The organism is Streptomyces cinnamoneus (assembly GCF_002939475.1).
GTDB lineage: Bacteria > Actinomycetota > Actinomycetes > Streptomycetales > Streptomycetaceae > Streptomyces > Streptomyces cinnamoneus_A.
Genome location: NZ_PKFQ01000001.1, coordinates 6,359,409 through 6,416,429, shown reverse-complemented (window position 1 = coordinate 6,416,429; position 57,021 = coordinate 6,359,409). Strand labels below are relative to the sequence as shown.

Below are 57,021 nucleotides of genomic sequence, written 5' to 3'. Positions count from 1 at the left end.
GAAGGTCGGCGAGCCGGTCGGCCTCCGGAGGCAGATGCGCGTAGAGCGCCGAGTAAAAGGGAGAGTTATGGCGGCTATAACGAATGAGATCCGATAGCTGATGGACGGGCATGCGGCCTTTGCCTAGGTGAATACGGGAAGTGCGGGACTCTGTGCGGCACGGCAATGCATGGCGGGGTTCGATCGGTGCGCCCGCCATGTGCCTGTGAGTGTTCCGTGAGAGGCGTATACCGCTCTCCCAGCGTCGTTCCGCGGCATCGGAGCTGACGCGCGGTCACGAGGGAACGCCATAGAAGATATCGCAAATTCACCACATCACTGACCACATGTCAGGCGCAGGTGGCTGGAAACCTTTCTTTCTGCCCCTCCGGCCCCGTCATACCCCCAGTCCTGCGTCACGCGCCAGCAGCGCCGCCTGCACCCTGTTCTCGCATTCCAGCTTGGCAAGAATGCGGCTTACATACGTCTTCACCGTGGCCTCGCTCATATGCAGCCGTCGGCCGGTTTCAGCATTGGACAGGCCCTCACCGAGCAGGGCCAGCACTTCGCGTTCGCGTTCGCTGAGCGCCGCCAGCCGTCGCTGCGCCTCCTCTCCGCGGGAGGGCCCCGCTCCGGCGGCGAGGGATTCCACCACGTGCCGGGTGGCGGCCGGCGAGAGATAGGCGTCCCCCTGGGCGGCCGCCCGGACGGCGCCGATCAGCTCCGCCGGCGCCGAGTCCTTGAGCAGGAAGCCGGCGCCTCCCTCCCTCAGGGCCCGTAGGACGTTCTCCCGCTCTCCGAAGGTGGTGAGGATCAGCGTCCGCAGGCCGGGGGCCGTGCGCCCCAGCTCGGCGAGGGTCGTCAGCCCGTCCAGGACGGGCATCTGGATGTCGAGCAGCGCGACGTCGACCCGGTGCTTGCGCGCGAGGTCGACCGCCTCGCGCCCGTTCGCCGCCTCCGCCACGACCTCGATGTCGTCCGCCGAGGTGAGGATCATCCGGATGCCGGCGCGGATGAGGGGCTCGTCGTCGGCGATGAGGACGCGGATCACCTGGTCAACTCCTGGGAGGGTCGCTGCTCGCCAGGGGGTCTCGAAGGCCCCCCTGACCTTGCCTAGCTCTTGACGTGGAACTCACGCTTCTCCGACAGCTTCCCGTCCTTGAAGCAGAAGCGGTACACGGTATCGGTGGTCAGGCCCCGCGAGGTGTCGCTCGACAACAGGGCCAGGCAGCTCGCCCCGGCCGGCTCGGCCGGTATCTTGCCCCGCACGTCGGAGGTGAGGAAGGAACTGCCCGAGGGCAGCCTGTCCCGCACCTGCCGCTCCGGGTCGCCGACGTGGACCGACGCGTAGTCACTGGGGTCGATCATTCCCTTGTCGGCCTCCTCCATGAGCTTGCCCGCCCCGAACAGGGCCGCCGCCACCAGGCCCGCCACGATCAGGAGGACGACTCCACAGCCGATCAGACAACCGTTGTTCTTCTTCGTGCTCACGATGTCCTTGAACTCCTCGCGCGGATCGAGCCGGTCGATGACCGGTCCACCGTCTCCTGGAGTCCTCGCCCCCGGCTGCTGCCAGAAGTCGTCCGTACCGTCGACGAAGGTCGCCTCCCCGGAGGCCGGCACCCGCGCCTCCCTGGCCTCCGCCGAGTCATAGGGGATGACTGCCGCGAGCCGGAAGCCTCCGCCCCGGGCGGGTCCGCTGAAGACCATGCCGCCGATCAGCCGGGCCCGCTCGCGCAGCCCCGTCAGGCCCTGCCCGCCGCTCACCGCGTCGGGCGGCTGGGCCCCGACGCCCTCCGGCACGGGCCCGTTCGCGACCTCCACCAGCAGCGAGTCCGGCTCATAGCGCAGGCTCACGGCGATGGACGCACCGGGCGCGTGCTTGGCGGCGTTGGTCAGCCCCTCCTGGGCGACGCGGTAGCCGGCGTGGTCGGCGGCCGGCGCCAGCGCGCGCGGCTCCCCCGACCGTTCGAGGCTCACCTTCATGCCGGCCGCCACCGCCGCGTCGACGAGTCCGCCGATGCCGGACACCACCCTCGACCCGGCCTGGTCCTCGTCCGGGGTGCCGTCCTTGAGGATGCCGACCACCTCGCGCAGCTCGTGCATCGCGGCCACGGACGCCTCCCGCAGCACCCCGACCGCCTCGCGCTGCCGCCCGGTCAGCGTCCGGTCCACCTCCAGGGCACCGGTCTGCACCGCGATGAGCGCCAGCTGATGGCCGAGGCTGTCGTGCATGTCCTGGGCGATGCGCTGCCGCTCACGCATCCGGGCCTGCCCCGCGACCATCTGACGCTCGCGCAGCAGTTGCGCGTTGCGCTGCTGGAGGGTGTGCAGCAGTGTCCGCCGCTGGGTCCAGTAGCGACTGGTCAGGCCCGGGACGACCACGGACACCAGGAAGAAGAGGCTGTAGAAGAGGACCGCCAGCCCCGGTGTCTGCTCCGCCTGCCAGAGCCCCAGCGCCACATAGACCACGAAGGAGACGCAGAAGGCCGCCAGGGCCCGCAGGACACCGTCGATCCTGCGCCCGGCCGACCAGCCGAGCACGGCCAGGAGCAGCAGGCCGGCCCCGTTCTCCGTACCGCCGGACAGCACGGCGCCGGCGAGCAGCGCCGTCGTCGGCAGGGCGCGCCGCACCAGGGCCAGCACCGCGACGGCGAACGCCACCGGCACCGCGAGGGCCCAGCCCTGCCCGACCCCGCTCTCCGCCCACCCGGCGAGCAGCGCCAGCCCGGCGGCCAGCAGGCACTCGCCGGCCACCCGGCGCCGGGACCACTCCCCCGGGTCGGTCAGCCGTCGCCGGAGGTCACGGGCCCACGCTGTCGCATCCACCCCGGCACCATAGGCACAGCCGCCCGTCCGGCACATTCACCGAAGGTCGCGTTGCCGCCCGACGAAAGTTGACGCCCCCGCCAGCGTGCGCGCAACGCCTTCCCCTCACCGGCTTCACCCTCAGCCCATGCGACGCCACACCGGCGCCGCCCCGTCCAGCCGGCGCTCACACGCCCACCCGGTCACCCGCGCACCCGGCGCCCGACAGGCGCAGGGCCCGGCCCCGGTCGCCCGCACACCGCGGCACCCGCCTGGGTCACATCGACGGATGGGCCTCGACGTGCGTGGCCTCTTCGATGTCGTGCCCCGCCTTCTTCAGCAGTTCCCGGGAGAGCTCGTTCAGCGCCCTGGCCGCCGCGAGTTCCTCGCCGACCCGCTGCTGCTCGGGGTCGTCCGGGTGCCGGGTGGCGTGGCCGCGGGCCCGGAGCTCCGTCCCGTCCTGGAGCCTCAGCATGCAGGCCGCGCGCGTCCGCTTATCGACCTCTTCGAATTCGACCTCGACGTGCCATCCAACGATCGTCTGCATGGGGTCACCTCCTGCGGTACCCCTCCAGCGTGCACCCGGCGGCCGGAATGCGACACCGGAGACCCCCGGCGGCGCCCCGCTCCGGCCGGGCGCCGCCCCGCGACGGCCTCAGACGGCCGCGGCCCCGAACTCGCTCACGGCGCTCTCGACGATGGCCTGCAGCCGTGCGTGGTGGGCGCCCCGCCAGTACACCCGCCCGCAGGCGGCGCACTGCGCGAAGACGTCGTACGTACGGCGCGTGCCGTGCTCCAGGTGTTCGCGGACCGCGTCCTTGTCGGCGTCCTGGAGCGGGCCGTTGCAGGCGGTGCAGCGCGACCAGGGCGCGAGGCGGGGGGCGAAGCGGCTCAGGACGTCCCGCAGCTGCTCGTCGGGCCGGTCGCTGTAGACGTACCCGCCCGCCCAGATCTCCCGTCGGCGCAGCAGCCCCCGGTCCCGTGAGAGCAGCACCCGCTGTTCGGCCGCCGAGAGCGCGGCCAGTGCCGGGTCGCCGAGGTCCTCGCTCTCGTACGCCGCGTCCACGCCCAGCAGCCGCAGCCGTCGGGCGAGGGTGCCGAGGTGCACGTCGAGCAGGAACCGCAGGGGAGCACCCGGCACCTCCTGGGGGCGGGTGACGGCCTCCACCTCCACGCTCTCCCCGGCCGCGGGGACGTGGGAGACGGGCACCGGCCGGCCGTCGACGCACAGCCGGCCGACCTCCGTGAGCGGGACGCCGAGGGACTCCACGACGTGCCCCAGCGTGGAGACACCGTCCGTGATCACGGCGGCACCGGGCCGGCGGCGGTCGGCGGAGAGGAAAAGCCGCAGCTCAGGGGCGAAGGTCAGCTGGATCTCGGGTCCGTTCACGCCCACAGCATGCCACCGTCGGCGGGGGTGGCGCCCAGGGTTATCCCGGCGGGTTCCGCCACGGGACCCGCCCGTCCGGGGCGGCCGCGGCGCAGTGCGCAGTCCGGGTGACAGGGCTCCCGCCGGCGCGCGTGTCTGCGGAGGGGCGGCCAGAGGCCGGGGGACGCTGCTCCGAAGGACACAACCGGAAAAAAGTGCCATGTCACTAAAGTGCTATGTCACTGGATGAGCGATATGCCTGTTGTCCGGTCCGGCCCCGATCGAGGAGAACGATCGATGGAACCCGTCTACGACCTGATGGCTCGTCTGCTCACCGAGTACTTCGGCGTTCCCGAGGAGGAGATCACCCCGGACGCCACCTACGAACAGCTCGAGATCGACTCCCTCGCCCAGGCCGAAATGGTCACCCTGCTCGAGGACCACCTGCGGATGACCCTGGACCAGGAGCTCCGGGGCGAGACGCTCGGCGAGGCGGCCGCGCACGTCGAGCGGCTGCTGGCGGGCCGCGCCGGCCCGGCGGAGGCCGCCGCGGGGCACGACGCCGGAGCGGCCGGGCCCGCCGCGCTGACCGTGCCCACGCCGTGACCGTCCGGGAGGTCGCCGTCACCGGCATCGGCTTGGTGACCCCGGCGGGCATCGGCCGGGAGGCGACCTGGGCGGGGCTGCTGACCGGTACCGGCCTCGGCGCGCACGACGAGGACCTGGCCGGGCTGCCGGTCGACTTCTCCTGCAAGGTCCCCGGTTTCGACGGCGGCGCGCTGCTGGGCAGGCGGATCACCTGGCGCAACGACCGGTTCATCCAGCTGGCCATGGTCGCCGCGCGCGAGGCGGTCGCCGACGCCGCGCTGGACACGGCCGCCTGGGACGGTCCCCGCGTGGCGATCGTCATCGGCAGCGCCAGCAACGGCGGCGACCGGTGGCCCGCGGAGTACCGGCACCTCGCCGAAGGCCGCGTCGACGCCATCTCGCCGACCGCGCTGCTGCGCTCCCTGCCCAACATGGTGGCCGGCGAGGTGTCCACGGACCTGCGGGCCCTGGGGCCGTGCCTGACGACGTCCACCGCCTGCGCCTCGGGGGCCACGGCGATCGGCGTCGCCCGCGACCTGCTGCGCTCGGGGGCCTGCGACATCGCGCTCGCCGGCGGCACCGACTGCGCCCGCGTCCCCATGGGATCCGCCACCTTCCACCGCATGCAGGCCCTGTCCCGGCGCCGTCACGACCCCGCCGGGGCCTCACGGCCGTTCGACGCGGACCGCGACGGCTTCGTCCTGAGCGAGGGCGCCGCCGTGCTCGTCCTGGAGCGGCCGGACTCCGCGCGGGCCCGCGGCGCGCGCGTCCGGGGCCTGCTGTCCGGCTACGGCGCGTCCAGCGACGGGTACCACGCCACCCGGCCCGACCCGGACGGCTCCGGGGCCCGCCGCGCGCTGGTGGCGGCGCTCTCGGACGCCGGGGCCGGCGTGTCGGACGTGCACCACGTCAACGCGCACGGCACATCCACGCCCCTCAACGACCGGGTGGAGGCCGACGTGCTCCGCGGCGTGTTCCGCAGTGCGCCGCCGGTGACCTCCCTCAAGGGCGCCATCGGCCACTCGCTGGGGGCGGCCGGCGCCGTCGACGCGGCGTGCACCGTGCTCTCGCTGGAGCGGCAGCTCATTCCCCCCACCGCCAACCTCGGCCGCCTCGACGACGGGATGGACCTGGACGTGGTCACCAAGGTGCCCCGGCGGCACCGCATGGAAGGTGCGATCAGCAACGCCTTCGGCTTCGGCGGGCAGAACGCCGTCCTCTTCTTCCGGACCGCGTGAGCTCCCCCGCCGACGTCGAGACCCCGGCGCCCGCCCTCGCGCCCGCGGACGCCGGGGCGGCGAACCGTGCGGGCGAGGCGCTCCGGAGGCTGCGACCCTGGCTGGTCCCCGCGGCCTCGGCCGCGGTGACGTTGCTGCTCGCGCTGGCGGGCGCCGGAACCTCCGAGCGGCTCGCCAACGGCGGCTACACCGCCACCGGCACCGAGTCGGCCCGCGCTGCCGCCCTCCTGGCCGACCGCTTCGGGGCGGGCAACCCCGACGTCGTCCTGCTCGTACGGGCCAGGGGCGGCGTGGACTCGGCCCGGGCGCGCGAGGCGGGGCTGCGGCTCACCGAACGGCTGGAGCACGCGCGCGGGGTGGCGAGCGTGCGCTCGTACTGGACGGCCCCGGACCCGGCGCTGCGTTCCGCCGACGGCTCCGCCGCCGTGGTGGCGGCCGACCTCGAAGGCGCCGACCGGGACGCGGCCCGCACCGCCGACACCCTGGTGCCCCGCCTCACCGGCGGACACGGCGTGCTCGACGTCGCGGCCACCGGTCCCTCCTGGGTCAGCGTGGAGGCCCGCCGGGCCTCCGAGGCGGACCTGGTGCGGGCGGAGCTGGTGGCCGCTCCCGTCACCCTCCTGCTGCTGGTGATCGCCCTGCGGTCGCTGGTGGCCGCGCTGGTGCCCCTGGCGATCGGGGCGGTCTCGGTCGTCGGAACGGCCGCGCTGCTGCGGCTGCTCACCACCCTCATGCCGGTGTCGGTCTTCGCGATGAACCTCACCACCGCTCTGGGCTTCGGACTCGGCGTGGACTACGGGCTGTTCCTGGTCACCCGCTTCCGGGAGGAGCTGCGCGCCGGCGGCCCGGTGGCAAACGCCGTGCGGCGCACGGCACAGCGGGCGGGACGCACCGTGGCCGTGTCGGCGGCCGCGGTGGCCCTGTCGATGTCGGCGCTGCTGGTTCTGCCGCTGCCGTTCCTGAGGTCCATGGCGTGCGCGGGCATGGGGGTCGCGCTGTTCGCGGCGGCCGCGGCCACCGTGCTCGTACCGCCGCTCCTGACGCTGCTGGGCACGCGCGTGGACCGCGGCGATCCGCTGGCCCTCCTGCGGCGACGGCGCCCGGCCCGCGAGGCCAGGCCGGACAGCCCGGTGTGGCGCACGATCGCGCGGGCGGTCACCAAGCGGCCGCTGTGCTACGGCGGCGGGTGCGCGGTGGCGCTGCTGTTGCTGGCCGCGCCCTTCGGGCACGTGCGCTTCGGGCTGCCGGACGAGCGCGTACTGCCGGCGTCGGCGGAGGCGCACCGGACCGCGGAGGAGATCCGCGCGGGCTTCGCCGCCCCGGCCGGCCAGGGGCTGACGGTCGTCCTGCCGGAGGCGGATCCCGTCCGGGACGGCGCGGCGCTGCGCGCCTACGGGCGGCGGGTGGCGGCCCTGCCGTCGGCAGGCCGGGTGGACTGGGCGCGGCCGGCCGGGCGGGTCGGTGCGGTGCGGGGTGCGGTGTTGCGGGTGGGCGGCCCTCGGGAGCCGCAGTCGGCCGCCGCGCAGCGGCTGGTGGAGCGGCTGCGGGCGTTGCCCGGGCCGGGCGGCGAGCGGCTGGTGACGGGGCGTGCGGCGTTTCTGCTCGACACCCGGGCGGCGGTCCGGGCGCGGCTGCCGCTCGCGGCGGCCGTGGCCGGGGTCACGACGTGGGCGATGCTGTTCCTGCTGACCGGGAGCCTGCTGCTGCCGGTGAAGGCGCTGGTCATCGGGGCGCTGAGCCTGGGGGCGAGCTTCGGGGCGATGGTGTACGTCTTCCAGGAGGGGCATCTGCGCCGCCTCGTGGGCGACTTCACGGTCACCGGCACGCTGGACGTGACGGTTCCGCCGCTGATGTTCGTCATCGCCTTCGGGCTGGCGATCGACTACGAGATCTTCCTGCTCTCCCGTGTCCGCGAGGGCTATCTGCTGACGGGCGACAACCGGCGGGCCGTCGTGGAGGGCGTGGCGCGGACGGGGCGGCTGGTGACGACGGGGGCGCTCGCAGTGGCCGTGGTCACGGGTGCGCTCGCCACGTCGGGGGTGAGCGTGCTGAAGCTGCTGGGCACCGGCCTGGCGACGGCCGTCCTGGTGGACGCGGTGCTGGTGCGGGGTGTGCTGGTGCCGGCCTATCTGGTGCTCGCGGGGCGCCTCAACTGGTGGGTCCCCCCGTGGCTTGGGCGGGTGCACGCGCGCGTGGCCGGGCGGCTCGGTCTGGCCGGGGAGCACTGACCCGCCGGGCCCGGGGCCCGGCTCCTACTCCATGCGAGCGGTCATGGGTGGCGGGCGGTGACAGCGTGCCCCGACCACGGGATGTTCCCCCGCGGGGATCCTCCGCCTCCGTGCGGGCCTGCCGGACCCGCCCTGCGCCGACTCCGCGTGCCTTCGACAAGAACGGACACCACATGCTCGTCACGCAACTCGCCCTGGTCTCCGAGACGCAACAGATTTCGCCCTCCCAGCTCACCCGTGTCGCCGCCGCTCTGCAGAAGCAGGCCACGCGGGACTTCGCGCCCCTGTGGGGGGTGCACGCCACGGTCGACGCCTTCGACAAGCTCGAGGACGTTCCCGTCGGATACTGGCCCATGATCGTCCGGGACGACATCGGGATGGAGGGCGCCGCGGGCGTGCACATGGACAAGAACGGCCAGCCGTTCTCCCTCATCGAGTACAGCGACAGCTGGTCGCTGACCGCCAGCCACGAGATGCTGGAGATGCTCGGCGACCCGTGGGGCAACCGGCTGGTGGCGGGCCAGTCGCCGAAGGACGGCCAGGGGGTCGTGGAGTTCCTGGTCGAGGTGGCCGACCCCCCGGAGGCCCCCCAGTACGGCTACACCATCAACGGGCTGCTGGTGTCGGACTTCTTCACCCCGAACTTCTACGACCCCGTCAGCGCGCCGAGCGTCCGCTACAGCTTCGGCGGGCACCTGCCGGGACCCCGGCAGATCCTGCCCGGCGGCTACATCAGCTGGCACGACCCCGTCAGCGACCATTGGTGGCAGCAGGTCTGGTTCGGCACCGACAAGCCCCAGTTCCGTGACCTCGGAAAGCTGACGGCACGCGCGGGCAGTCTGCGCGCCGCCATCGACGCCCGGACGAAGACCGCTCAGCGGATCGCCAGCGAGGGTCCCCGGTCGGACCGCTTCTCGGCCGCCCGGAGCCTGACGGCCCGGGTCAAGGAGTCCACCAGCTCCCGGGCCTCCGGCTGGCGGGAGCGGATCCAGAACATCCAGGCCGGCGGCGCCACCGAGGGCACGTGGGAGGGCGGATCGCGGGACAATGGCTGAGGGCGGGGCCGGCACCCCGCACGGCCCGGCCGCGAAGGAGGGGTCCGTCATGGGCGACGACACCGACAAGAGCAAGGCCCGCGCGCAGCAGCTGCACCGGGTGATCGAGCGTCTGCGGGCCGGACGGCCGGCCGGCGCCGGCGGCGGGACGCCCGCCGCTCCCCCGGCCGACGCCGGCGCGGACGACACGCGCGGAGGCCCCGGCGGTCCCGATCTGCGCGCTGCCGTCCGCAGGCGCATGCGGGAGCTGGACGAGGAGGAGCGCGGCGGCCCGCCGGGCGGCCGGGAATGACACGACGGCCGGCCCCCGCCGGGGCCGGCCGCCGGCGCACGCGGTCGGACGTCAGATCGTCGCGGTGTCGATGACGAAGCGGTAGCGGACGTCGCTGGCCAGCACGCGCTCGTATGCCTCGTTGATCTGGTCGGCGCGGATCAGCTCGATCTCCGAGGCGATGCCGTGCTCGCCGCAGAAGTCCAGCATCTCCTGGGTCTCCCGGATGCCGCCGATCATCGATCCGGCGAACGACTTGCGCGCCGCGATCAAGGCGAACGGGGAGACCGACAAGGGGTTCTCCGGGGCGCCCAGCTGGACGAGGGTGCCGCCGGTCCGCAGCAGGCCCAGGTAGGCGTCCAGGTCGAGGTCGGCGGAGACGGTGTTGAGGATCAGGTCGAAGGTGCCGGCAAGCTCCTCGAAGATCGCCGGGTCGGAGGTGGCGTGGTAGTGGTCCGCGCCCAGCCGCAGGCCGTCGTCCTTCTTGCGCAGCGACTGGCTGAGGACGGTGACCTCGGCGCCCATGGCGTGCGCGAGCTTCACACCCATGTGGCCCAGGCCGCCGAGGCCGACGACGGCGACCTTCTTGCCGGGGCCGGCCTGCCAGTGGGCGAGCGGGGAGTAGAGGGTGATGCCCGCGCACAGCAGCGGGGCTGCGGCGTCGAGCGGAATGCCGTCGGGGACGCGCAGGGCGTAGTTCTCGTCGACGACGATGTGCGTGGAGTAGCCGCCCTGGGTGACCTGTCCGTCGCGGCCGGTCGCGTTGTAGGTGCCGACCATGCCGAGCTCGCCGGTGCAGTACTGCTGGAGACCGGCACGGCAGTTGTCGCACTCCCGGCAGGAGTCGACGAAGCAGCCGACGCCGACGCGGTCGCCGGGGGCGTAGCGGGTGACGCCGGGGCCGACCTCGGCGACCACGCCCGCTATCTCGTGGCCGGGAACGATCGGGAAGTGACCGCCCTCGCCCCACTCGGCCCGGGCGGTGTGGATGTCGGAGTGGCAGATGCCGGCGAACTTGATGTCGATCAGGATGTCGTGCGCACCCAGCTCGCGGCGGGGGATCTCCGTCCTCTCCAGGGGGGCCTTCGGTGCGGGCGCGGCGTACGCGGCGACAGTGTTGTGCGTCATGCGTCGATCGTGCCGGAGCCCGTACCGGCCAGCCAGGTCCCCCTTGAACGTAGGCTCGCCGTGCCTACCACCGGCAGGACCACCTTGTGTCCTCGCCCCGCACGCATACTGGTGTGCATGGATCAGCGCACCGAGCTCACCGAGTTCCTCCGCTCCCGCCGCGCCCGGCTCCGGCCCGAGGACGTGGGCCTGACCGCGCACGGGGGCCGCCGGCGGGTACCGGGGCTGCGGCGCGAGGAGCTGGCGCAGCTGGCGGGCGTCAGCGCCGCCTACTACACGCGCCTGGAACAGGGCCGCGGGCAGAACGTCTCCGCTTCCGTGCTCGGCGCGATAGCGGACGCGCTGCGGCTGAGCGGGACCGAGCGGGACCACCTGACGCACCTGGCCCGCCCGCGCGCGAGGAAGGCGGGGGCGGCGGCCCGTCCGCAGCGGGTGCGTCCCTCGGTGCAGCACCTGATGGACGCCATGGACAGCGTCCCGGCCTACGTCCTCGGCCACCGCATGGACGTCATCGCCTGGAACCGGCTCGCCTGTGCCCTGCTGGGCGACTTCCCCTCCATGCCGCCGCAGCAGCGCAACATAGCCTGGCAGATCTTCCTCAACCCGGCCTCCCGGTCGCTGTACACCGAATGGGAGCGCAAGGCGGACGACGTCGTCGCCTGTCTGCGGCTCTACGCCGGCTGCCATCCCGACGACGCCCGCCTGGCGGCGCTCGTCGGCGAACTGTCGGTCAAGAGCGAGGAGTTCCGTACGCTGTGGGCCGCCCACCGGGTGCGGGGCAAGGGCTTCGGGGTGAAGGAGCTGCACCATCCCCTGGTGGGCCCGCTGACGCTGTCCTACGAGACGCTGGTCCTGCCGGCCGACCAGGACCAGCAGCTGATCACTTACCACGCCGAGCCCGGCTCGGCGTCCGCCGAGTCGCTTCGGCTGCTGGCCAGTTGGACGCTCACCGCGAGCGACGACGACGCGGCGGTGCCGGCGCAGCCGTCGGCCTAGGGGGTGTCCGATGGGTCAGCACGGGCCCTGCGGTGTCCGGCACGGCACCTCGCTGCGTTGTCGCATCAGCCGAGGACGCCCGGTCCGAGGCAGATGCTCCGCCTTGCGATCTACCGCACCGGACACCGCAGGACCCGCACCGACCCATCGGACACCCCCTAGCAGCCCCGCGCGACGGCGCGCGGGAGAGGACCGGGGCGGAAGGGGGCCCCCGGGCCGTGGAGGGGCCCGGGGGCCGTGGAGGGGCCCGGGGGCCGTGGCACCGTGGGGGAGGTGCCCGGGGGTGGTCAGGGGATCTGGGCGCCGACCGCCTGGAGGGCGGCGGGCACCGGCTGGAAGAACGTCTCCCCGCCGGAGGAGCAGTCGCCGCTGCCGCCGGAGGTGAGGCCCAGGGCCGCGTCGCCGTCGAAGAGGGCGCCGCCGCTGTCGCCCGGCTCGGCGCAGACCGTGGTGTCGATCAGGCCCTCGACCGTGCCCTCCTCGTAGTTGACGGTCGCGTCGAGGCCGGTGACCTCGCCGCCGTGGACCTGGGTGGTGCTGCCGCTGCGCTGCACCTGCTCGCCGACGGTGGCTTCGGCGGCGCGGCTGATGTTCTGCGAGCCGCCGTCGTAGAGGTCCACCGCGCTCGGGTGGGAGGCGCCGGAGGCGTAGCGCACGAGCGCGTAGTCGTGGCCGGGGAAGGAGGAGGTCTCCGTGGTGCCGACGCGGGAGCCGCCCTGGGAGGCGGACCAGCTCGACGAGGCGTTGCCGCAGTGTCCGGCGGTGAGGAAGTAGGGCTTGCCGGACTTGGTGACGTTGAAGCCGAGGGAACAGCGCACCCCGCTGCCCCAGATGGCGTCGCCGCCGGCGACGTAGGGGCGCAGGGTGGCGGAGGTCCGTTTGATCCTGGCCTTGTCGCCGAGCCCGGCGACGACGGTCTGAAGCCGCTGCAGGGCGGCGCCCGTGACCGTGCGGTCGGCGGTGACGACGACCTGGTTGGTCCTGGGGTCGACGGACCAGGCGGTGCCGGGGACGGTCGCGCGGGCGGCGAGGGTCTCTCTGGCCGAGGCGAGCTCGGCGGCCGAGTGCTTCACCTGACGCGCGACGGCACCCGTGGCCCGCACCCTCGCGGCCGCCGCCTCGTCCACGACCGTGACGACGAGCTTGCCGGCCGAGGCGTCGTAGTACGAACCGGCCGTGGCGGGCCCGAGGTCGGCCGCGATGTGCTGGGCGAGTTCACCCGCCCGGAGCGCGGACAGGGCGGACGGCGCCGGTCCGGACGCCGCCTGGGCGCTCTGCAGGGTGAGCGAGGCGGCGGTGAGGGCGAGGGTGCCGGCCGCGGCCAGGGCCGCGCGCCGTTTGGGTATGCGTGAGCCGTTCAACTCGTGGACCTCCTGTGAGGGGGGTGTGCCCACGCGGCGTGAAAGGCACCGGGGGCCCTGGAGGAGTGAGACGGCACGAGCGCGACCGCACGTCGCGTTCATGCCAATGGGGTAGTGCGATCGAGTGTCCCGGCGGCACACGGCGGCACACAAGAAGACATCCGGTCGCACACAATCACCCAAGGGTGTGTGCGAAATTGCTCTCGATCGCCCTCGCTTGACGATCCGTCAGGAACTCCCGGAGGTCATCCCCGTCGGCGCCCCGGAGGCGAGAGGCCCGGCGGACGAGCGGTTAACGGACGGAAAGGAATGCGACTGTCCGGTAATCGCCTCTCTCCGCCTCGGGACGGCGCCGCCCGCCCGGACGCGACCACCGCCTGCCGTAGCCGAGCGGCCCCTCACTCCGCCGCCCGGCGCCGCTCGCGCAGGGCCCGGACGCGCCCGCGGCTCGCGCAGGCGGGTGCGGGGCACCAGCGGCGCCGGCCGGTGGGGTTGGCGAAGACGCCCCGGCAGTCGTGCTCGGGGCACACGGCGAGGGTGTGGCGTTCGACTCCGGTGAGGTGGTCGACGGCCTGCCGGGCGATGCGGACGAGGGCCGCGTCCGTGGTGGGCGGCGGCTCGCACACCAGGCGCCCGGGCGCCGCGGCGAGACGTACGGGACCGGGATCGGCACCGCCCGCATTCAGGAAGCGCTCGAGCGCCGCGACGGCCTCACCGGGCGGCGCCTCCCCCCCGACGACGGCGAGCGCGAGCACGCGCAGCGTCTCGCGCAGGGCACGGGCCCGCTCCAGGTCGGCCGGGGTGGGCGGCCGGGCGGGCGCCAGCTCGCTGCGCTCCAGCCACTCCGCGAGCCTGGCCGGCGTGGCAACGCGCTCGACGGGATCCGCGCCGAAGCTGCGGCCGCGGGTCGCGAGCAGGTTGAGCCACACGGCACCGCAGTCGAAGCGGAAGGCCAGCTTGTCGTCGTCCTTCATCCCGGCATCGTAACGCTCCACCCGTTACAGTGATCACCGTCGACGTAACGGCTGACGCGTTACAGCGCTCTTCGGGGCGTCCGGACCGGGAGGGGAACCCTTATGTCACCTATGTCACCGCGGGAAGCAAGCAGCAGGCCGGTCGTGCGGACCGTCCTCGGCGACGTTCCGGCCGAGGAGCTGGGAGTGTGCGACGCGCACGACCACCTCTTCCTGCGCAGCCCGCTGCTGCCGGGGCGGGAGCTGGACGATCCGGGGGCCGCGGAGGCCGAGTTGCGGGCCTTCGCCGGGCTCGGCGGCCGGGCGGTGGTGCAGTGGACCCCGCGCGGGATGGGGCGGCGCCGCGCGCACCTGGCCCGGCTGGCGCGGGCCACCGGGGTCCACCTCGTCGCCGCGACCGGCCTGCACCAGGCCGCGCACTACGACGAAGCGCTGCTGGAGCGGTCCTGGGACCGGCTCGCCGAGCTGTTCGTCGACGACCTGACAACCGCCCCGGTGCGCGCGGGCCTGGTCAAGGTGGCCGGCGCCTTCCACGGCCTGGACCGGCACGCCCGGCACGTCATGACCGCGGCCGCCCACGCCCACCACGCCACCGGAGCGCCCGTCGCCGTGCACCTCGAACTCGGCACGGGCGCCCTCGACGTGCTCGACCTGCTCTGCGACGGGCACGGCGTGCCGCCCACGAGCGTGGTCCTCGGCCACCTGGGCCGCTCCCCCGACGTCCGCGCCCAGCTGGCGGCGGCGCGGGCGGGGGCGTTCCTCGCCTTCGACGGGCCTTCGCGCGCGCATCACGCGACGGACTGGCGGCTGTTCGACTCGCTGGCCGCGCTCGCCGACGCCGGGCACGCCGACCGCCTCCTGCTCGGCGGCGACACCACCACCCGCGCCGCCCGGGCGGCGGGCGGCGAAGGACCGGGCATGCCCTACCTGTTGAGCGGCCTCAGGCCGCGGCTGGCCCGGGAGCTGGGCGAGGACTTCGTCCAGCGCGTCTTCGTGGACAACCCGGCCCGCGCCTTCGCGGCGCCCTGGCGGCCGGCGCCGGCCGCCTGACCGCCGCGGGCCGCTCTCAGTGGGCCCAGCCGGTCTCGCCCTCGTACGAGCCTTCCCAGCCGATGAGCACCTGGAGGTCGTCGGCCTCCGGCACCCCCATGCGGGCGAAGAAGGCGTGGGCGGCGAGCCAGCAGGCGCGGGCGCGGTCGGGCCGGGAGAGCTGGTCCAGCGCGTGGCCGAGGACGTGGAGCGCCTTGGCCCGGCCCCAGGACTCGCCGACCTCCGCCAGGGCCGCGACGGCGAGTTCGGCGTGGATGACGGCCTCCTCGACGTGCCCCGAGCGCAGCCGGGTCTCGGCCAGCCGGAAGAGGGTGAGCCCCTCCCAGAGGCGGTTGCGGCGCCCGCGGAAGAGGCCGAGGGCCTCGGTGAGGTGCTCGGCCGCCTCCGTGGCCCGGCCGACGCCGGCCAGGACGACCCCGAGCCGGTAGAGCCCGAAGGCGACCCGGTGTCCGCCGCCCAGGCCCCGGTGGACGGCCAGGCACCGCTCGGCCGCCGCGAGGGCGCGGTCGCCCTGGCCGAGCGAGAGGTACACGCGGGCGAGCGCTCCGGTGGCGTTGGCCTCGCCGTAGCGGTCGCCGTGGGCGCGGAAGACGGCCAGGGCCTCGGCCAGGAGTCCGTGGGCCTCCTCGTGGCGGCGCATGTGCTGGGCACACCGGGAGAGCTGCACCAGGCAGTCGGCCGTGACGAGGTCGTCGCCGGCCGCGCGGCTGAGCGCCAGCACCTCGTGGCAGACGGGGACGAGTTCGTCGATGCGGTCCGCGTAGTAGTAGACGTAGCCCAGCGCGAGCCCGGCGCGGCCGGCGGCCCGGCCGTCGCCGTGGGCCGGTGCGCCGGCGGTCACCGCCCGGGCCGCCTCTTCGAACTCCCGCTCGTGGGCGCCGTATTCGAAGAGGACGTCCATCATGAGCAGCAGGTCGGCGGCGGAGGCGCAGGTGTCCGCGGCCGCGGCGGCCTGGCGCGCGGCGGCGAAGAGGCAGGGGGCCTCGGCGAAGATCCACGCGCGCGCGGCCTCGACGTTGTCGAAGGACAGGCCCGGCCCCCGGGTCCCCACCTGGAGCCGGTCCGTGCCGGGGCCGGCCAGCAGGTGGGCCGCCCGGGCCGTGGCCACGTAGAAGTCCAGCAGTCGCCGCAGCGCCGCGGCGCGTTCCCGGGGCGGCACCTCGGCTTCGGCGCGGGCCCGGGCGTGGAGCCGCAGCAGGTCGTGGAAACGGTAGCGGCCGGGGGCCGGGGACTCCAGCAGGCTGGCGTCCACGAGCGACTCGCACAGCGGCTCGGCCTCCCGCTCGGTGACGCCGAGGACGGCGCCCGCGGCGGCGGCGCAGACGTCCGGCCCGTCCGGGAGCGCCAGGAGGGCGAGCGCCCGCCGCTCACGGGAGTCGAGCCGCTCGTGGCCGGCGGCGAGTGCGTCCTCGACGGACAGCCCGGCGACGCGCAGCTCGCCGAGCCGGCGGTGGGGGTCGGCCAGTCTGGCGGCCAGGGCGGCGAGCGTCCACGAGGGCCGGGTGGCGAGGCGGGTGGCGGCGACGCGGACAGCCAGCGGCAGGAAGCCGCAGGCCGCCACCAGCTGCTCGGCGGCCTCCGGTTCGGCACGGGTGCGGCCCTCGCCCACGATCCCCGCCAGCAGCGCGAGCGCTTCCGGGACGGTCATGACGTCGAGGTCGACGAGGCGGACCGAGGGCAGCGCGGCCAGTTTGGCGCGGCCGGTGACCAGGACGGCGCACTCGGGGGTGCCGGGCAGCAACGGCCGTACCTGGTCGGCGTCGCGCGCGTCGTCCAGCACGATCAGCACCCGCCGGTCGGCGAGGCGGGTGCGGAAGAGGGCGGCCCGTTCGGCCGGTCCGTCGGGGACGGCGGACCCGGGCACGCCGAGGGCGCGCAGGAACGAGCCCAGGACGGCGGCCGGTTCGGCCGGGCTCTCGCGGGTGCCCCGCAGGTCGGCGTAGAGCCGTCCGTCGGGAAAGTCCGCCCGCAGCCGGTGGGCGACGTGGGCGGCCAGGGCGCTCTTGCCCACGCCGCCGATGCCGGAGACGGCCACGGTGACGGCCCCCTGCCTCGACGCGGGGGCCAGGGCCGCGCACAGTTCGGCGACGGCCGCGGTGCGGCCGGTGAAGTCGGCGAGGTCCCCGGGGAGGCCGGCGGCCGCGGCCGGCTCGTACGCGTCGTCCGCGGCGCAGCGGTCCGCGGCGGGCCGGGGGGCGGTCAGGCACCGGCGGACCGCGGCCAGTTCACGGCCGGGTTCCAGGCCCAGCTCCTCGGCCAGGACGCGCCGTGTGTCCTCGTACGCGGCGAGCGCCTCGGCGTGCCGGCCGTCCCGGTGCAGGGCGAGGACGTGCAGGGCGCGCAGCCGCTCGCGGAGCGGGTGGCGGGCGGTCAGGGCGGACAGCTCGGGGAGGGCGGCCTCGGGGGCGCCCAGCTCCAGGTCGAGTTCGAGGCGGCTCTCCAGGGCGGTCAGCCGCAGTTCGGTCAGCCGGGCGCGGTGGGCGGGGACGGCGGCCCCGGTGAGACCGGTCAGCGGCTCGCCGTTCCACAGGGCGGTGGCGGCGCGCAGGAGTGCGCGGGCCTCCGCCGGGCGGCCGACGGTCCGGGCGCGGCGGGCGGCGGCGAGCTGGTCCTCGAAGCGGGCCGCGTCCACGGCCCGGCGGGGCACACGCAGGGCGTAGCCGTCCGATACGGACACCAGGATCCGTGGCGTCGCGCCCGCTCCGCGCCCGGGTTCGAGCAGCTTGCGGAGCCGGGACGCGTACGTGCGCAGGGTGCCCACCGCGCGCGCCGGCGGCCGGTCGCCCCATAGGGCATCCACGATCTCGGCGGCGGAGGCGGGGCGTCCGCGGCGCAGCAGCAGTTCGGCGAGGAGGCTCTGCTGCTGCGGCGACCCCAGTTCCAGGGCCTGCTCGCCACGCCAGGCACGCAGCGGGCCGAGGACGGAGAACCGCAGCTCCCCGTCCCCGGCCACGGCATCGATGTCGGTCATGCCGTACTCGCCCCCGCTGCCCCCGTGCTCACCCGTTCGCCTCCCGATGGTAGGCGGGGGCCGGTCGACGGTTGTTTGACGAACTGTGAACGTGCAGGCCGGAGCCGGTACCGGGCAGGCGGCCGGCAGGGTAAGCCGGCCGCCGGTCCGCCGCTGTCAGGAGCCGCAGCTGGAACCGCCGCAGCTGGAGGAGGAGCAGCTGCTCGACGAGCTGGAGCAACTTGAGGAGCTTGAGCAGCTGGAGTAGCTGCTGCCCCCGCAGGCGGCCGAGGACGACGCGGCGGTCGTGCTGCCGGCGGTCCGGCGGGCCGTCCGGGAGGTCCGCGTCCGCGTCCGCGTCTGTGACCGGGCCGCCTTCAGCAGCTGCTGCCGCAGCACTCCGTCGTCGAGTGCGCCGACTCCGCTGACGGCGACGACGCCCGCGGCCCCCTCGGGGTGGGTGGCGGGGTTCCTGGTGCTCCAGGGGCCTTGCCGCCCGAGCGCGCGGGTGAACTCCTCGCCGGCCGGGGTGGGCTGGAGGACCTTCAGGTCGGGGCGGCACTTGACCCGCAGCACGACGCCGCCGGCGGCGAGCGCGAGCACGACGAACGGCGCGGGATAGGAGTCGGGCAGGAAGAGCAGGACGACGGCCGCGGCGAAGGCCACGACCAGTCCGGCCGTCTGCGTCCCGGCGGCGAGGCGCCAGCGGTCCTTCGCCCGCGGGGACATGAGCAGGCCCCGCTCGGCCAGCGACCGCTCGACGGCGTCCGCGGCCGGGTCGTACGGCAGCGTGGTGCGCAGTCTGCGCAAGGAGGTGTTCCAGTCGGCTCCGCAGCGTCCCAGCAGCGCCCGTTCCATGGGGTGGTGGGAGACCGCCCGGTGGACCCTGACGCGGCCGGCGGCGTTCACCTCGATGCGTTCGTCGCCGTGCATCTTGGTGATCACGGTCTCGGCGAGCCGGGTCCGGCCGCCGGTCAGGAGGGCCACTTCCAGCAGCTCCGGCTCGGCGGCCGGTGTGCCGGGGACGGTGGGGGTGAGCGCCTTGCGGCGGGCGGCCAGGAGCCAGGCCGTGGGCGGGAACAGGGCGAGTGTCGCCACGATGAGGGCAGCAATCACGGTCACTTGCCTTTCGTGCGGCGCGCGAGGCGTCGGGCGCGAAGGGCCGGTACGAGCCGGCGAAGAGGACCCCGGGCGGAGGGCGTCCGGTCGGCCAGCCAGCCGGCCAGCGAGCGCCGTCGCGCGGGGTCGGTGAGGGCACCGCCGTCGAGCAGGTGCCCGGCGAAGTCGAGGGCGTCGCGGTGGTAGCCGTCGGTCATGGGGCGGCTCCGGGCGTACGCCGCGAAGAGGCCGGCGAAGTCCTCGCCGAGGATGCGCGGCAGGTCGGGTGCGACCTTGGCGACCACGTGCGTGCGCTTGGTGAGCAGCGCCCGGCGCTGCGCACGCAGCCGGTCCCGGTCGAAGCCGGGCGGGGCCGGGGAGTCCGCGACGAGGGCGGAGAGCAGGGCGTGCTGGGCGAGCGCGACCCGCTGCCGGGCGGCGTCGGTGTTCCGGTCAGACACGGGCTGTTCCCCGGGTGACCGCGCGGATGGCGTCGAGTTCGGCGGCCAGCTCGCCCGCCTCGGGGAAGTCGTCGTCGCGTTCGAGGAGCACGCCGGGCGGTGTGGTGCGGTCGCACAGCTCGCCCAGGACGTCGAGGACCGGGCGGGTGACGGGGTGGGCGTGGCTGTCGTGCCAGAGCCCGTCGCGCTCGAAGCCGCCCGCCACGTGGACGTAGGCGATGGCCTCCAGGGGCAGCTCGTCGAGGGCGGCGGCCGGGTCCTCGCCGCGGTTGACGTGGTTGGTGTGCAGGTTGGCGACGTCGACGAGGAGGCGGACGCCGGTCCGCTCGACCAGCTCGGCGAGGAAGCGGCCTTCGCTGAGCTCCTCGTCGGGCCAGGTCAGGTAGGCCGCGATGTTCTCCAGGGCGAGCGGCACGGGCAGCAGGTCCTGGGCGATGCGCACGTTCTCGCACAGGACGTCCAGGGCGTCCCGCGTGCGCGGCACGGGCAGCAGGTGCCCGGCCTCGATGCGGGACGAGGCGGTCAGCGGGCCGCCGGAGCGGACGAAGGCGATGTGCTCGGAGACCAGCGGCGCGCCGAGCTCGTCGGCGAGTTCGGCGAGGGCGACGAGTCTGCCCAGGTCGGGCCGGTCGGCGCCGCCCAGGCCCAGGGAGACGCCGTGCGGCACGACGGTCGTACCGCGCTCGCGCAGCCGGCGCAGCGGCTCGGGCAGGTGGCCGCTGCACATGTTCTCCGCGACGACCTCGACCCAGTCGACACCGGGCAGGCCCGCTATGTCGTCGGCTATCTCCGGACGCCAGCCCACACCGGTGCCCAACACCTTGCTCATGATCACTTCCCCCGTGTTCCCCCGTGGCGCCGAGCGCCGATGCGAAGGTGATTCCCGCTTCTCACCTTATAAACCCTTGATCGGGGGCGAGAGTGCGCGACGGGGTGTGATCTTTTCACCGGCGGGCGGGCCGGCCCCGTGGCGGGGCCGGCCCGGACAGGCGGGTCAGGCGACGGGCGCGCCCTCTTCCAGGAGCGCGGCGTGGTGGCGGCGGGCGACGCCGGGGTGGGCGCGGAGCCAGCCCTTGATCTCGTTGCGGCCGTACTCGGCGAACAGCGGATTGGCCGCGTCCTGGGTGACGCCCGGGGCGCGGTGGGCGTACGGGAAGGAGACGGGCTCGATCCGGGCGTCGAGCCGCGGGTTGTAGAAGAAGGGGACGGAGTAGCGCTCACGGGTGCCGGGCGGGCTGACCACGCGGTGGTTGGTGGCCTTGAGGTAGCCGTTGGTCGCCACCTCCAGCAGCTCGCCCAGGTTGATCACGAACGCGCCGGGCAGCGGCGGCACGTCGATGAAGGTCCCGTCGGGGCTCTCGACCTGGAGGCCGCCGACCTCGTCCTGGAGCAGCAGGGTCAGGAAGCCGTAGTCCTTGTGGGCACCGACGCCCTGGCCCGCGCCGTCGGGGGCGCTGCCGGGGTAGCGGACGAGCTTGAGGTGCAGGTGGGGGCGGTCGGCGAAGGCCTCGTCGTAGAAGTCCTCGGGGGCGCCGATCGCGGCGAGCAGCTCGTGCAGCAGCCGGCCGGCGACCTCGCTGAGCCGGTCGATCCAGTGCAGGGCGGTGGTGCGCAGCTCGGGGAGGCCGGCGGGCCACTGGTTCGGGCCCTCCAGCCACCAGTAGCCGGGCTCGTCCGGGGCGGGGACGTGGGCGGGGCGCTCGGCGCCTATGTCGAGCTGGTCCCGCCAGTCCTGGCTGCCGCCGGTGCGCTCGTCACCGATGCGCGTGTAGCCGCGGAAGTGCGGGGAGTTGAGGTTGCTGATCGCCAGGCGGTCCGCCTCCGGGAGGGCGAAGAACGCCCGCATGGCGCTCGTCAGCTCCGCGGTCTCGGCGGGGGTGATGCCGTGGCCGGTCAGGTGGAAGAAGCCCACGTCACGGGCGGCGGTGTGCAGCGCCTCGTGGAACCGGGCGCGCGCCTTCGGGCCGGCGTGAGCGGCGGAGAGGTCGAGGACGGGAAGCTCGTTCGTCATGAGAAGTCCACAGCGTGAGGCCCGGCGAACGCCCGGCGGTGGCCGGACGGTCCGCTGTGCCGCGGCAGGGTGTGCGGACAGAGCGGAGCCGGGGAGTGGCTAGGAAAGATAAGTGAAAGGAGAAAAGAGGCGGCCTCGGACCCAGAAGGACGGGCCGGGCGCAGCGCGTGAGGTCAGCCGCAGCGGCGACAGGACATGCTGGTGACGCGGACGAAGTCCACGTGGCGGCGCTTGACGAGCATGTTCACACCTCAGAGGGTATACGGCTCCGGCGCCGGCCGAACCGCCCGGCGGGGTGGCACGCGTCACATGACGTTCACATTCCGTATTCCCGCGTTCACATGCGGCGCTTGTCGACCACCAGCGTCCGTTCGTAGTGCCGCATCTCCTCGATGTCGCCGGCGTACGGTCCGACCTCGGCGAGGAAGGGCGGGAAGTGGGGTCCGGCGCGAAATCCCCGCTCGTGGTCCTCGACCGAGGACCATTCGATGCGCAGGACGTAGCGGTCCGGTTCCTCGACGCCGCGCGAGAGCTCGTAGCCCAGGCACTGCGGTGCGGAGTACAGGTGTGCGGCCGCCGCGGCATACGCCTTCTCGAATGCGGTGCGGCGGTCGGGGTCGGCGATGCGGTAACGGACGTATTCGACGGTCACGACGACCCTCCTCCCGGCGGCCCCGTCGATGGACGGCGGGGAACCGCGCCGCGTTGCGCGGCGTTCCCAAAAGCCCGCCCGGACGCATCTTGTGGGGGCGCTGTCCGAGCGGGCCGACGGCCGAGAAACCCGCCGCGCAGCGCACGCTACCAGCCATCCCGCCGCAAACCGGGACATCGTCACTCACATGAGCGCTTCCGTGGCTTCTCCTAAAAGGAGTTGGCCGCGGTGTTTGCGAAATGACCCGCTGGAGCGAATGAGTGAAAGTCCGGAACTTCTGATATCTCCCGGAGTTACTCAGGTCGCTTCCCGGTGGGAATCATCGATCGATCGAAAGGCAAGAGACGTGCTCAAGAAGGTACTCGCCACGGCCGCGGTAACGGCTTCCGCGGTCGGCGCCATCGCCTCCCCCGCGATGGCCATCGGCAACGACCAGGATGTCGCCAACGCCAACGGTGCGAAGACCGGCTACGGCAACACCAAGACCGGGGGCGTGGAAAGCCCGCAGATGAGCCTGATCCAGGGCACCCTGAACAAGCCGTGCATCGGCATCGGCAAGCTTGGCATCCAGTCGCTCATCGGCGCCCTCAACATCGGCCTGCAGGACGTGCCGATCCTCACGTCTCAGCAGCAGCAGCAGTGCACGGACAACTCCACGATCAACGACGGCGACGACCCGCTGTCGCACCTCCTCGACGAGATCCCGATCCTTTCGGGCAACGGCTCGGCGAACGGCTGAGGATCGGCGAAGTCCGACGGGATTCCCCCTGCTCCGGGTGTACGGGCCCCGGGGCGGGGGGATTCTCTGTGTTCGTACGCCGTGCGTGCGGACCCACCGCAGGGCACCGGCCCCCTCCCACCGGGGCCGGTGCGCCGAAGCGGCTCGCGGCGCACCGCCGTTGCCGGACCCGGGCCCTTCACCGCCCTTCGGCGGAGCCGGGAGGCGCGGTGATCGCGGGCCGGCCCCCGCGGTCACGGTCTCGGCGAGTCCGGTGACCGGCGGGCGCGGGACCCCTACAGTCGCGTTGACCGTCTACTGATTGCGGACGGTGGGGCGCTCCGGCGGCCCTGCCCTCGATCCCGGGAGGCCTCGTACTCGTGCTCGCACCACCCCCCACCCCCCTCGCTGTCAATCTCCTGGACGCGTCGTCCCTGCTGGCCGCCTTCGGCGCGCTCGGCATCGCCGTCGTGCTGTTCGCCGAGACCGGCCTGCTCGTCGGCTTCTTCCTGCCGGGCGACTCGCTGCTGTTCACCGCCGGCCTGCTGAGCAGGTCCGGCGCGCACGCGGGGCCGCACCTGGACCTGGCGCAGGTGCTCCTGGCCTCCGTCGCCGGCGCACTGGCGGGCGCGCAGTGCGGGTACGCGCTCGGGCGCCGGGGCGGCCGGGCGCTGCTGGCGCGCTCACGCAACCGGCGTCTGCACGAGGGCGCCGCGCGGGCGGAGGAACTGCTGGACCGGTACGGCCACGCCCGGGCGATCGTGCTCGCCCGTTTCGTACCGGTGGTCCGCACCGTCCTCAACCCGCTCGCCGGGGCGCTGGGCGTCCCTCCGCGCACCTTCGCGGTGTGGCAGGCCGGCGGCGGGCTGGTGTGGACGGCCGGGCTGGTGCTGGCCGGGCACGCACTGGGCTCGGCCGTTCCCCACGTGGACCGCTACCTGCTGCCGATCGTGGGCGCGGTGGTCCTGCTCTCCCTGCTGCCGGTGGCCCTGGAACTGCTGCGGAGCCGGCGCCGGGCCGCCCCTGAGGCGCCCCCGGTCTCCGCGCGCGTGGACGTGGACGGAGGACAGTGATGACAGGCATACATCCGGCGTTCCACCCCCTCTTCGACGGCTCGGGCATCGACGGGGGCCTCTACACGGACATCACCCGGGACGCCCAGCGCGCACCCTGGCTGCTGAACGACACGGTGGCCACCTGGTCGGCCTTCGGGCTGGCCCTCTTCGCCGCACTGATGCTCACCGGCTGGTGGCGGGCCCGCCGGTCGGACTCCCCCATGATGGCCAGGGCCCTGGCCACGCCGCTGGTGGTGGCGGTGGTCTACGGGGTGGACGTGGTGCTGAAGTCGCTGGTGCGGGAGGAGCGGCCCTGCCGTTCCCTTCCCGGCAGCTTCACGCTGGAGGCCTGTCCGGCCCCGCACGACTGGTCCTTCCCCAGCAACCACGCGGTGATCGCCTTCGCCGCCGCCACGGCGCTGTGGCTCGTCGACCGCCGGCTCGGCGCGGTGGCGGTGACGGCCGCGGTCGCCATGGCCGCCTCCCGGGTCTGGGTCGGGGTGCACTATCCGCACGACGTGGCCGCGGGCGCGCTGATGGGCATCGCGCTGGCCGTGCCCCTGACCGTGGGGGCCACCCGGGCGACGCCCTGGGTGGAGCGCGCCCGCGAGGGCCGGCTGCGTCCGTTCCTGCTGACCGCCGCATGACCGGCCGGCGATCCGCGGCGGCGGTGGTGGCCGCCTGCGCGGTGATGGTCCTGGCCGGGCTGACCACCCTGGTGACGGCCGCCCACGGCGCACCGCTCATGGTGGACCGGGAACTGCACCACACGGCGCTGGAGCACCGGTCGGGCCTGGTCAGTGCCGCGGCGAGGGCCCTGACGTCGACCGGCACCGGCCTCTTCCCGTACGCGGTCGCGGCGGCGGCCGGCTGGCTGGCCTGCCGGCCGGGCCGGCCGGCGCCGCGGCGGCTGCCGGTGGTCCTTGCGGCCGTGGCGGCGCTGGGCCTGGGGCAGGTGGTGCGCATCGGGATGCGGACCGCCGTGGACCGGCCGCGGCCGCCGGCCCCCGACTGGGTCACCGAGGCCCATCAGGCGGCCTTCCCCTCGGGGCACGCCACGACGAGCGCGCTGGCGGCGGGGCTGCTGGCGTGGGCGCTGCTGCGGGCGGCGCCGCGCCGGGCGGGGCGGGCGGCCGCTGCGTGCTGCGGGCTGTGGGCGGTGGGCGTCGCGGGCACCCGGGTCTATCTGGGCGTCCACTGGCCCACGGACGTCGCCGGGGGCTGGCTGCTGGCCACGTGCTGGCTCGCGCTCACGCTCCCGGTGCTGGCGCGCGTCGCGGACGATCCCGGTTCGTCGTCCCTCCTCCCGTCCTCTTGGCGTTCGCGTCGGCGCAAAGCCCGGACCGGGTGACGCACCGGGGGACGGCCGCGCCGCCGAGGTGCGGGGCAAGAGTCCACCGATGCTCTATTTTGCGGAGGTATGACGGTTTCTAGAAGGGCGCTGCTGGCCGCCGGTGCCGGTGGTGCGGCGGGGGCGGCGCCGGTGGTCTCCGCGGCTGCCGACGGGCGTCGCGCCGGGTGCCAGGCGGCCGCCGCGGGGCGGTCCGTACGCGTACGGACCGGCTTCGAGCGGCTGGCCGCCGACGGCTACCGGCTGCTGGAGGGCCAGCGGGTCGGCGTCATCACCAACCAGAGCGGCATCACCTCCGACGCGCGCGGTGTCGTCGACGTCATGCACGCCGACCGGCGCGTGCGCGTGACGGCCGTCTTCGGCGCCGAGCACGGCTACCGGGGCACCCCGCAGGCGGGACTGTCGGAAGGCGACTACGCCGACCCGTCGACCGGCCTGCCCGTCCACGACACCTACCGCAAGAGCGGCCGGGCCCTGGCGGAGCTGTTCGCCAAGGCCGGCGTCGACACCCTCGTCTACGACAGCCAGGACGCGGGCGCCCGCTTCTACACCTGCATCTGGACCCTCTACGACTGCATGGTGGCGGCCGCCACGGCCGGCAAGCGCTTCGTGGTCCTCGACCGGCCTAACCCCGCGTCCGGGCGGGACGCCCTCGGTCCGGTGCTCGACCGCGCCCACTCCACCTTCATCGGGCGGGCGCCCATCGCCCAGGCGCACGGCATGACCGTCGCCGAGCTGGCCCTGCTCTACAACGGCGAGTTCGTGCCGGAGGCGGCCGGCCGGGCCGTGGAGCTCGCCGTCGTGGAGATGTCGGGCTGGCGGCGGGCGGACTTCTTCGATGCCACGGGGCTGCCCTGGGTGCCGCCCAGCCCCAACATGGCGACGCCCGACACGGCGCTGGTGTACTCCGGGACCGGCATGTTCGAGGGCACCAACATGTCGGAGGGGCGGGGCACGGTCCGCCCGTTCGAGATGCTGGGCGCCGAGGGCCTCGACGGGGCGTGGGCCCGCGCGGCCAACGCCGCCGACCTGCCCGGGGTGCACTTCCGCGAGGCCTACTACGTGCCCACGTTCGGGCCGTTCCAGGGCAGGACCGTGGGCGGCCTGCACATCCACGTCCACGACCGGTACGCCTACGACCCCGTCCGCACGGGCATCGCGCTGCTGGTGACCGCCAAGCGGACCTGGAGCGGCTTCGCCTGGCGCCCGGACCGCTTCATCGACAAGCTGACCGGGTCCACCCGGGTCCGCACCATGATCGACGCGGGTGCGGACACCGAGACGGTGGTCGGCTCCTGGCGCGAGGAGCTGATGGCCTTCCGGGCGGTGCGCCGCCGCTATCTGCGCTACGACTGAGGCGGACTCAGCAGGCCAGGGGGTTGGGGACCTGCTCGCCGACCGGACCGGTGTTGCGGCACATCTGATAGCCCTGGGCCTGGAGGTCGGTGATGATGCCGGCGAGGGCCTCGGGATAGTTGCTGAAGAGGTGGCCGAGGACCACGCCGTTGTGCTTCTCCTCCGGTGTCGCGTCCCGCACGCTGGCCCGGATGTCGTCGGCGCTGCGGGCGTTGCCCTGCGTCTTCTCCCAGTCGTGCGTGTCGATCGTCCAGTTGCAGATCCGCATCCCCGCCTCGGCCGCGATCTCCTTCTCCCGCTCGCCGAAGTCACCGTAGGGGGGCCGCAGGAGGTTGCCGGTCACCCCGCCCCGGATCTCGTCCTTGGACTCCTCGTCGGTGAGGCTCGGCAGGTGGCGGTGGGAGACCGTGTGGTTGCCCACCCAGTGCCCCTGCTGCCGCAGGGTGGAGGCGACCTGCGGGTACTGGGCGGCGTACTTGTTGATGAGGAAGAAGGCCGCCCGCACGCCCTGCGCCTGGAGCTGGGCGCCGATGCGCACGGGACGCTCGGGGTCGCTGTAGGCCCAGTCGTCCAGCGTCAGCAGGACCCGTCCCGAGGTGTTGCCGCAGCGCTCGTGGTCGTAGACGCCCTCGGCCTCCTGGGGGACGCCGGGCGGGGGCGCGGGGGGCGGGCCGCCGCCGTGGGGGACGCCGTCGCCGCCGCCGTGGTGGCCCCCGGCCTTGCCGGCCGGTTTGGCGGCCGAGCGGTGGGCGGGGGTCCTGGCCTGGCACTCGGCCTCCTGGGCCCGGCCCGCGTTCGCGGCGGCGCCGGCCGGCTGGCATTCCAGCTGGTCGTCGTCCATGGCGGTCACCGCGAACGCCGAGCAGGCCACCAGGGCGGAGGCGGCAGCCGCCGTCCTCAGCGGCGCCCGCCGGCGCCGCCGGTGACGGCCACGACCACGCCGGAAGACTTCACGGTACCCGGACATGCACGACTCCTCACGGGTGACGGACCGCCAGGAACACGGCGGTCCGTCACCTCACACCGGCGCACCACGCCGGTTCGATGATCTTGACATCCACCCTCGGGGCAGGTGTCCGCTCTCGCAACCGCGCGCCGTCCCTGGATTCGGCCGCCCGAGTGGTATAAGCGGCCGTGCCGGTGGGGTCGTGGGGCCTGCCGGTGCGTCAGGCGTGGGCGGCGGGGATGTACGCCAGGCCGTGGGCCCCCGGTTCGCCCAGTCGGTCGACCTCAAGGGTGGTGAGCACGGCGAGGCGCTCGAGGTCGACCACGGTCACGGTGCTGGACACGACGTTCGCGACGTAGCCCACCTTGCCGTCGGGCGAGGAGGTGATGGTGAGCGGGAAGACCCCGACCTGCACGTGGCCGGCCGGCTCCAGGGTGCCGGGCGAGAAGACCGTGAGGACGCCGTCGGTCTGCCGGCCCAGCACGCCTCCCCCTGCCCCCGCCATGCGCAGCTCTCCGGCGAGGACCGCCCCGGTGGCCGTGGTGTGCACGGGGAAGACCATCCCTTCGGTGGGCAGGGTCCGCACGACCTCGCCCGTGGCGGTCTCGATCACCCGGATGCCCGGCCGGGCCGCCGGCCCCGCGCCGAAGTCGGCGTGCGGCGCGGCGACGTAGACGTGGGCGCCGTCGCGCGAGACGTCCAGCCCCTCGCTCCCCGGCACCTCGATCCGGCCGGCGAACTCGTCGCGTTCGAGGTCGAGGACGGAGACGAACGGCGCCTCCTTGTTGGTGGAGTAGCCACGGCGGCCGTCCGGGGTGACGGCGAACCAGTGCGGCCCGTCGGCCATGACGGGGATCCTGCCGATCCGCTCCCGGGTGCGGGCGTCGTAGACGATCACACCGCCGGGAGCGGTCGCGGTGGCCTCGACGCTGACGTACAGCCGGTCCCGTGCGCGGTCCAGGGCGATGCCGTGGGGCGCGTGGTCCGGCGCGGTGTCGAGGACGTCGATGATCTTGCGGGCGTCGGCGTCGATGACGCTGACCTGCCGGGCGGTGCCCTGGTTCGCGCCGTAGTAGCCGGAAACGTAGGCGCTGGTGCAGTAGATCAGCCGACGGTCGGCGTCGAAGAGCAACTCGTGGGGCTGGGCGGGCACTTCGAGGACGTCCAGCCGCTCGTGGGTGAGGGCGTCGAAGAAGGTGACGGTCGGGCCGCTCTGGCTGACGACGGCCAGGACGTCGCCGGAGCGGGCAGGGATGGCCGAGGAGTTCACGTCGGTGGAGTTCATGAGGCCCATCCTTGGCGCGCCCCCGGCTGTGACTCCAGTGCAACGTCGTCAAAGCAGGTGTGCGTCCAACGCATTCGTCCTGGTCGCAAGGGAGTTGAAGGGGTGGAGTGTGGCCTGGGTCACTCGTCGGGGAACACTTTGGTGACGATGCGTCCGTCCGCGGTCGCGTAGCCGTGCAGCATGCCGTCGCTGCTGCGCGGCGCCGCGTACGTGCCCCGGTCGTCCAGCGCGATCACCCCGCCCTTGCCGCCCAGCCTCGGCAGCCGCTCGACCACGACCTCGTACGCGGCAGCGGCCAGGTCCCGGCCGCCGAACTCGACGAGGTGGGAGATCGTGGCCGCGGCGGCGCCGCGGAGGAAGACCTCGCCCTGTCCGGTGGCGCTGACGGCCACGTTGCCGTTCTTCGCGTACGTACCGGCTCCCACGACGGGCGAGTCGCCGACGCGCCCGGCCATCTTGTTCGTCATGCCTCCGGTCGAGGTGGCGGCGGCGAGGGAACGTGACGCGTCGACGGCGACCGCGCCGACCGTGCCCGTGACGACTGCGTCCCGCCGGCCGTCCCCGGAGCGGGCCTTCTTGGCCCGCATCAGCTCGTCCCACCGCTGTTGCGTCCAGAAGTAGTCCTGGGTGACGGGGGTGAGGCCCTGTCGCACGGCGAAGGTGTCGGCCGCCTCGCCCGCGAGCAGGACGTGCGGGGTCCTCTCCATGACCAGGCGTGCGGCGGAGACGGGGTTGCGCACGTGGCGCACCCCGGTGACCGCGCCGGCCCGGAGGTCGGAACCCCGCATGATCGACGCGTCGAGTTCGTGGCCCGCGTCCTCGGTGAAGACCGCGCCCTTGCCGGCGTTGAAGAGCGGGTTGTCCTCCAGGGCCCGTACGGCCTCCTCGACGGCACTCACGCTGTCGCCGCCCCGGCGCAGGACGCGCTGCCCGGCGCGCAGGGCGTCGGCGAGGCCGTCGCGGTAGGCGCGCTCGGTGCGGGCGTCGGTGTCCTCGCGGCGCAGGGCGCTTCCCGCGCCGCCGTGCACGGCGAGGACGACGTCGTGGGCCTCGGGCCGGGGGCCGCCGTCCGTCGCGGTGCGGGCGGCCGTCGCGGCGGCCGCCTGGGCGTGGCCGGCGGGCCGCTGCGGCAGGCCGGGCAGCGCGGCGGCCGCGGCGACGAGCAGGGCGAGGGCGGGGACCGTCCAGGGTCTCGACAGCGGGCGCATGTGTTCCCCTCGGTCGAAGCGGCTGTCCGCTACGACTTTGGACACGGCGCCCGCCGGTGTCCACAGGGCAATCGCGCCAACGGGCCCGGAGCCCGCGCGCGCCGGCGGCCGGCGTCAGCGGGTGGTGTAGCCGCCGTTGACGAAGAGGGTCTGGCCGTTGAGCCACCAGCCGTCGGTGAGCAGGAACTTCACGTAGGGCACGATGTCCTCGATCTTGGTGAGTTCGCCGTTCATCGCCGAGGACTTGTGGTAGGCGATCGAGTCGTCGGTCTCGGCCGGGTAGAAGAACCCGGTGTCCATGGGGCCGGGCGCGATGTTGTTGACGGAGACGTTGCGGCCGAACAGCTCCTTGGACAGGGCGCGGGTGAAGTGCTCGACCGGGGCCTTGCTGCCCGCGTAGACGGAGTACAGGCCGGTGTAGGCGGCGAGCAGCGAGGTCACGATGGTGATGATCTTGCCGCCGTCCTCCACCCGTCTGGCCGCCTGCTGCATCATGAAGTACGCCGCCTTGGAGTTGACGGCGAACATCCTGTCGTACTCCGCCTCGGTGACCTCGGCCATGGGTTTCTTGATGACCATGCCGGCGGTGTTCACCACGCAGTCGACCTTGCCGAAGGCTCCCTCGGCGACCTCGAAGAGCCCCTCGACCTCGGAGACCTTCGTCAGGTCGGCCTCGTGGACGACCGCGTCGCCGCCCGCGGCCTTGACCGCCTCGGCGGTCTGCTCCGCCCCCTCCTTGGAGGAGGGCGCGTTGTAGTGGACGACGACGTTGGCGCCGTCGGCGGCGACCTCCCGGGCGATGAGGCTGCCGAGGTTGCGCGAGGCGCCGCCGATGACGACGACCTTGTCCTTGAGGGTGTGGCTGGGCATGCGTCTCTCCTCGGAGGCGGCTGAAGGCGCGGATGCCAAGATTCGGTCACTTTATGGTGCTATGCCCGGCTTCGCATGCCGACCACCCGATGACCCGCCGACCCCCGTGGATCATTAGGCTAGCCTTACCTTATGACTGTGTCGCACGTGGACCCCGGGGCGAAGGCCGTCGCCGACGAGGCACTACCGGCCCCATCCGGGGGCCGCCGGCCCCTCCTTCTCGCCTCGGCCTCCCTGGTGCTCGCGGTCCTCGTGCTCGCCGCCCTCTCCCTGTCCGTCGGAGCGGGTGAGGTCGGCCCCGGCGACGTCCTGGACTACCTCCTCGGACGCGACGGCGCCCGCGCCGACACCCGGCTGGCCCTGGTCGTGGGAGACCTGCGCATCCCCCGGACGCTGACCGCGCTGCTCGTCGGCGCGGCCCTGGGCACCTCCGGCAGCCTCCTCCAGGCCGTCACCCGCAACCCCCTCGCCGAGACGGGCCTGCTCGGCGTCAACGCCGGCGCCTCGCTCGGCGTCGTCACCGGCATCGCCTTCCTGGGGGTGACGAGCGGCTACGGGCACCTGCTGTGGGCGTTCGGCGGCGCCGTCGCCGCCAGCGGGCTCGTCCTGCTCATCGCGGGCCGCCGGGGCGGTGGTTCACCGATGCGCCTGGTCCTGGCCGGGTCCGCACTCGGCGCCACGTTCGGCGGCGTCACCAGCGTCGTCATCGTCAACTCCGCCGAGACCTACGACCGCTTCCGCTTCTGGGTCCTCGGCTCGCTCGCGGGCGTCGAGGGCTACTCCGAACTGAAGAGCCTGCTGCCGGTCCTCGCCCTGGGCTTCCTCGTGGCCCTGCTCGTCGCGCGGCCGCTGTCCGCCCTCGCCCTCGGCGACGACCTCGCCCGCGGACTCGGCCACCGGCCCTCGGTCATCCGCGTGGTCGTCGCCGTGGCCGTCACCCTGCTCACCGCCTCGGCGGTGGCGCTGGTGGGGCCCGTCTCCTTCCTGGGCCTGCTCGCGGGCTTCCTCGCCCGCGCCGTCACCGGCCCCCGGCTCACCGCCCAGATCCTCCTCGCCGGACTCGTCGGCGCGGGCGTGCTGACCGGGGCCGACGTCCTCGCCCGGGTGGTCTCCCGCCCCTTCGAGGCGCCGGTCTCCGTCATCATCGCCCTCGTCGGCGCCCCGGTCCTCATCGGCATCGTCCGCTCCAAGCGGCTCGGCGCGATGGGCATGACCGACCCCGCCACGGAGGAGAGCGCCAAGCCCGCCCGGCGGCTCCTCCCCCGGCTGGGGACGCCCCGCACGGCGGACGCCGGGGCCGCGGACACCGACAGCCTGGTCCTGCGGCGCGGCACCCTGTCGGTGCTGCTGCCGCGCCGTGCCGCACTGGCGGCCCTGTTCCTGGCCGCCCTGCTCGTGACCGCCGTGGTGCTCTCCGCCTACGCCGGTCAGAGCGAGATGAGCCTGAGCCGCACGTTCAACGCCGTCTTCGGCTCCGGCGACCGCTTCGACGTCCTGCTCGTGCAGAAGTTCCGGCTCGGCCGGATCGTCGCCGGGCTCACCGCCGGCGCGGCCCTCGGGCTCGCCGGCTGCCTCACCCAGACCCTCGCCCGCAACCGCCTCGCCACGCCCGAACTGCTGGGCGTCAACGACGGCGCCACCGCCGCCGTGCTGCTGTCGACGACACTCACCGGCACGTTCGGGGCCTGGTGGGCGGGCCCGGTCGGCGCGCTCGCGGCCGTCCTCGTCGTCACCACGGTCTCCGGCGGCCTCGGCCAGCGCGGCTACCGCGTCCTCGTGGTGGGGCTCGCCATGTCGGCGCTCGCCTCCGCCGTCACCCAGGTCGTGCTCTCCCGCCGCTCGCTCAACGCGGCCAGTTCGCTCTACGTCTGGACCTCCGGCAGCCTCAACGGGCGCGGCTACTCGGTGGCCACGCCGGTGCTCATCGGCCTGGCGGTGCTGGTGCCGCTCGCGCTCGTCGTCGCCCGGCAGCTGAACGTGCTGCGCTTCGACGACTCCACGGCGTCCTCGCTGGGCGTCGCGCCGGGGCGGGTGCGGCTGGTGTGCCTGCTGCTGTCGGTGGGGCTTGCGGGACTGGCCGTGGGCATCTGCGGGCCGGTGGGCTTCGTGGCGCTCGCCTCCCCCGTCATCGCGGGGCGGCTGGCGGGGCCGCTGCGGGTGCCGGTGGTGGGTTCGATGCTCACGGGGGCCGTGCTCATCGTCCTGGCGGACACGGTGGGGCGGATCGTCTTCGACGGCGTCGAGGTGCCGGTCGGCATCGTGACGACCGTGCTCGGCGGACCGTTCCTGCTGTGGGTCCTGCTGGGACGGTCGGCGGCGACGCGGGTGTGACGCTCTTCAGCCCGTCCGGCGCTTGAGGACACCGCGCGAAGCGCGGCCCGGGGTCTGGGGCGCAGCCCCGGGAAACGGCGAAAGGGCGGGACCGGGGCCCCCTCCCCACGGCACCCGCCACCGAAAGGAAACCAGTGGAGCTGCACAGCCCGATACTCCAGGACCTCGCCGCAGCGGTGCAGGCCGAAAGCCCCGGCGCGCTGGAAGACTTCTGGCGGCGCACCGCCGTCACCGGCACGCCCCTCGTCGAGCCCGACCCCGAAGGGAACGACGCCTGGCGCCTCGTCACCTTCGTGTGGCGCGACGATCCCACCGCCCCGGCGGACGCCGTACTGGCCCTCCTCCACACCGTCACCGACAAGGACCGGCACGCCCACGACCTGACCCCCCACCTCATGGCGAAGGTGCCCGGCACGGACGTGTGGGCCCTCAGCCACCGGCTGCGGGCCGACCACCGCGCGTCGTACCAGTTCTCGGTGCACCGCGGCGCCCGCGAGGACGCCCTGCGCACGGACCGCCGAAGCTGGCTGCGCGTCCTGGACACCGCCCTGCCCGACCCGCTGGCCGCGGGCCCGGTGCTGCCCTCCCGCGACGGCCGCAACCCCTCGTCCGTCATGGAGCTGCCCGACGCGCCCGCCAGTGACTTCGCCGCGCCGCGGGAGTCCGTACCGCGCGGCGAGCGCGTCGCCGCGGAGGTCGACGGCCGGCGCGTGGGCGTGCACCTGCCCGCCGGGCACGCGCCGGGCGACGGGCCGTACGCCGTCGCGGTGCTGCTCGACGGCGAGATGTGGGGCCCGGTGCTGGGCTTCGGCGACACCCTGGACGGCCTCCTCGCCGACGGCCGCATCCCGCCGACCGTGACGCTCATGGTGGAGACGATGGGCCGCGCCCGGCGCATGGCCGACCTGAGTTGCAGCGAGGAGTTCGTCGACTGGCTCGCGGACGTCCTGCTGCCCTGGGCCGCCCGTGCGTACGGGGCGACACGGGATCCGGCGCGCACGGTGGTGGCGGGGCAGAGCGCGGGCGGTCTGACGGCGGCCTTCGCCGCCTTCCGCAGGCCGGAGCGGTTCGGCAACGCCCTCTCCCAGTCGGGCTCCTTCTGGTGGCCGGACGGGACCGAGTTCGACGGCGGCAGCGAGTGGCTGACCCGGCAGTACGCGATCAGCGAGCGGCTGCCGGTCCGCTTCCACCTTGAGGTGGGCCTGCAGGAGTGGATGCTGCTCCCGCAGAACCGGCACCTGCGCAACGTGCTGGAGGCGCGGGGCTACGACGTGGTCTATGACGAGTTCAACGGCGGCCACGACTACGCCTGCTGGCGCGGCGGGCTGGCCGACGGGCTCGTGGGACTGCTGGGGCGGCGGTAAGGGCGCCGCGAACGCGTGAGGTCCCGGACCGGCGACCGCCGGTCGGGACCTCACGCGCCGGGGGTGTCAGGCCGCGGCCGGCATCTCCTCGCCCTCCGGCTCGTCGTCGAAGGGCGGCGGCGCCGGGGCCTCCTTGGGCATGCGCAGGGCGCACAGCGCGCCGAGGGCGACGAGGCCCGCGGTGACCGCGATGGCGGCCCGGTACGGGCCCGGGGCCGCGTCGTGCGTGCCGGAGCCGCCCCAGGCGGAGATCACCGCGGCGGTGGCGGCGATGCCGAGCGCGCCGCCCAGGGTGCGCACGATGGTGAACAGCGCCATGGCCTGGCCCATGGCCGGCGGCGGGACGTCCGCGAACCCGGCGATCTGGACGGTGAGCACGGCCGTGCCCAGCACCAGGCCGACGCAGAACATCAGCGCCCGCACCGCCCAGGTGTGCTCGGCCACGCCCGGTACGGCCAGGGCGCCGAAGACGGCCGTCGCCAGCACCAGGGCGGGCACGGCCAGCCACCGGGGGCCGAGCCGGGGCATCAGCCGGTCGGCCACCTGGGAGGCCAGCATCAGTCCGAGCGCCTCGGGGAAGACGCTCAGCCCCGCGTCCAGGGCCGAGGCGCCGAGCGCCGCCTGGTAGAGCAGCGGGAAGGCGAAGAGCACGCCCATCAGGCCCGCCGAGGTGACCAGCGCGAGGACGGTGGCGGAGGCGAACACCCTGTCGGCGAGCAGCCGCAGCCGCAGCAGCGGCGTCTGCGCCCTGAGCAGGTGGACGCATCCGGCGGCCAGCAGCGCGAGCCCGAGCGGTCCGCAGACCAGGACGGAGGGCGCCCCCCAGCCGTGCGTGGGGCCGAAGCCCAGCGCGTAGGTCAGCAGCCCCAGGGCGGGGGTCGCCAGCAGGAAGCCCGTCAGGTCGAAGCCCTCGGCGTCCTCCTTGTGCTCCCGCAGCCCCACGACGCCGGTCAGCACGGCGGCCGCGCCGATCGGCACGTTGACGAAGAACAGCCAGTGCCAGGAGAGGTGTTCGGTCAGGAAGCCCCCGAGCGGCGGGCCCAGCGCCGGCATCAGCGCGGTCGGCACGATGAGCACCTTGGACAGCTTCATCCGCTCGTGCGGCGGGAAGGCCCGGAAGAGCAGCGTCATCCCCACCGGCGTCAGCAGGCCGCCCGCGACGCCCTGCACGACGCGCGCGAGGACCAGGGCCGGCAGGTCCTGGGCGAGTCCGCAGGCGGCGGAGGCGGCGGTGAAGACGGCCAGGGACCCGAGGAAGACCTTCTTGACGCCGAGGCGGTCGCCGAGCCAGCCCGCCACGGGCAGGGCGACGGCCAGCGCCACGAGGAAGGCGACCTCGACGGTGTTGGCGGCCGACACCGGTTCGCCGAAGTCCCCGGCGATGGTGAGCAGCGCCGGGTTGACGATGGTGGAGTCGAGCCCGTTCATGCACATCGCCGCCGTGTAGACGATCACGACGGCGACGCGCGGGTCGATCCCCCTCACGGGGCCACCGAGGCCGTGCCGGCCGGCGTCAGGTCGGTCCAGTGCTCGGTGATCCAGTCGAGGGCGGGCTGCCGCTCGCAGGGCCCGTGGGCGATGCTCCAGCCCTCGGGCACGGGGGCGAAGCCCGGCCAGAGGCTGTGCTGCCCCTCGGCGTTGACGAGGACGAGGAACTCCCCGTCGCCGTCGAAGGGGTTGGCGGGTGCGTCGCTCATGGGGTCAGCTCTCCAGGTTCTGCAGGCGGTCGGCGATGACGCTCGCGATGTGCGCGATCGGTTCGGGCAGGGTCATGTCCTTGTGCGAGCAGGCGACGTTCGTGTTGTCGATCCGCCCGGTCACGTAGGGGGTCCAGGTCTCGGGGGTGAGGGTGTCGTCGATGGTCTCGACGGTGGCGCGGAAGAAGAGCACGTCGCCTTCGAAGACCCGGTGGTCGAAGGCGCGCACGAGGTGGTTGGTGTTGAGGTACGTGCGGTTGAGGGCCTCGATGGTGGCGTCGTCGAGGCTGGCCAGGGGGGAGCCCTCGCGGCGCAGCACCTCGGTGACGTGGGCGAGCTCGAAGGGCTTGCCCTCCAGGCTGTCCGGTCCGTAGCCGCCCATGGCGAGCAGGGCTTCGAGGGCCTCGGCCTGGTCGGGCACGGGCAGCTCGCGGAAGCCCTCGGCGGGGTAGGCGTCGAGGACGGCGAGCAGCTCGACCTCGGCGCCGAGGTCCTGGAGACGGGTGGCCATGGCGTGGGCGATGATGCCGCCGGTGGACCAGCCCAGCAGGCGGTAGGGGCCCTCGGGCTGGACCTCGCGCAGCCGGCCGACGTAGTGCGCCGCCAGTTCCTCCAGGGTCCCGGGCAGCGGTTCGGCGGCGGTCGCCGGGCCGACGCCCTGGGCCTGGAGGCCGTAGATGGGCACGTCGGCGGGCAGGTGGCGGATGAGCCCCGCGTAGCACCAGCTGAGCCCGCCGGCGGGGTGGACGCAGTACAGCGGCGCCTTGTCCCCGTCGTTCGCCGGGCGCAGCGGCAGCAGCACGTCCAGGGCGTCGGTGCCCTCGGCCGCGTCCAGCGCGGCGTCGAGCGCCGCGACGGTGGGCGCCTGGAAGACCGTGCCGATGCCGACCTCGGCGCCGAGTGCGTCCTTGACGCGGCCGGCGAGGCGCACGGCGAGGAGCGAGTGGCCGCCGAGGTCGAAGAAGTTGTCGTCGACGCCGACCCGGGGCAGGCCCAGGACGTCCGCGAAGATCGCGCACAGCTGTTCCTCGCGGGGGCCGCGCGGGGCGCGCCCCTCGGTGACGGCGGCGGCGAGGTCGGGGGCGGGCAGGGCCTTGCGGTCGAGCTTGCCGTTGGCGGTCAGGGGCAGCTTCTCCAGCAGGACGACGGCCGACGGGACCATGTGGACGGGCAGTTCGCCCGTGGTGTGCTCGCGCAGCAGGGCGGGGGTGGTCTCGCGGGCGGGGACGGCGTAGGCGACGAGCCGCTTGTCGCCGGGGGTGTCCTCACGGACGACGACGGCCGCGTCGGCGACGTCGGGGTGGTCGGCGAGGACGGCCTCGATCTCGCCGAGCTCGATGCGGAATCCGCGGATCTTCACCTGGTGGTCGGCGCGCCCGAAGTATTCGAGGGTGCCGTCCGGGCGGCGGCGGGCGAGGTCTCCGGAGCGGTACATCCGGCTGCCGCGCTCGCCGAAGAGGTGCGCGAAGGGGTCGGCGACGAAGCGCTCGGCGGTCAGGGCGTGCCGGCCGAGGTAGCCGCGGGCCAGGCCCTCGCCCGCGACGTACATCTCGCCGGTGACGCCGGGCGGTACGGGCTGGAGGTGGCCGTCGAGGACGTAGACGCGCAGGTCGGGGATGTTGACACCGATGGTGCTGGAGGTGCCGGCGGCGGCGCTCTCGCGGTCGAGGGCCACGTAGGAGACGTGGACCGTGGTCTCGGTGATGCCGTACATGTTGACGAGCGTGGGCGCGTCGTCAGGGTGGCGGTCGTACCAGTCGTCGAGGCGGCCCAGTTCGAGGGCCTCGCCGCCGAAGACGACGTAGCGCAGGGCGAGGTCGCTGCCGGGGTTCTCCCGGTCCGCGGCGCTGAGCTGGTAGAACGCGGACGGCGTCTGGTTGAGGACGGTCACGCGCTCGTCGGCGAGCAGGCGCAGGAACGCGGCCGGGTCGCGGCTGACGAGATGCGGTACGACCACCAGCCGGCCGCCGTGCAGCAGGGCGCCCCAGAGCTCCCAGACGGAGAAGTCGAAGGCGTAGGAGTGGAAGAGCGTCCACACGTCCTTCTCGTCGAATCCGAACCAGTGGTCGGTCGCGGAGAACAGCCGGGTGACGTTGTGGTGGGTGACGGGGACGCCCTTGGGGCGGCCGGTGGAACCGGAGGTGTAGATGACGTACGCGACGTCGCCGGGCCGCTGCGGCCGGGTGCGGTCGTCGTCGCTCAGGTCCGTGGGTGCGAGGCCCTCGGCCTCGGTGCCGTCGACGAGGACGACGGGCAGGTCGTGCGCGGGGACGCGCGCGGCGGTCGCGGTGTCGGTGACGACGGCGGCCGGCGCGGCGTCCTGGAGCATGTAGGCGAGGCGGTCGGCCGGGTAGTCCGGGTCGAGCGGCAGGTAGGCGGCGCCGGACTTGGCGACGGCGAGCAGGCCCACGACCAGGTCGAGGGAGCGCGGCAGGGCGAGCGCCACGATGGCGCCGGGGCCGATGCCCCGCCCGGCGAGCAGCCGGGCCAGACGGTTGGCGCGGGCGGACAGCCCGGCGTAGGTGAGGGACGCGCCGTCGCAGGTGGCTGCGGTGCGGCCGGGGTGGCGGCGGGCGGCGTCCTCGTACAGCTCGACGAGGGTCCGGGGGGCGCGAACCTGCTCGCTCGGACCGGCGTTCCAGTCGACCAGGGCCTGGCGCGTCTCGTCGGCGTCGAGCAGGGGGAGCCGGGTGACGGGGGTGTCGGGGTCGGCGGCGGCCGCGGTGAGCAGCCGGGCCAGGTGGGTGGAGAGACGTTTCACCGTGGCGGCGTCGAAGAGGTCGGTGCGGTATTCGAGGAAGCCCGCTATGCCGCCGCCGGGCTGCTCCCCCGCGTTGAGGGTGAGGTCGAACTTGGCGGTGCCGGAGGGGACGGCGGCCATGCGGGCGGTGAGCCCGGGGGCCATGGTGAACTCGGCGTCGGGCAGGGACTGCCAGGCCAGCATCACCTGGAAGAGCGGGTGCCGGGCGAGCGACCGGGGCGGGTTGAGGTCCTCGACGAGCCAGTCGAAGGGCAGGTCGGGGTGTTCGTAGGCGGCCAGGGTGGTGGCGCGGACGCGGTCGAGCAGGGTGCGGAAGGCCGGCGCGCCGGAGGTGTCGTTGCGCAGGACGAGGGTGTTGACGAAGAAGCCGACGAGATCGGCGGTCGCCTCGTCCTCGCGTCCCGCGACGGGGGTGCCGATGGGGATGTCGGTGCCGCAGCCGTAGCGGGTGAGGAGGGCCGCGAGGGCGGCCTGGACGACCATGAAGACGCTGGTGCCGGTGGTGCGGGCGAGCGTGCGGACGGCGGCGTGCGCGTCCGGGTCCAGGTGGAAGGGAACGGTGTCGCCCGCGGAGGAGGCGACGGCGGGGCGCGGCCGGTCGGTGGGGAGTTCGAGCAGGTCGGGCAGGCCGGCGAGGCTCTTGCGCCAGTGGTCGAGCTGCGGGCCGGCGAAGACGCCGGGGGCGGCGGGGGTGCCGAGGAGGTCGCGCTGCCAGAGGGTGTAGTCGGCGTACTGGGCCGCCAGGGGCGCGAAGCCGGGGGTGCGTCCTTCGGCGCGGGCCGCGTAGGCGGTGGCGAGGTCCCGGGCGAGGGGGGTCGTGGAGGCGCCGTCGCCGGCGATGTGGTGGAGGAGGAGGAGCAGGGTGTGGCTCTCCGCGCCGTCCGTGAACAGCGTGACGCGCAGCGGGGGTTCGGCGGCGAGGTCGAAGCAGTGGCGCACGGCTTCGGCCGGGCTCGCCGACGCGGGTGCGAGGTGCAGCTCGGGGCGGGCCTGGTCGGGGCCGAGAATCCGCTGGTAGGGCTCGTTGTCAGTGGCCGGGTATACCGTCCGCAGTGTCTCGTGACGCTCGGTGACGTCACCGAGGGCGAGGCGCAGGGCGTCCTGGTCGAGGGGGCCGGTGAGCGTGAGGAGGAGCGGGATGTTGTACGTGGGGCTGGGGCCTTCGAGGCGGTACATGAACCACAGCCGCTTCTGCGCCGGGGAGAGCGGCATGCGCTCCTCGCGCGGCAGGGGGGCGAGCGCGGGGCGCTCGCCGTCGGCGTGCGGGGCCGTGCCGTTGGCGATGAGCTTCGCCAGCGCGGCCGGGGTGGGGTTGCGGAAGACGTCGGCGAGGGTGACGCCCTCGTCCTCCCGGTCGCGGATCGTCGCCGCGAGACGGCCGGCGAGCAGGGAGTGTCCGCCGAGGTCGAAGAAGTTCGCGTCGGCGGAGACGGGGGCGTCCAGGTCCAGCACCTGGGCGAAGAGGAGGCAGATGCTCTCCTCCTCCCGGCAGCCGGGCGCCCTGTATGCGGCGCCGGTGCTCTCGCCGGTGGGCCGGGGGTCGGGCAGGGCCCGGACGTCGAGCTTGTCGTTGGCGGTGCGGGGCAGCGCGTCGAGGAGGACGACGTCGGCGGGCACCATGTGGCCGGGCAGGAGCCGGGCGAGGTGGTCGGTCAGGTGCCGGGGCCCGGCGGTGGCGCCTTCGGTGAGCACGGCGTAGGCGGCGAGGCGCTTGCCGGTGGGGGTGTCGCGGGCGACGACGGCGGCCTGGGCGACCTCGGGGTGCCCGGCCAGGGTGGCCTGGATCTCGCCGAGTTCGACGCGGAAGCCGCGGATCTTGACCTGGTCGTCCGCGCGGCCGAGGAACTCCAGGGTGCCGTCGGGCCGGCGGCGCACGAGGTCGCCCGTGCGGTACATCCGCGCCCCGCTCTCGCCGTGCAGGGCGCCGAAGGGGTCGGCGGTGAAGCGCTCGGCGGTGAGGTCGGGGCGGCCCAGGTAGCCGGCGGCCAGGCAGGCGCCGGCGACATACAGCTCGCCGGGGACGCCGGGGGGTGTCGGACGCAGGGAGCCGTCGAGGACGTACGCCCGTGAGCCGCGCACGGGGCGGCCGGTGGTGGGGGCGTCCTGTGTGGGGCCGGGCAGCCAGTAGTAGGCGTCGACGGTCGTCTCGGTGGGGCCGTAGAGGTTGATGGGGCTCAGGCCCTCGGTGGTGGCGAGCCGCTGCCACAGCGGCTCGGGCACGGCCTCACCTCCGACCACGACGAGGGCGGGGTGGTGCCGGCCCTCGTCGAGGAGGCCTTCGGCGATGAGGGCTTCGACGTAGGAGGGGGTGGCGTCCAGGTAGTCGACGCGATGCTCGTGGAGGTAGGCGGTGGCCGCGGCCGGGTCCCGGTAGTCGGTGTCGTCCAGGAGGTGCAGCTCGTGGCCGTGCACCATCCAGATCAGGGGGTCCCAGGAGGCGTCGAAGGCGAAGGAGGCGGTGTGCGCGATGCGCAGGCGCTGCCGCCCGGTGCGCTCCACGGCCGGGGCGATGTGGTCGCCGCCGTGGCCGGCGTGGAGGTTGGCGAGGGAGGCGTGGGTGACGAGGACGCCCTTGGGTCTGCCGGTGGAGCCGGAGGTGTGGATGACGTAGGCGGCCTGCTGGAGGGCGGGGGCGGCGGGAGCCGTGCCGGGCCGGGCGTCGATCCGGGCGCGGGTGGCCGGGTCGTCGAGGAGCAGCGTGGGGATGCCGTGGTCCGGCAGGCTGCGGACGGTGCTCGCGGTGCCGATGAGGCAGCCGGGGCGGGTGTCGTCCAGGACGGCGGCGATGCGCCGCCCGGGGTGGCCCAGGTCGAGCGGCTGGCAGACGCCGCCGGCCTTGAGGACGGCGAGCAGGGCGACGACGGTGTCCGCGCCGCGGGGCAGGGCGAGCGCGACGGCGGCACCGGGCCGGACGCCGCCGTGCCGCAGCTCGTGGGCCAGGCGGTTGGCCGCGGTGTCCAGTTCGGCGAAGGTCAGGGCGGTCGCGCCGCTGCGGACGGCGGTGGCGTCGGGGGTGCGGGCGGCCTGCTCGGCGAAGAGTTCGGGGAGGGTGCGGTCCGGGGCGGGCTCGGTGCGGCCCGCGGTGGCGGCGCGGATCTCGTCGGCGTCCAGGAGGTCGATGGTGCCGACGGGGCGCTGCGGGTCGGCCAGGAGCAGGTCGGTGAGTCCGTCGAGGTAGCGCCGCAGGCCGTGCTCGTGGGCGGCGAGAGAAGGGAGGTCGTAGCGGGCGGGGTTGGCGTCCAGGCCGAGCCGCACGGAGCCGTCGGGCGCGGGGATGACGGCGAGGGCCAGGTCGTCGACGGGCCCCGCGGCGAGGTTGCGCACGACACCGGGCAGGCCGTCGAACTCCAGGTCGCCCTCGAAGGGCTTGATGTTCACCATCGGCCCGAACAGGGGCTGCTCGGCCGCGGTGAGGCCGAGGTCGCGGCGCAGGTCCTCCAGCCGGTAGCGCTGGTGGCGGCGGACGGCCCGCACCTCGAGGACGACGCGGCGCAGGAGTTCGGCGCCGGTGTCCTGGGGGCGGACGGTGATGCGCAGCGGCATGACGTTGACCGTCATGGCGGGGGTGCGCAGGGCGGCGGGGCCGCGGCGGTTCATCAGGGGCAGGCCGAGCACGACGTCCCGGGCACCGGTCGTGCGGTGCACATAGCCGGCGGTGGCGGCGATGAGCAGTTCCGCCCAGGTGGCCTTGACCGCGCGGGCGGCGTCCTCCAGGCGGGACAGGGAGCCGGCGGGCAGGGCGGCGTCGTGGCGCAGGACGGAGCCGGCGGGGGCGGCGGGGCGGTCGGAGAGGGAGACGGGCTCGGGCCGGTCGGCGTAGCGCTCGCGCCAGAAGGCGCCGTCCGCGGCGTGGCGCTCCCCGCCGGTGTACTGGGCCTCGTCCTCGACCAGTTCGCGCAGCGTGCCGAAGGGGTTCGGGGAGGGCGCGTCGCCGGCGGCGAGCGCGGTGTAGACCTCGGCGACCCGGCGTCCTATCAGGGTCAGGGCGTAGGCGTCGACGGCGAAGTGGTGGACGCGCTGGTACCACCAGAAGCGGTCGTCGGCGAGGCGGATGAGGGCCTGGGTGACCAGGGGGCCTTCGGTGAGGTCGACGGGCTGCGCGAGGTCGGCCCGCATCCACGCCTCGGCCTCGGCGTCCGGCCGCGGGTTCCCGCGCAGGTCGAGGCGGTGCAGCGGCCAGTCGCGGCCGGCTTCGACGCGCTGTGCGGGCGGGTCCCCCGCGGTGACCACGAGGGCGAGCGTCTCGGCCTCCCGTACGGTCTGCCGCAGGGCGCGCTCGAAGAGCTCCGCGTCCAGGGGGCCGTCGATCTCCACGCAGTCACCGGTGTTGTAGACCGGGTTGTCCGGGGCGAGCGCCTGTGCGTACAGGATGCCGGACTGCGCCGCGAGGAGCGGCAGTTCGGCAGGAACGGTCTCGGCCTGATGGTGACGCATGCGTGGGGACTCCCGGTATATGGCAAACGTTCCTGGTCACACCGGACCCCCCGGTGCGTCAGCTTAGGTAAGCCTAAGCTATTTTTTGATCGCTTGTGAGAGTGGCCCCGCGCCGCGCGGGCCCGCCGGGACACCGTAGACACTGGAGCTGAACATGACCGTGGCCGAGGGCCTCAAATCCGCCATGCGTGAGCGCGTTTCGGCCCACCGCGAGCAGCTCCTGACGCTCAGCCGCCGCATCCACGGGCACCCCGAGACGGCCTTCGCCGAGCACCGCGCGGCGGCCTGGTGCGCCGAGGCGCTGCGCGAGCACGGCTTCGCGGTCACGGCCCCGGCACATGGCCTGGAGACGGCGTTCTCGGCGACCGTGGGGTCGGGCCCGGTCACCGTGGCCATCGCCTGTGAGTACGACGCCCTGCCGGGGCTCGGCCACGCCTGCGGCCACAACCTGATCGCCGCCGCCGGCGTCGGGGCGGCGCTCGCGCTCGCGCCGTACGCCGCCGAACTGGGCCTGACCGTACGGGTCCTGGGCACCCCGGCCGAGGAGCGCGGCGCGGGCAAGGCGCTGCTGCTGGACGCCGGCGCCTTCGACGGGGTGGACGCGGCGATGATGGTGCACCCGTGCCCGTTCGAGGTCGCCGAGTTCCGCTCGTTCGCGCTCGGCACGCTCTCCGTCGCCTACCGGGGACGGTCCGCCCACCCCAGCCTCAATCCGCACGAGGGCCGCAACGCCGCGGACGCCCTGACGGTCGCCCAGGTGGCGCTGGGGCTGCTGCGCCAGCAGCTGCCGCCGCACTGGAAGGTGCACGGCGTGACGACGAGCGCGGGCACGGCGCCGAACGCCATCCCCGACCGGGCGACGGCCGAGTACGAGATCCGGGCGTCGGCCGCCGAGGACCTGCGGGAGCTGCGGGAGCGGGTCGAGGCGTGCTTCCGGGCGGGGGCCCTGGCCACGGGCTGCGAGGTGACGCTCACCCGGCCCGAGCCGGACTATCTGGACTTCCGCACCGACCCGGAGCTGATCGCCCTCTGGCGGGCCAACGCCCGGGAGCTGGGACGGCCCGAACCGCAGCAGCGCGACGCCTTCGCCTGCACCGACATGGGCAACGTCTCGCACGTGGTGCCCACGATCCACCCGGTGCTGGACATCACGGGTGGCGCCTGCGGCCCGCACGAACCGGAGTTCGCGGAGGCGGCGGTCTCCCCGGCGGCGGAACGGGCCGTCCTCGACGGTGCGGTGGGGATGGCGTGGACGGCGGCGGACTTCGCGAGCGGCCGTCGCCCATAACCGGGCGGACGCCCCCAGCGAAAGGGCGGACGGGCTGGATCCTCCAGCCCGTCCGCCCTTCGGCGTGCGGTCCCCGGCGCGTGAGGACGCCGGGGTGTCAGCCCGCTTCGCGTCAGGACGCCTTCAGGGCCTTGACGATGTCGTCGATGACCGCCTGGCTGGCCAGCGGGCCGCCGCGCGTGGACCAGACCGAGCCGTCCACGGTCACGGCGTGGTTCTTCTTGACCGCGTTCAGCTCCTTGTAGGCCGGCTTCTCCTGGACGTCCTTCAGGGCCTTCTCACCGTCGGAGGTGAGGGTGGAGAGGAAGAGCCAGTCGCCGTCGATCTCGTTGATCTTCTCCAGGCTGAGCGATGGCGTGTGGGCGTTGCCGTCCTTGTCCTGCGTCTTGGGGCGCTTGAGGCCCATGTCGAGGGCGACGCCGCTCGCGAACTGACGCTTCTCCATCCAGCTGGGGCCCTCCGGGTTCCAGCGGACGATGCCGACCTCGGCGCCCTTGTTCTCGCCGAGCCCCTCGCCGGCGGACTTGGCCTTGGCCTCGTAGTCGGCGATGACCTTGTTCGCCTTGTCCAGGCCGTTGACGGCGTTGCCGATACCCCGGAAGGAAATCTTCCAGTCGTCGGTCGGGGCCATGGTGACCAGGGTGGCGGGGGTGATCTCGCGGAGCTGCTTGAGGACCTGCTGGTCCTGCATGTCACCGGCGAGGATGAGGTCGGGCTTGGCGGCGATGACCTTGTCCATCACCGGCTGGAGGAGATTGCCGACGACGTTGACGCCCTCGACCTTGTCCGCGAGGTAGGCGGGGGGCTTGTTCAGACCCTGGCCGTTGGTGATGCCGACCGGCTTGAGGCCGAGGGCCAGCACCGCGTCCAGGTCCTCCTGGGTAAGCGTCACGATCCGCTTGGGGTTCGCGGGCACCTTGACGGCCGTGCCGGTCGCGTCCTTGACCGTGCGCGTCCCGCCGGAGCCCGCCCCGTCCTTCGCCTCGCCGGAGCCCGCGTCCGAGTCCGCGCCGCAACCGGTCAGGAGCAGGGCGGCCGCACCCGCGGCGGCGAGAACCTGAGCCGCGCGGCGCGGGCCGGACAGGAGGGGGCGGTGGGACGAGGTCATCAAGTGCTCCGGGCGTTAAAAGGCGTCAGCAAGGAAAAACACGGACAGCGATCCGCGTGAGGGGTCTCCTCCTCACCCGGACAACAGAGGATATTAGGTTAGCCTTACCTTAAAGTCATCCCGCGAGCAGGGCCCCCTCCCCTTCAGCCCCGCCCGCACACGAAGTGGCCCGCCCCTCGGGGCGGGCCACTCGCGACGGACTCCGGACCACTACCTCCGGCGCAACAACAACCGGATGAGCACTCCCGGCCGGCGCTCCGGCGACCGGCCGGCGCCACCCCCGGCCAAGGCCATGTCCGGCCGCTCCTCGACGATGACGGGGGCGGGCTCGGGCTCCGGATCGGGCCGGTGGATTCGATAGGCCTCGGCGCGCACGTAGGCACCGAGGGCACGCGCGGGATCGATGCGCATGACGTCTCTCCTGCTGGTATCTGCTGACAACCCGACAAGACGCGACGGCGCCCCGGCCCCGGACGGGGGCACGGGGCGCGGTTGCCCTCAGCAGCGCAGGACGAAATGGCGCGCGCGATCAGCGGCGGCGATGGCGTCGCCGGGCCGGGGCGGCACGGCCTGCGCGCCGGAGAGCCCCCCGGCCCCTCCGGCGGCAGACGCCAGGACCGGCGGGCGGTCACGCCCGCCCGTCGGCCTCCCCGCCCTCCCCGGGCGCGGAATGTACTGCTCCGGTGCGCACGCGGCGCACTCGTCGGAAGCGAGGTCCAGCAAGGGAGCCTCGGCCGGAACCTCGTCCCTGAGCGAGGCGTTGCCGACCACCTCGGACGCCGCACCGGACAGCACCAGCAGTACAGCGGCCAGCAACGCGACCGCAGCCCGCGACACGGACTGCGGTACGGCGACGCGACCCCATACCGACACACACCAAGCGTAGTTGCGCGATTACCTTGAGTGCATTCCGTCGATCGGGTGAGATTCCCAGGAACAGCGTCGCCTCTCGCATGCATCAGATACGACGACCCGACAGAATGCTGGCCCGGCAGACTGGCCGGATCTCGCTCCTCGCCCGAAGTCCCGCTCAACGAACCAGTAGTGAAGTGAGTCATCTGAGGCGCAAAGGACTATTACGAGGAGAGAGAGGCACAGCTGATGACGTTACGGATGGTACGCAGAGCACTCACCGCGGCGCTGGCGACGGTCACGCTCACCGCCACCGCTCTCACGGCCACCGCCTCGGCCGGCACGGACCGCCGGGGCGGACGGCACGACGCCACCCGGGCGGTGATGGAGGCCGAGGTGAAGGCCGGGACACCGGGGATCCTGGGACAGGTTCAGGACACGTACGGCACGTGGAACGCCTCCGCCGGGGTCGCCGACCTCGCCACCCACCGACAGCGCCTGCCCCGTGACCGCTTCCGGATCGGCAGCGTCACCAAGGTCTTCGTCTCGACGGTGCTCCTCCAGCTGGAGGCGGAGGGCAGGATCCGCCTCGACGACACGGTCGAACGCTGGCTGCCCGGCCTGGTCCACGGCAACGGCCATGACGGCAGCCGCATCACCGTTCGCCAGTTGCTCAACCACACCAGCGGCATCTCCAACTACACCGAGGACCCGGCCTTCCGGAAGATCATCTCGACGGGGTTCTCCGAGCACCGCTACGACACCTACACGCCGGACGAGCTGGTCGCCGTCGCGATGACCCACCGACCCGACTTCGAGCCCGGCAAGGGCTGGCACTACTCCAACACCAACTACATCGTCGCCGGGATGATCGTCGAGAAGGCGTCCGGCCGCGACTACGCCACCGAGATCCGCGAACGCGTCATCGACAGGCTCGGCCTGCGCTCCACCACCCTGCCCGGCACCTCGCCGCGGATGCCCTCGCCGCACGGGAGGGCGTACAGCAAGCTCTTCGCCACCGCCCCGGACGCGAAGATCCACGACACCACCGAGCTGAACGCCTCCTGGGGCGGCGCGGCCGGCGAGATCATCTCCACCACCGGTGACCTCAACCGCTTCTACCGCGCCCTTCTGGGCGGCGAACTGCTGCCGGAGCGTCAGCAGCGGGAGTTGCAGACCACCGTGCCGACCGGGGACGGAACCATCGGCGACGGCTACGGCCTCGGCATCGCCTGGTCGACGCTGAGCTGTGGCCGGACGGTCTGGTTCCACAGTGGCGGCATCCACGGCTCCACCTCCCTGGCCAGCGCCACCCCGGGTGGCGGCCACACCGCGGCCTTCAACCTCAACTCCGACTGGAGGGGCGACCTCCCCGCCCTGCTGGAGGCCGAGTACTGCGGCTCCGCACCGGCCGCCGCCACGGAGTCCACGAAGTCCCTGGCCAGGCTCACCGCACTGCGCTGAGTCCCACCCGTCGCACGACGAGGTGTAACCCGGACCGTTCCTGACCAGAATCACTGAGCCATCCCCGTTTCCCAGGTGAGGAGCCGACCGTGGACCAGACGGCACGTGAGCGCGCGGAGTCGGCCGCCCGGCAGGAGGCCGCTCAGCTCACCGCCCGCGGCATCCGCGGCATCGCCCTCAACTGGGTCGACAACGCGGGCGTCTCCCGGGTCAAGGCGGTCCCCACCACCCGGCTCGCCCACGCCGCACGCTGGGGCGTGGGCGCGTCGCCGTGCTTCGACGTGTTCCTCGTGGACGACTCCTCGGTCACCAGCCCCCACATCGGCGGGCCCAGCGGCGACCTGCGGCTCTTCCCCGACCTGGACCGGCTGACGGTCCTCGCCGCCCAGCCCGGCTGGGCCTGGGCCCCCGTCGACCGGTACGAGCAGCACGGCGCCCCCCACGCCGCCTGCCAGCGGCAGTTCGCCCGGCGCATGACCGAGCGGGCGACGGCGCGCGGACTGCGGCTGAGCATGGGCTTCGAGACCGAGTGGATCGTCACCCGCGCCGGCGAGCCGGGCGCCGGGCCGTCCTACCCCTGCCAGGGTCCGGCCTACGGCATGAAGCGGGTGGCCGAACTGTCCGGCTACCTCCACGACGTCCTCGACGCCCTCGCCGCGCAGGACATGGCGGTCCTCCAGATCCACCCGGAGTACTCCCCCGGACAGTTCGAGGTGTCGGTCGCCCCCGCCGACCCCGTGGGCGCGGCCGACCTCTCCCTGCTCGTACGGGAGACCATCCGCGCGGTCTCCCTCCGGCACGGGCTGGACGCCTCGTTCGCGCCGGTCGTCGAGCCGGGCGGCGTGGGAAACGGCGCCCATCTGCACCTGAGCCTCTGGCAGGACGGGCGGAACCTCTGCCGGGACGGCGACGGCCCCTTCGGCATGACCCCCCTGTACGAGGGCTTCCTGGCCGGGGTGCTGCGGGAGCTGCCCGCCCTGCTCGTCCTCGGCGCCCCCTCCCCCGCGAGCTATCTGCGGCTGACGCCCTCGCACTGGGCCGGTGCCTTCCAGTGCTGGGGCCCGGAGAACAGGGAAGCCGCCCTCCGTTTCATTCCCGGCTCGCCCGGCGACTCCGGCGGTGCCAACGCCGAGGTCAAGTGCTTCGACCCGGCGGCCAACCCCTATCTGGTGACCGGAGCCGTCATCGCCGCCGGGCTGGCCGGCGCCGACGAGGGACTGACCCTGCCGCCGCCGGTGGAGGGCGACCCCGCCGAGCACGGGGACCAGCCCCGCCTGCCCACCTCCCTCACCGAGGCCCTGAAGCACTTCGAGGGCTCGGCCCTGCTGCGCGAGGCGCTCGGGGACCCGCTCTTCGAGGCGGTCGCCGCCGTGCGCCGCGGCGAGATCGCCCTGTTCGACGGCCTGTCGCCCCAGGACCTCGCAGCCGCCACGCGCGGGCGGTACTGATGAGCGCCCTCCCCGTCCCCCCGCTGGTGGACCAGCACTGTCACGGCGTCGTCCGCGGCGACCCCGACGACGACCTGTTCGCCTCGTTCCTGACCGAGTCCGACCTGCCGGCGGCCGACGGCACCTCCTTCTTCGACACCCAGCTCGGCTTCGCCGTGCGCCGCTGGTGCCCGCCGCTCCTGGACCTCGAACCGCACTGCCCGCCCGCCCGCTACCTGGACCGCCGGCGCGAGCTGGGCGGGGCGGAGGCCACCCGGCGGCTGCTCGGCGCCTGCGGCATCGCCGACTACGTGGTGGACACCGGCCTGGGACGGCCCGGCGAACTGCTGGCACCGCGGGAGCTGGCGGCCGCGGCCGGCGGCGCGGGCAGTCACGAGGTCGTGCGGCTGGAGAGGCTGGCGGAAGGACTCGCCGACCGGGCCGGCGGCCTGTCCTCCTTCCTGGACGAGCTCGCCACGGGCGTGCCGGCGGCCGCGCGCACCGCCGTGGCCTTCAAGTCGGTGATCGCCTACCGCCACGGACTGGACTTCGCCCCGGAGCCCCCGGCCCCGGCCGAGGTGCGGCGGGCCGCCGACCGGTGGCTCGTGGGCCGGGCCCCGGGCGACCGGCTGACCGATCCGGTGCTGATGCGCCATCTGCTCTGGTCCGCCGCCGAGACCGCGCTGCCGGTCCAGCTGCACACGGGCTTCGGCGACCCGGACCTGCGGCTGCACCGCTGCGATCCGCTGCTGCTGACCGATTTCGCCCGCGCCGTTCGGCCCACGGGCTGCGCGCTGGTCCTGCTGCACGGCTATCCCTTCCACCGCGGCGCCGGCTATCTCGCGCACGCCTTCCCCCACGTCTACGCCGACGTCGGGCTGGCCCTCACGCACACGGGCGCGCGTGCCGGGGCCGTGCTCGCCGAGATGCTCGAACTGGCGCCGTTCGACAAACTCATGTTCTCCACCGACGCCTACGGCCTGCCGGAGCTGTACGTCGTGGGCGCCGAACTCTTCCGGCGCGGGCTCTCCAGGCTGCTGACGGGCTGGGTGGACGAGGGCGCCTGGTCGTCCGGGGACGCCGAGCGGGTGGCCGCCATGGTCGCCGCCGGCACCGCGCGCAGGGTCTACGGCCTGGCCCCCGGGGACGGGGCCTCCGCGTCGTTCGGGTGAAGCTCACCGGCTCCGCGCCCCGTCCCCGCGCGGCCCCGGTAGCTTCGCGGCGGTCCGCATCCAGGACGTGAGACCGCACCAAGACGTGACAAGGGACGTTCCGCAGCATGCGCCATCCGCTCGCCGCCCTCGGCGCCGTACTCCTCGCCGGTGTGCTCACCCTGTTCGCACCGCTCGGCGCCCGGGCCGCCACGGGCACGTTCAGCTACTTCACGGACCGGGGTGTCACCGCCCACGAACTGGCGAATCCCGTCGACGGCCGTTGTTATCCGGTCGGTTATGCCCATGGAGTCACCGGAAACGAAACGGACCGCGACGCCTATCTGTATGACACGCCCGACTGCCGGGGCGCGGCGGCGTATTTCCCCAAGGGGTTCTACCGTCTGGAGACGTTCCAAAGCGTGGTGTTCATGCGATGACATGGTCTTCATGCGATGACTTTTCGCGCGGGCGTACGGGCCCGCGCGGGTTTTCCTGTACGGCGTGGGCGATTTCGCTACGCTGGGCGGTCGAGCCGCCGACGCGGGGAGGACGAGTCATGAGTACCGCACGGGTTTGGAGCATCGAGCGCATTCGCGACGCTCTCGGCAGTCCCGACCTCTCCCAGCGTTTCCTCGGTGAAATCTGCCGGGCCCCGGCCGACGAGGTGCTGGCCGTCTTCACCAAGTGGCAGGGCATCGCCGAGCGCACCCTCGCCGCCGTCGAGCGGGGACGCCAGGCCGCGGCCGCCGAGGCCGCGGGGGGTGAGGTCCCGGGCGAGTGGATCGACATCACCCAGAAGGTCCAGGAGGACGCCGCGCTCGTTCGCTCCCGCGGGGCCGCGTAGAACTGCCACTCTGGATCGGTGTACGCGCTCAAATACGATGCGACGATAGCGGCCGTCTGGGATGCGCTCCCGCAGTCGGTGAGCGCACAGCTCAGTGACGTCCTCGCCGCCGCCTGCACGGACCCCCTCGCGGCGACCGTCCCGTACGGCGAGGACGACGGCATCATGAGGATGCTCGTTCTGGACGAGGTCTTCGCCGTCATCTATCTCGGACACCAGACGAAGACCCTGCACATCTACCAGATCGACTACCTCGGCTGACCCCGGCGCGCGAGCCCGGTGAGCACGTCCACGGCGCGGTCCAGTTCGTCCTCGGTGTTGTAGTAGTGCGGCGAGAGCCTCACCAGCGGGTGAACGCCCCGGTCCTCGGTGTCGAACAGGGACTGTTCCGGCGGCGTGACCGTCACGTTGATCCCGTGCCGGGTCAGTTCGGCCTTGACGTCGGCCGCGGCCACGCCGTCGACCTTGGCGGTGACGATGGCGCACCGCTCACGCCCCAGGTCGTACGTCCGGGCTCCCGGCACCGCGTCGATCCGCTCCCGGAGCGCGGCGCCCAGGGCGGTCGCGCGCTCGCCGATCGCGTCCAGGCCGAGGTCCAGGGCCTGGCGCACCGCGCTGCCCAGTCCCAGGACGCCCGCGTAGCCCATCTCCCACGTCCCGAAGCGGCGTGCGCCCTCGCGCCAGGTGAAGCCCCGTTTGCCGTCCCAGACCGAGGCGGCGGTCTCGTTGACGTGCGGTTCGAGGCGGTCGAGCATCCGGGGGCCCACCCACAGGAAGCCCGTGCCGCGCGGGCCGCGCAGGAACTTGCGACCGGTGGCGGTGAGCATGTCGCAGCCGATCGCGTGGACGTCCACGGGGAACTGCCCGACCGACTGCGTGGCGTCCAGCAGGAAGGGCACTCCGGCACTCCGGGTGACCCGGCCGATGCCGGCCGCCGGGTTGACCAGACCGCCGCCGGTGGGGACGTGGCTGACGCCGACCAGCTTCGTCCGCTCGTCGATGAGGTTCGCCAGCGCCGTGACGTCCAGCTGGCCGTGCTCGTCGTCGGGGACGACGACGACCTCGGCGCCGGTGCGCTGGGCGACCTGGAGATAGGCCAGCACGTTGCTGCCGTACTCGGACCGTCCGGTCAGGATCCGGTCGCCGGGCCCGAAGGCGAGCGAGTAGAACGCGGCCTGCCACGCGTGCGTGGCGTTGTCGAACAGCGCCACGTCCCGCGCCTTTCCGCCGACGAGTTCGGCGACGAGCGCATAGGTCTCCTCGATGTCCCGCGTGCGCTCGGTGGCGGCCTCGTAGCCGCCGATCCGGGCTTCCAGCTCCAGGTGGGCCGTCATCGTCTCCAGGGTCCGGCGGGAGAGGAGGCCTGCTCCGGCGTTGTTGAGGTGCACGCGGTGGGCGCAGCCCGGGGTCTCACGGCGCAGTGCGGTGACGTCCATGAAGAGCGTGCCTCCTGACGGTGAAGGGTCGCCTGCACGATCGACTTCACCACGGAACCCGGTGGACCGACAGTCCGCCTCCCGGAAGGCGAACCCCAGTTCGCACGCCCGGCGGGACGGGGTGGTGCCTGTGCCACCCCCGGAACGGGCACTGCCGATATCGATCGGGGGTGCTTCCCGCACGACCATCGAGGGGTAGCGAAGCGACCCCAGGAGGTTCGATGTTCACATCCGCCGCGGCACGGCGTACGGCGTCCGCACTGTCCACGGTGGTGGCGACGGCGATAGCCGCCGCCGTCCTTCCGGCGTCCGCCGCCCTGGCGGCCCGGCAGTCGGTGCCCGCCCGCTACGCGCAGCAGCGGCTGGACTGGCAGCCGTGCCAGGACTCGCCGCTGGAGTGCGCGACGATGACGGTCCCGCGCGACTGGCACCACCCCGGTGCCGGCGCGGACCTCACCATCGCGGTCTCCCGGCACCGGGCGAGCGACTCGGCGAAGCGGCGCGGGGTGCTGATGATGGCGGCCGGTGGTCCGGGCGGCTCGGGCCTGAAGCGGCCCCAGTACCTCGCCGGGGGGTCGCCCACGATCGACTCCTCGTACGACGTGGTGAGCTTCGACCAGCGCGGCGTCGGGCGCAGCACCCGCGCGGTGTGCGAGAGCGACGCGGAGTTCGCGGACTTCTTCGCCGGGGACTTCCGCGACCGCTCCCCCGCCGCCCTGGAGCGCGTGGTGAACCGTTCCCGCACCTTCGTGGAGAACTGCCGGAAGCGCAGCGGGGACCTGCTGCCCCACCTCACCACCGAGCAGACGGTGCGGGACATGGACCTGTTCCGGTCGCTGCTCGGGGAGCGGAAGATCTCCTACTACGGCGCCTCCTACGCCACGATGGTCGGCGCCTACTACGCCTCGCTGTTCCCCCAGCGCGTCGAGCGCGCCGTACTGGACAGCAACGTGGGCTTCGACGGCACCTGGGAGGACTTCTCGAAGGGGCAGCCGATGAGTTTCCAGCGCCGGTTCGACGAGGACTTCCTGCCGTGGCTGGCGACGTACGACCACGTCTACCACTACGGCGCCACGGCCGCCGAGGCGAAGGCGACGTGGGAGCGGCGCCGCGCCGCCCTGCGCGAGCATCCCCTGCGGGCCGGGCAGGCGGTGATCGGGCCCAACCAGCTGGACAACGGCGCGATCCAGGCGATCTACAACGCCGGGCAGGGCTTCGAGGCCCTGGCGACGGCGCTGGCGGCGCTGGAGCACTGGGACACCGCGGAACCGCGGGAGCAGGCCGTCGCGGCCAAGGTCTTCGGCTCCTACTCCGGCCCGGACTTCTTCGCCGAGTACTTCTCCGTGACCTGCAACGACACCCCGTGGACCCGGGACATGGCCTCCTGGGTCGAGCGCAGCGGCGAGGACACCGCGAACCTGCCGCTCGTGGGGGCCCGCGAGCTGGGGATCGCCGCCGTGTGCGCGGCCTGGCCGAAGTCGCCGGCGCCGAAGGTGAAGGTCACCGGCGCCGGGCTGCCGGCGACGCTGATGCTCAACTCGGTGCACGACCCCGCCACCTACCACGAGGCCGCCGTGCGGGCCCACCGCGCGCTGCGCGGCTCGCAGCTGGTCACCGTCACGGGCGACGGCGACCACGGCCAGTTCGAGAACGGCAACGCCTGCGTCGACGGCGTCGTGGACACCTACCTCACCACGGGTGCCGTGCCCGCGCGCGACACGACCTGCCCCGGCAAGCCGCTCCCCGTTCCGGCGGGGGCCGCCGCGGGGAAGCAAGGGAAGTAAAGGGCCCGCCGTATCCGTCCCCGGTGCCTTCTCGTTGACCCGGCAGGGCGGAAGAAGGGCCGGGGACATGTACATCCAGATCATCACAGCGGGCACCACGGGCTCGGTCGCTCCGTACACCGGCCTCGCTCACCGGCTGGCGGCCGAGGGGCACGACGTCGAGATCGTCACCCACGCGAAGTTCACCGAGCTGGTCTCCTGCTGCGGCATGCGGATGCGCCCCCTGGCGGCGGACCCCTTCGAGGAGCTGATCGGGGCGCACGGCCGCTTCCGGGACGCCGGGCGTTCGCCCGCCGCGCTCCGCGGCTTCGTCCGCGCCACCGAACGGGCGGCCCTGTCCCTGGTCGACGGCATCCTCGCCGCGGTGGACCCGAAGGCCGACCTGTTGCTGCTGTCCTCGATCGCGGCGCCGATCGGCCAGGTGGTGGCCCGGTACCACGGCATCCCCAGCATGGGTGCCTTCCTCCAGCCCGACGCCCCGACGGCGGCGTTCCCGCCGTGCACGATGCCGCTGCGGCCCCCGGGGTTCGGCAACCGCCTGCGGGGCGCCGCAGCGAACGCCGTGCTGGACGCGCTGTACGCCGCCGCGCACCGCAGCCTCCACGTGCGGCTCGGGCTCGCCCGGCGCGGCGGACACCGGCTGCGGCGGGAGCGGGAGCGCGGCCGCTGGCCGATCTGGCACGGCTTCAGCCCGTCGGTGGTGCCCCGTCCGGCGGACTGGCGGCCCGGGCTGCGCGTCGCGGGCTACTGGTGGCCGCACGAGTGCCCCACCTGGCAGCCGCCCGCGCTGGTCGGCGAGTTCCTCGCGGCGGGGCCGCCCCCGGTGTTCGTGGGGTTCGGCAGCATGATGCCGGGCGATCCGGACCGGCTCGCCGGCATCACGGCCCGCGCGCTGCGGCGGGCCGGGCTGCGGGGCGTGGTCCAGTCCGGCTGGGCGGGGCTGTCCGTGATGAACGACGACGTGATCACCGTCGGTCCGCTGCCGCACGGCTGGCTGATGCCGCGCATGGCCGCGGTGGTGCACCACGCCGGGGCCGGCACGACGGCCGCGGGGCTGCGGGCCGGCGTCCCGGCGGTGCCGGTCCCGGTCTTCACCGACCAGCCGTGGTGGGCGGCCCGGCTGGTGCGGCTGGGGGTGAGCCCCGAGGCGCTGCCGCTGGCCGGGCTCACCGCCGAACGGCTCGCCGGGGCCCTGGGCCGGGCCACGGGCGAGCCGCGGTTCGCCCGTCGGGCCGTCGAACTGGCCGGCAGGCTCGGCCGCGAGGACGGCGCGGGCACGGTCGCCCGGGCCGTGGCGGAGATGGCCGTGTGAGGCGGCCGTCAGGCCGAGGAGCGCCCCGGCAGCGGGCGCGTTCAGGATCCGGGAGGACCACTGCCATGAACCACCGCACACCGCCGGCTGGCGGCTGCGCGCTCACCAGGGACAGCGGACCGGCGGCCGACGCGCCCATGACGCCGCTCGACGCCTGGCTGTACCGGCACCAGAGCAGCGGGGCGGTCTGCATGACCGCCGGGATGCTCGCCTGGTTCGAGGGGCCCGCGCCGTCGCCGGCGCGGCTGCGCGAGCGCGTCCGCAGTCGCTGGGGCTCCCACGAGCGACTGCGTCTGACGGCGCTCGCGCCGACGGGCGAACCCCGCGCGTGGCCGAGGTGGGCGACCGAGCCGGCCTGGGATCCGCTCCGGCACGTCGTCGCCTTCCCCGACCCGCCGGACCTGCCCACCGCCCCGGAGGCGCTCGCCGCGCAGTTGCTCGGCCGGCCCCTCGGCCCCGGCCGGCCGCCCTGGCGGCTGCACCTGGTGCCCTCTCCCGGCGGCTTCGCCCTCCTGCTGGTCGCCCATCACGCGCTGCTCGACGGTACGTCGCTCGCGACCCTGCTGCGCACCCTGTGCGACGGGCCCGTGCCCCCGCCGCGGCGGGGCACGGATCCGGTGCCCCCGCCGCGGATGCGGCTGCCGCTGGCCCGGGCGCTGACGGACCTGCTGCCGAGGGCACGGCCCCTGCCGTTCCACGGGCCGGTGGACGCCCGGCGCGCGGTGGCGTACTGCCGGGTGCCGATGGCGGAGCTGAGCG

General features: G+C 74.0%; 47 protein-coding genes and 1 pseudogene (2 of these 48 running past the window's edge). 24 read left to right on the top strand and 24 right to left on the bottom strand.

What is annotated here, in order from left to right; all coding sequences use genetic code 11:
* The 5 genes from CYQ11_RS28175 to CYQ11_RS28155 all read right to left on the bottom strand — a co-directional run.
* Positions 1–112 carry the 5' end (the start) of a phenylacetate--CoA ligase family protein gene (locus tag CYQ11_RS28175; RefSeq protein WP_099198706.1) on the bottom strand. Its footprint begins 1,160 nt before the window's first position, so 112 of the gene's 1,272 nt are visible here — the first part of the coding sequence; its start codon is at positions 110–112; its stop codon lies beyond the left edge, outside the window.
* 264 nt (positions 113–376) lie between these two features.
* Positions 377–1,030, bottom strand: a complete 654-nt coding sequence (locus tag CYQ11_RS28170) for a response regulator (RefSeq protein WP_099198705.1) — start codon at positions 1,028–1,030, stop codon at positions 377–379.
* 62 nt (positions 1,031–1,092) lie between these two features.
* Positions 1,093–2,808 carry a sensor histidine kinase gene (locus CYQ11_RS28165; RefSeq protein WP_240003311.1) on the bottom strand — a complete coding sequence of 572 codons (1,716 nt, stop codon included), beginning with the start codon at positions 2,806–2,808 and terminating at the stop codon, positions 1,093–1,095.
* Positions 2,809–3,064: 256 nt separating this feature from the next.
* Positions 3,065–3,334, bottom strand: coding sequence for a DUF1876 domain-containing protein (locus CYQ11_RS28160; RefSeq protein WP_099198703.1), 270 nt, complete (start codon positions 3,332–3,334; stop codon positions 3,065–3,067).
* Positions 3,335–3,442: 108 nt separating this feature from the next.
* Positions 3,443–4,177 carry a Mut7-C RNAse domain-containing protein gene (locus tag CYQ11_RS28155; RefSeq protein ID WP_099198739.1) on the bottom strand — a complete coding sequence of 245 codons (735 nt, stop codon included), beginning with the start codon at positions 4,175–4,177 and terminating at the stop codon, positions 3,443–3,445.
* Between the two features lie 276 nt (positions 4,178–4,453).
* Here CYQ11_RS28155 and CYQ11_RS28150 point away from each other — a divergent pair, with 276 nt between their 5' ends.
* The 5 genes from CYQ11_RS28150 to CYQ11_RS28130 all read left to right on the top strand — a co-directional run bounded on the left by CYQ11_RS28150 (position 4,454) and on the right by CYQ11_RS28130 (position 9,557).
* Positions 4,454–4,762 carry an acyl carrier protein gene (locus CYQ11_RS28150; protein WP_181143813.1) on the top strand — a complete coding sequence of 103 codons (309 nt, stop codon included), beginning with the start codon at positions 4,454–4,456 and terminating at the stop codon, positions 4,760–4,762.
* Positions 4,759–5,982, top strand: coding sequence for a beta-ketoacyl-[acyl-carrier-protein] synthase family protein (locus tag CYQ11_RS28145; RefSeq protein ID WP_099198701.1), 1,224 nt, complete (start codon positions 4,759–4,761; stop codon positions 5,980–5,982). Before CYQ11_RS28150 ends, CYQ11_RS28145 begins: the two co-directional genes overlap by 4 nt.
* Positions 5,979–8,210 (top strand): MMPL family transporter, encoded by a 2,232-nt coding sequence (locus tag CYQ11_RS28140; protein WP_099198700.1) that lies wholly within the window; start codon positions 5,979–5,981, stop codon positions 8,208–8,210. Before CYQ11_RS28145 ends, CYQ11_RS28140 begins: the two co-directional genes overlap by 4 nt.
* Before the next feature lie 173 nt (positions 8,211–8,383).
* The gene (locus CYQ11_RS28135; RefSeq protein ID WP_104651110.1) at positions 8,384–9,265 is read left to right on the top strand and encodes a hypothetical protein; all 882 of its coding nucleotides are present in this window, start codon (positions 8,384–8,386) and stop codon (positions 9,263–9,265) included.
* Positions 9,258–9,557 (top strand): hypothetical protein, encoded by a 300-nt coding sequence (locus CYQ11_RS28130; protein WP_099198699.1) that lies wholly within the window; start codon positions 9,258–9,260, stop codon positions 9,555–9,557. Before CYQ11_RS28135 ends, CYQ11_RS28130 begins: the two co-directional genes overlap by 8 nt.
* A 51-nt stretch (positions 9,558–9,608) precedes the next feature.
* Here the strand turns inward: CYQ11_RS28130 and CYQ11_RS28125 are convergent, their stop codons facing one another.
* A complete protein-coding gene (locus tag CYQ11_RS28125) occupies positions 9,609–10,664 on the bottom strand; it encodes an NAD(P)-dependent alcohol dehydrogenase (protein ID WP_099198698.1) in 1,056 nt (351 codons plus the stop codon).
* Positions 10,665–10,781: 117 nt separating this feature from the next.
* Between CYQ11_RS28125 and CYQ11_RS28120 the strand changes: the two genes are divergently transcribed.
* The gene (locus tag CYQ11_RS28120; RefSeq protein ID WP_099198738.1) at positions 10,782–11,660 is read left to right on the top strand and encodes a helix-turn-helix transcriptional regulator; all 879 of its coding nucleotides are present in this window, start codon (positions 10,782–10,784) and stop codon (positions 11,658–11,660) included.
* Positions 11,661–11,947: 287 nt separating this feature from the next.
* On the opposite strand, the gene CYQ11_RS28115 is transcribed toward CYQ11_RS28120, so the two are convergent.
* Positions 11,948–13,021: a S1 family peptidase gene (locus CYQ11_RS28115; RefSeq protein WP_099198697.1), complete on the bottom strand. Its 1,074-nt coding sequence runs from the start codon at positions 13,019–13,021 to the stop codon at positions 11,948–11,950.
* Between the two features lie 398 nt (positions 13,022–13,419).
* The gene (locus CYQ11_RS28110) at positions 13,420–13,995 is read right to left on the bottom strand and encodes a CGNR zinc finger domain-containing protein (RefSeq protein ID WP_099198696.1); all 576 of its coding nucleotides are present in this window, start codon (positions 13,993–13,995) and stop codon (positions 13,420–13,422) included.
* Between the two features lie 102 nt (positions 13,996–14,097).
* Here CYQ11_RS28110 and CYQ11_RS28105 point away from each other — a divergent pair, with 102 nt between their 5' ends.
* Positions 14,098–15,045 carry a phosphotriesterase family protein gene (locus CYQ11_RS28105; RefSeq protein ID WP_099198695.1) on the top strand — a complete coding sequence of 316 codons (948 nt, stop codon included), beginning with the start codon at positions 14,098–14,100 and terminating at the stop codon, positions 15,043–15,045.
* A 16-nt stretch (positions 15,046–15,061) separates the two neighbouring features.
* Here the strand turns inward: CYQ11_RS28105 and CYQ11_RS28100 are convergent, their stop codons facing one another.
* From CYQ11_RS28100 to CYQ11_RS28080, 5 genes and pseudogenes are all read right to left on the bottom strand, one after another.
* On the bottom strand, positions 15,062–18,016 hold the full coding sequence (locus tag CYQ11_RS28100; RefSeq protein ID WP_099198694.1) for an AfsR/SARP family transcriptional regulator: 2,955 nt from the start codon (positions 18,014–18,016) through the stop codon (positions 15,062–15,064).
* Between the two features lie 156 nt (positions 18,017–18,172).
* Entirely contained in the window at positions 18,173–19,117 is a 945-nt protein-coding gene (locus CYQ11_RS28095) for a TIGR04222 domain-containing membrane protein (protein WP_099198693.1), read from the bottom strand.
* Positions 19,114–20,383 (bottom strand): annotated as a pseudogene (locus CYQ11_RS28090) (MbnB/TglH/ChrH family RiPP precursor modification enzyme). Before CYQ11_RS28090 ends, CYQ11_RS28095 begins: the two are co-directional and overlap by 4 nt.
* Before the next feature lie 165 nt (positions 20,384–20,548).
* Positions 20,549–21,565, bottom strand: a complete 1,017-nt coding sequence (locus tag CYQ11_RS28085) for an isopenicillin N synthase family dioxygenase (RefSeq protein WP_099198692.1) — start codon at positions 21,563–21,565, stop codon at positions 20,549–20,551.
* Between the two features lie 337 nt (positions 21,566–21,902).
* A complete protein-coding gene (locus tag CYQ11_RS28080) occupies positions 21,903–22,217 on the bottom strand; it encodes a putative quinol monooxygenase (protein ID WP_099198691.1) in 315 nt (104 codons plus the stop codon).
* 346 nt (positions 22,218–22,563) lie between these two features.
* Here CYQ11_RS28080 and CYQ11_RS28075 point away from each other — a divergent pair, with 346 nt between their 5' ends.
* The 5 genes from CYQ11_RS28075 (at position 22,564) to CYQ11_RS28055 (ending at position 26,697) form a co-directional block, all read left to right on the top strand.
* Complete coding sequence (locus CYQ11_RS28075; protein WP_099198690.1) at positions 22,564–22,956, top strand: rodlin; 393 nt, start codon at positions 22,564–22,566, stop codon at positions 22,954–22,956.
* A 359-nt stretch (positions 22,957–23,315) separates the two neighbouring features.
* Positions 23,316–24,008 carry a DedA family protein gene (locus CYQ11_RS28070; RefSeq protein WP_099198689.1) on the top strand — a complete coding sequence of 231 codons (693 nt, stop codon included), beginning with the start codon at positions 23,316–23,318 and terminating at the stop codon, positions 24,006–24,008.
* The gene (locus tag CYQ11_RS28065; protein WP_099198688.1) at positions 24,008–24,637 is read left to right on the top strand and encodes a phosphatase PAP2 family protein; all 630 of its coding nucleotides are present in this window, start codon (positions 24,008–24,010) and stop codon (positions 24,635–24,637) included. The genes CYQ11_RS28070 and CYQ11_RS28065 overlap by 1 nt, the downstream gene beginning before the upstream one ends.
* Positions 24,634–25,341 carry a phosphatase PAP2 family protein gene (locus CYQ11_RS28060; protein WP_099198687.1) on the top strand — a complete coding sequence of 236 codons (708 nt, stop codon included), beginning with the start codon at positions 24,634–24,636 and terminating at the stop codon, positions 25,339–25,341. The genes CYQ11_RS28065 and CYQ11_RS28060 overlap by 4 nt, the downstream gene beginning before the upstream one ends.
* Before the next feature lie 69 nt (positions 25,342–25,410).
* Complete coding sequence (locus CYQ11_RS28055; protein ID WP_099198686.1) at positions 25,411–26,697, top strand: exo-beta-N-acetylmuramidase NamZ family protein; 1,287 nt, start codon at positions 25,411–25,413, stop codon at positions 26,695–26,697.
* 7 nt (positions 26,698–26,704) lie between these two features.
* On the opposite strand, the gene CYQ11_RS28050 is transcribed toward CYQ11_RS28055, so the two are convergent.
* The 4 genes from CYQ11_RS28050 to CYQ11_RS28035 form a co-directional block, all read right to left on the bottom strand.
* Positions 26,705–27,664: a polysaccharide deacetylase family protein gene (locus CYQ11_RS28050; protein WP_146104754.1), complete on the bottom strand. Its 960-nt coding sequence runs from the start codon at positions 27,662–27,664 to the stop codon at positions 26,705–26,707.
* 199 nt (positions 27,665–27,863) lie between these two features.
* The gene (locus tag CYQ11_RS28045) at positions 27,864–28,928 is read right to left on the bottom strand and encodes a YncE family protein (RefSeq protein ID WP_104651109.1); all 1,065 of its coding nucleotides are present in this window, start codon (positions 28,926–28,928) and stop codon (positions 27,864–27,866) included.
* Positions 28,929–29,047: 119 nt separating this feature from the next.
* The gene (locus tag CYQ11_RS28040; RefSeq protein ID WP_099198684.1) at positions 29,048–30,136 is read right to left on the bottom strand and encodes an isoaspartyl peptidase/L-asparaginase family protein; all 1,089 of its coding nucleotides are present in this window, start codon (positions 30,134–30,136) and stop codon (positions 29,048–29,050) included.
* A gap of 114 nt (positions 30,137–30,250) precedes the next feature.
* Entirely contained in the window at positions 30,251–31,006 is a 756-nt protein-coding gene (locus tag CYQ11_RS28035) for an SDR family oxidoreductase (protein ID WP_099198683.1), read from the bottom strand.
* A 132-nt stretch (positions 31,007–31,138) separates the two neighbouring features.
* Here CYQ11_RS28035 and fhuB point away from each other — a divergent pair, with 132 nt between their 5' ends.
* Together fhuB and fes are read left to right on the top strand one after the other, a co-directional pair.
* Positions 31,139–33,337, top strand: a complete 2,199-nt coding sequence (fhuB, locus tag CYQ11_RS28030; protein ID WP_099198682.1) for a Fe(3+)-hydroxamate ABC transporter permease FhuB — start codon at positions 31,139–31,141, stop codon at positions 33,335–33,337.
* A 140-nt stretch (positions 33,338–33,477) separates the two neighbouring features.
* Positions 33,478–34,701, top strand: coding sequence for an enterochelin esterase (fes, locus tag CYQ11_RS28025; protein WP_104651131.1), 1,224 nt, complete (start codon positions 33,478–33,480; stop codon positions 34,699–34,701).
* A 66-nt stretch (positions 34,702–34,767) separates the two neighbouring features.
* Here fes and CYQ11_RS28020 read toward each other — a convergent pair whose 3' ends face one another.
* The 3 genes from CYQ11_RS28020 to CYQ11_RS28010 are packed head-to-tail and all read right to left on the bottom strand — an operon-like array spanning position 34,768 to position 43,593.
* Positions 34,768–36,186, bottom strand: a complete 1,419-nt coding sequence (locus CYQ11_RS28020) for a DHA2 family efflux MFS transporter permease subunit (protein ID WP_275666359.1) — start codon at positions 36,184–36,186, stop codon at positions 34,768–34,770.
* Positions 36,183–36,398 carry an MbtH family protein gene (locus CYQ11_RS28015; RefSeq protein ID WP_099198681.1) on the bottom strand — a complete coding sequence of 72 codons (216 nt, stop codon included), beginning with the start codon at positions 36,396–36,398 and terminating at the stop codon, positions 36,183–36,185. Before CYQ11_RS28015 ends, CYQ11_RS28020 begins: the two co-directional genes overlap by 4 nt.
* Positions 36,399–36,402: 4 nt before the next feature.
* On the bottom strand, positions 36,403–43,593 hold the full coding sequence (locus CYQ11_RS28010; protein ID WP_099198680.1) for a non-ribosomal peptide synthetase: 7,191 nt from the start codon (positions 43,591–43,593) through the stop codon (positions 36,403–36,405).
* A gap of 154 nt (positions 43,594–43,747) precedes the next feature.
* Here CYQ11_RS28010 and CYQ11_RS28005 point away from each other — a divergent pair, with 154 nt between their 5' ends.
* Positions 43,748–44,881: a M20 family metallopeptidase gene (locus tag CYQ11_RS28005; protein WP_099198679.1), complete on the top strand. Its 1,134-nt coding sequence runs from the start codon at positions 43,748–43,750 to the stop codon at positions 44,879–44,881.
* A gap of 112 nt (positions 44,882–44,993) precedes the next feature.
* Here CYQ11_RS28005 and CYQ11_RS28000 read toward each other — a convergent pair whose 3' ends face one another.
* From CYQ11_RS28000 to CYQ11_RS27990, 3 genes are all read right to left on the bottom strand, one after another.
* The gene (locus CYQ11_RS28000; protein WP_099198678.1) at positions 44,994–45,989 is read right to left on the bottom strand and encodes an ABC transporter substrate-binding protein; all 996 of its coding nucleotides are present in this window, start codon (positions 45,987–45,989) and stop codon (positions 44,994–44,996) included.
* Positions 45,990–46,199: 210 nt separating this feature from the next.
* Positions 46,200–46,400, bottom strand: coding sequence for a hypothetical protein (locus CYQ11_RS27995; RefSeq protein ID WP_099198677.1), 201 nt, complete (start codon positions 46,398–46,400; stop codon positions 46,200–46,202).
* 87 nt (positions 46,401–46,487) lie between these two features.
* Entirely contained in the window at positions 46,488–46,862 is a 375-nt protein-coding gene (locus tag CYQ11_RS27990) for a hypothetical protein (protein WP_099198676.1), read from the bottom strand.
* 240 nt (positions 46,863–47,102) lie between these two features.
* Here CYQ11_RS27990 and CYQ11_RS27985 point away from each other — a divergent pair, with 240 nt between their 5' ends.
* The 6 genes from CYQ11_RS27985 to CYQ11_RS27960 all read left to right on the top strand — a co-directional run bounded on the left by CYQ11_RS27985 (position 47,103) and on the right by CYQ11_RS27960 (position 51,991).
* Positions 47,103–48,305 (top strand): serine hydrolase domain-containing protein, encoded by a 1,203-nt coding sequence (locus CYQ11_RS27985; protein WP_240003310.1) that lies wholly within the window; start codon positions 47,103–47,105, stop codon positions 48,303–48,305.
* Positions 48,306–48,394: 89 nt separating this feature from the next.
* On the top strand, positions 48,395–49,753 hold the full coding sequence (locus CYQ11_RS27980; protein WP_099198674.1) for a glutamine synthetase family protein: 1,359 nt from the start codon (positions 48,395–48,397) through the stop codon (positions 49,751–49,753).
* On the top strand, positions 49,753–50,904 hold the full coding sequence (locus CYQ11_RS27975; RefSeq protein WP_099198673.1) for an amidohydrolase family protein: 1,152 nt from the start codon (positions 49,753–49,755) through the stop codon (positions 50,902–50,904). The genes CYQ11_RS27980 and CYQ11_RS27975 overlap by 1 nt, the downstream gene beginning before the upstream one ends.
* Positions 50,905–51,011: 107 nt before the next feature.
* A complete protein-coding gene (locus CYQ11_RS27970; protein ID WP_099198672.1) occupies positions 51,012–51,323 on the top strand; it encodes a hypothetical protein in 312 nt (103 codons plus the stop codon).
* A 119-nt stretch (positions 51,324–51,442) separates the two neighbouring features.
* Positions 51,443–51,730: a hypothetical protein gene (locus tag CYQ11_RS27965; protein ID WP_099198671.1), complete on the top strand. Its 288-nt coding sequence runs from the start codon at positions 51,443–51,445 to the stop codon at positions 51,728–51,730.
* An 18-nt stretch (positions 51,731–51,748) separates the two neighbouring features.
* Entirely contained in the window at positions 51,749–51,991 is a 243-nt protein-coding gene (locus CYQ11_RS27960) for a hypothetical protein (protein ID WP_099198670.1), read from the top strand.
* On the opposite strand, the gene CYQ11_RS27955 is transcribed toward CYQ11_RS27960, so the two are convergent.
* A complete protein-coding gene (locus tag CYQ11_RS27955; protein ID WP_099198669.1) occupies positions 51,979–53,166 on the bottom strand; it encodes an aminotransferase class V-fold PLP-dependent enzyme in 1,188 nt (395 codons plus the stop codon). The two genes, CYQ11_RS27960 and CYQ11_RS27955, sit on opposite strands and share 13 nt — an antisense overlap.
* A gap of 221 nt (positions 53,167–53,387) precedes the next feature.
* Between CYQ11_RS27955 and CYQ11_RS27950 the strand changes: the two genes are divergently transcribed.
* The 3 genes from CYQ11_RS27950 to CYQ11_RS27940 all read left to right on the top strand — a co-directional run.
* Entirely contained in the window at positions 53,388–54,950 is a 1,563-nt protein-coding gene (locus CYQ11_RS27950) for an alpha/beta hydrolase (RefSeq protein ID WP_099198668.1), read from the top strand.
* Positions 54,951–55,017: 67 nt separating this feature from the next.
* Positions 55,018–56,262, top strand: coding sequence for a glycosyltransferase (locus tag CYQ11_RS27945; RefSeq protein ID WP_099198667.1), 1,245 nt, complete (start codon positions 55,018–55,020; stop codon positions 56,260–56,262).
* A 65-nt stretch (positions 56,263–56,327) separates the two neighbouring features.
* Positions 56,328–57,021, top strand: the 5' portion of a protein-coding gene (locus tag CYQ11_RS27940) for a wax ester/triacylglycerol synthase domain-containing protein (protein WP_099198666.1). 605 nt of this gene lie beyond the right edge of the window; only the first 694 of its 1,299 coding nucleotides appear in the window; the start codon lies at positions 56,328–56,330; the stop codon falls past the right edge of the window.

Excerpts from the sequence above, each read along its gene's own strand:
- CYQ11_RS28160 (WP_099198703.1), bottom strand. The coding sequence starts at position 3,334 with ATGCAGACGATCGTTGGATGGCACGTCGAGGTCGAATTCGAAGAGGTC.
- CYQ11_RS28150 (WP_181143813.1), top strand. The coding sequence starts at position 4,454 with ATGGAACCCGTCTACGACCTGATGGCTCGTCTGCTCACCGAGTACTTC.
- CYQ11_RS28135 (WP_104651110.1), top strand. The coding sequence starts at position 8,384 with ATGCTCGTCACGCAACTCGCCCTGGTCTCCGAGACGCAACAGATTTCG.
- CYQ11_RS28130 (WP_099198699.1), top strand. The coding sequence starts at position 9,258 with ATGGCTGAGGGCGGGGCCGGCACCCCGCACGGCCCGGCCGCGAAGGAG.
- CYQ11_RS28125 (WP_099198698.1), bottom strand. The coding sequence starts at position 10,664 with ATGACGCACAACACTGTCGCCGCGTACGCCGCGCCCGCACCGAAGGCC.
- CYQ11_RS28120 (WP_099198738.1), top strand. The coding sequence starts at position 10,782 with ATGGATCAGCGCACCGAGCTCACCGAGTTCCTCCGCTCCCGCCGCGCC.
- CYQ11_RS28110 (WP_099198696.1), bottom strand. The coding sequence starts at position 13,995 with ATGAAGGACGACGACAAGCTGGCCTTCCGCTTCGACTGCGGTGCCGTG.
- CYQ11_RS28105 (WP_099198695.1), top strand. The coding sequence starts at position 14,098 with ATGTCACCTATGTCACCGCGGGAAGCAAGCAGCAGGCCGGTCGTGCGG.
- CYQ11_RS28100 (WP_099198694.1), bottom strand. The coding sequence starts at position 18,016 with ATGACCGACATCGATGCCGTGGCCGGGGACGGGGAGCTGCGGTTCTCC.
- CYQ11_RS28085 (WP_099198692.1), bottom strand. The coding sequence starts at position 21,565 with ATGACGAACGAGCTTCCCGTCCTCGACCTCTCCGCCGCTCACGCCGGC.
- CYQ11_RS28065 (WP_099198688.1), top strand. The coding sequence starts at position 24,008 with ATGACAGGCATACATCCGGCGTTCCACCCCCTCTTCGACGGCTCGGGC.
- CYQ11_RS28060 (WP_099198687.1), top strand. The coding sequence starts at position 24,634 with ATGACCGGCCGGCGATCCGCGGCGGCGGTGGTGGCCGCCTGCGCGGTG.
- CYQ11_RS28055 (WP_099198686.1), top strand. The coding sequence starts at position 25,411 with ATGACGGTTTCTAGAAGGGCGCTGCTGGCCGCCGGTGCCGGTGGTGCG.
- CYQ11_RS28050 (WP_146104754.1), bottom strand. The coding sequence starts at position 27,664 with ATGTCCGGGTACCGTGAAGTCTTCCGGCGTGGTCGTGGCCGTCACCGG.
- CYQ11_RS28045 (WP_104651109.1), bottom strand. The coding sequence starts at position 28,928 with ATGAACTCCACCGACGTGAACTCCTCGGCCATCCCTGCCCGCTCCGGC.
- CYQ11_RS28040 (WP_099198684.1), bottom strand. The coding sequence starts at position 30,136 with ATGCGCCCGCTGTCGAGACCCTGGACGGTCCCCGCCCTCGCCCTGCTC.
- CYQ11_RS28035 (WP_099198683.1), bottom strand. The coding sequence starts at position 31,006 with ATGCCCAGCCACACCCTCAAGGACAAGGTCGTCGTCATCGGCGGCGCC.
- fhuB (WP_099198682.1), top strand. The coding sequence starts at position 31,139 with ATGACTGTGTCGCACGTGGACCCCGGGGCGAAGGCCGTCGCCGACGAG.
- CYQ11_RS28015 (WP_099198681.1), bottom strand. The coding sequence starts at position 36,398 with ATGAGCGACGCACCCGCCAACCCCTTCGACGGCGACGGGGAGTTCCTC.
- CYQ11_RS28010 (WP_099198680.1), bottom strand. The coding sequence starts at position 43,593 with ATGCGTCACCATCAGGCCGAGACCGTTCCTGCCGAACTGCCGCTCCTC.
- CYQ11_RS28005 (WP_099198679.1), top strand. The coding sequence starts at position 43,748 with ATGACCGTGGCCGAGGGCCTCAAATCCGCCATGCGTGAGCGCGTTTCG.
- CYQ11_RS28000 (WP_099198678.1), bottom strand. The coding sequence starts at position 45,989 with ATGACCTCGTCCCACCGCCCCCTCCTGTCCGGCCCGCGCCGCGCGGCT.
- CYQ11_RS27995 (WP_099198677.1), bottom strand. The coding sequence starts at position 46,400 with ATGCGCATCGATCCCGCGCGTGCCCTCGGTGCCTACGTGCGCGCCGAG.
- CYQ11_RS27985 (WP_240003310.1), top strand. The coding sequence starts at position 47,103 with ATGGTACGCAGAGCACTCACCGCGGCGCTGGCGACGGTCACGCTCACC.
- CYQ11_RS27975 (WP_099198673.1), top strand. The coding sequence starts at position 49,753 with ATGAGCGCCCTCCCCGTCCCCCCGCTGGTGGACCAGCACTGTCACGGC.
- CYQ11_RS27970 (WP_099198672.1), top strand. The coding sequence starts at position 51,012 with ATGCGCCATCCGCTCGCCGCCCTCGGCGCCGTACTCCTCGCCGGTGTG.
- CYQ11_RS27965 (WP_099198671.1), top strand. The coding sequence starts at position 51,443 with ATGAGTACCGCACGGGTTTGGAGCATCGAGCGCATTCGCGACGCTCTC.
- CYQ11_RS27955 (WP_099198669.1), bottom strand. The coding sequence starts at position 53,166 with ATGGACGTCACCGCACTGCGCCGTGAGACCCCGGGCTGCGCCCACCGC.
- CYQ11_RS27950 (WP_099198668.1), top strand. The coding sequence starts at position 53,388 with ATGTTCACATCCGCCGCGGCACGGCGTACGGCGTCCGCACTGTCCACG.
- CYQ11_RS27945 (WP_099198667.1), top strand. The coding sequence starts at position 55,018 with ATGTACATCCAGATCATCACAGCGGGCACCACGGGCTCGGTCGCTCCG.